This is a genomic window from Pseudomonas sp. MF4836 (assembly GCF_002018875.1).
Taxonomy (GTDB): domain Bacteria; phylum Pseudomonadota; class Gammaproteobacteria; order Pseudomonadales; family Pseudomonadaceae; genus Aquipseudomonas.
Genome location: NZ_MVOL01000011.1, coordinates 224814 through 280166 on the forward strand (window position 1 = coordinate 224814; position 55353 = coordinate 280166).

At 63.5% G+C, this 55353-nt stretch carries 55 protein-coding genes, 1 tRNA gene and 1 pseudogene (2 of these 57 running past the window's edge); 32 read left to right on the plus strand and 25 right to left on the minus strand.

What is annotated here, in order from left to right:
• On the minus strand, positions 1-715 hold the 5' portion of the coding sequence (locus MF4836_RS24550) for a LysR substrate-binding domain-containing protein (RefSeq protein ID WP_078472452.1). Its footprint begins 194 nt before the window's first position; only the first 715 of its 909 coding nucleotides appear in the window; the start codon lies at positions 713-715; its stop codon lies off the left edge, out of view.
• 248 nt (positions 716-963) lie between these two features.
• On the opposite strand from MF4836_RS24550, the gene MF4836_RS24555 reads away from it, so the two are divergent.
• The 6 genes from MF4836_RS24555 to MF4836_RS24580 all read left to right on the plus strand — a co-directional run bounded on the left by MF4836_RS24555 (position 964) and on the right by MF4836_RS24580 (position 6579).
• Positions 964-2082: an ABC transporter ATP-binding protein gene (locus MF4836_RS24555; protein ID WP_078472453.1), complete on the plus strand. Its 1119-nt coding sequence runs from the start codon at positions 964-966 to the stop codon at positions 2080-2082.
• A 15-nt stretch (positions 2083-2097) separates the two neighbouring features.
• Positions 2098-3018 (plus strand): ABC transporter permease, encoded by a 921-nt coding sequence (locus MF4836_RS24560; RefSeq protein ID WP_078472454.1) that lies wholly within the window; start codon positions 2098-2100, stop codon positions 3016-3018.
• Positions 3015-3824 carry an ABC transporter permease gene (locus tag MF4836_RS24565; protein WP_078472455.1) on the plus strand — a complete coding sequence of 270 codons (810 nt, stop codon included), beginning with the start codon at positions 3015-3017 and terminating at the stop codon, positions 3822-3824. Before MF4836_RS24560 ends, MF4836_RS24565 begins: the two co-directional genes overlap by 4 nt.
• A 27-nt stretch (positions 3825-3851) precedes the next feature.
• Entirely contained in the window at positions 3852-4898 is a 1047-nt protein-coding gene (locus MF4836_RS24570; RefSeq protein ID WP_078472456.1) for an ABC transporter substrate-binding protein, read from the plus strand.
• A gap of 61 nt (positions 4899-4959) precedes the next feature.
• Positions 4960-6417 carry an amidase gene (locus tag MF4836_RS24575; protein ID WP_078472457.1) on the plus strand — a complete coding sequence of 486 codons (1458 nt, stop codon included), beginning with the start codon at positions 4960-4962 and terminating at the stop codon, positions 6415-6417.
• An 85-nt stretch (positions 6418-6502) separates the two neighbouring features.
• Positions 6503-6579: transfer RNA gene (locus tag MF4836_RS24580), tRNA-Met, on the plus strand.
• A gap of 154 nt (positions 6580-6733) precedes the next feature.
• Here MF4836_RS24580 and MF4836_RS24585 read toward each other — a convergent pair.
• Positions 6734-7525, minus strand: coding sequence for a response regulator transcription factor (locus MF4836_RS24585; RefSeq protein ID WP_078472458.1), 792 nt, complete (start codon positions 7523-7525; stop codon positions 6734-6736).
• Between the two features lie 138 nt (positions 7526-7663).
• Here MF4836_RS24585 and MF4836_RS24590 point away from each other — a divergent pair, with 138 nt between their 5' ends.
• Entirely contained in the window at positions 7664-8767 is a 1104-nt protein-coding gene (locus MF4836_RS24590; protein ID WP_078472459.1) for a polyamine ABC transporter substrate-binding protein, read from the plus strand.
• Positions 8768-9018: 251 nt separating this feature from the next.
• Complete coding sequence (locus tag MF4836_RS35885) at positions 9019-9369, plus strand: hypothetical protein (protein WP_238596188.1); 351 nt, start codon at positions 9019-9021, stop codon at positions 9367-9369.
• 150 nt (positions 9370-9519) lie between these two features.
• Here the strand turns inward: MF4836_RS35885 and MF4836_RS24600 are convergent, their stop codons facing one another.
• The 3 genes from MF4836_RS24600 to MF4836_RS24610 all read right to left on the minus strand — a co-directional run bounded on the left by MF4836_RS24600 (position 9520) and on the right by MF4836_RS24610 (position 13532).
• Positions 9520-11925 (minus strand): TonB-dependent siderophore receptor, encoded by a 2406-nt coding sequence (locus MF4836_RS24600; protein ID WP_078472460.1) that lies wholly within the window; start codon positions 11923-11925, stop codon positions 9520-9522.
• 96 nt (positions 11926-12021) lie between these two features.
• Entirely contained in the window at positions 12022-13005 is a 984-nt protein-coding gene (locus MF4836_RS24605) for a FecR family protein (RefSeq protein WP_078472461.1), read from the minus strand.
• A complete protein-coding gene (locus MF4836_RS24610) occupies positions 13002-13532 on the minus strand; it encodes a sigma-70 family RNA polymerase sigma factor (RefSeq protein WP_020297670.1) in 531 nt (176 codons plus the stop codon). Before MF4836_RS24610 ends, MF4836_RS24605 begins: the two co-directional genes overlap by 4 nt.
• 199 nt (positions 13533-13731) lie before the next feature.
• Between MF4836_RS24610 and MF4836_RS24615 the strand changes: the two genes are divergently transcribed.
• Positions 13732-14379, plus strand: a complete 648-nt coding sequence (locus tag MF4836_RS24615; RefSeq protein ID WP_078472462.1) for a glutathione S-transferase family protein — start codon at positions 13732-13734, stop codon at positions 14377-14379.
• Here the strand turns inward: MF4836_RS24615 and MF4836_RS24620 are convergent.
• Positions 14376-15800: an MFS transporter gene (locus tag MF4836_RS24620; RefSeq protein WP_078472463.1), complete on the minus strand. Its 1425-nt coding sequence runs from the start codon at positions 15798-15800 to the stop codon at positions 14376-14378. The two genes, MF4836_RS24615 and MF4836_RS24620, sit on opposite strands and share 4 nt — an antisense overlap.
• 141 nt (positions 15801-15941) lie before the next feature.
• Here MF4836_RS24620 and MF4836_RS24625 point away from each other — a divergent pair, with 141 nt between their 5' ends.
• The gene (locus MF4836_RS24625) at positions 15942-16862 is read left to right on the plus strand and encodes a LysR family transcriptional regulator (protein ID WP_078472464.1); all 921 of its coding nucleotides are present in this window, start codon (positions 15942-15944) and stop codon (positions 16860-16862) included.
• A 74-nt stretch (positions 16863-16936) separates the two neighbouring features.
• On the plus strand, positions 16937-18772 hold the full coding sequence (gene ggt, locus MF4836_RS24630) for a gamma-glutamyltransferase (RefSeq protein ID WP_078472465.1): 1836 nt from the start codon (positions 16937-16939) through the stop codon (positions 18770-18772).
• A gap of 18 nt (positions 18773-18790) precedes the next feature.
• On the opposite strand, the gene MF4836_RS24635 is transcribed toward ggt, so the two are convergent.
• Both MF4836_RS24635 and MF4836_RS24640 read right to left on the minus strand, forming a co-directional pair.
• On the minus strand, positions 18791-19210 hold the full coding sequence (locus MF4836_RS24635) for a hypothetical protein (protein WP_078472466.1): 420 nt from the start codon (positions 19208-19210) through the stop codon (positions 18791-18793).
• Between the two features lie 303 nt (positions 19211-19513).
• Positions 19514-20443, minus strand: coding sequence for a hypothetical protein (locus MF4836_RS24640; RefSeq protein WP_078472467.1), 930 nt, complete (start codon positions 20441-20443; stop codon positions 19514-19516).
• A 631-nt stretch (positions 20444-21074) separates the two neighbouring features.
• Here MF4836_RS24640 and MF4836_RS24645 point away from each other — a divergent pair.
• The 3 genes from MF4836_RS24645 to MF4836_RS24655 all read left to right on the plus strand — a co-directional run bounded on the left by MF4836_RS24645 (position 21075) and on the right by MF4836_RS24655 (position 22132).
• Positions 21075-21368, plus strand: coding sequence for a DUF3077 domain-containing protein (locus tag MF4836_RS24645; protein ID WP_078472468.1), 294 nt, complete (start codon positions 21075-21077; stop codon positions 21366-21368).
• 87 nt (positions 21369-21455) lie between these two features.
• A complete protein-coding gene (locus tag MF4836_RS24650; RefSeq protein WP_078472469.1) occupies positions 21456-21764 on the plus strand; it encodes a type II toxin-antitoxin system HigB family toxin in 309 nt (102 codons plus the stop codon).
• Positions 21761-22132 (plus strand): helix-turn-helix domain-containing protein, encoded by a 372-nt coding sequence (locus MF4836_RS24655; RefSeq protein WP_078472470.1) that lies wholly within the window; start codon positions 21761-21763, stop codon positions 22130-22132. Before MF4836_RS24650 ends, MF4836_RS24655 begins: the two co-directional genes overlap by 4 nt.
• Before the next feature lie 11 nt (positions 22133-22143).
• Here MF4836_RS24655 and MF4836_RS24660 read toward each other — a convergent pair whose 3' ends face one another.
• Positions 22144-22542: a winged helix-turn-helix transcriptional regulator gene (locus tag MF4836_RS24660; protein WP_020297680.1), complete on the minus strand. Its 399-nt coding sequence runs from the start codon at positions 22540-22542 to the stop codon at positions 22144-22146.
• Positions 22543-22663: 121 nt separating this feature from the next.
• On the opposite strand from MF4836_RS24660, the gene MF4836_RS24665 reads away from it, so the two are divergent.
• From MF4836_RS24665 to MF4836_RS24675, 3 genes are all read left to right on the plus strand, one after another.
• A complete protein-coding gene (locus tag MF4836_RS24665) occupies positions 22664-23665 on the plus strand; it encodes a zinc-dependent alcohol dehydrogenase family protein (RefSeq protein WP_078472514.1) in 1002 nt (333 codons plus the stop codon).
• Between the two features lie 71 nt (positions 23666-23736).
• Positions 23737-24453: a polyphenol oxidase family protein gene (locus MF4836_RS24670; RefSeq protein ID WP_078472471.1), complete on the plus strand. Its 717-nt coding sequence runs from the start codon at positions 23737-23739 to the stop codon at positions 24451-24453.
• A 118-nt stretch (positions 24454-24571) separates the two neighbouring features.
• Positions 24572-25144 (plus strand): hypothetical protein, encoded by a 573-nt coding sequence (locus MF4836_RS24675; protein WP_078472472.1) that lies wholly within the window; start codon positions 24572-24574, stop codon positions 25142-25144.
• Positions 25145-25162: 18 nt separating this feature from the next.
• Here the strand turns inward: MF4836_RS24675 and MF4836_RS24680 are convergent, their stop codons facing one another.
• The 3 genes from MF4836_RS24680 to MF4836_RS24690 form a co-directional block, all read right to left on the minus strand.
• The gene (locus MF4836_RS24680) at positions 25163-25516 is read right to left on the minus strand and encodes a gamma-glutamylcyclotransferase family protein (protein WP_078472473.1); all 354 of its coding nucleotides are present in this window, start codon (positions 25514-25516) and stop codon (positions 25163-25165) included.
• Positions 25517-25606: 90 nt separating this feature from the next.
• Positions 25607-26086, minus strand: coding sequence for a GNAT family N-acetyltransferase (locus MF4836_RS24685; RefSeq protein ID WP_078472474.1), 480 nt, complete (start codon positions 26084-26086; stop codon positions 25607-25609).
• Between the two features lie 48 nt (positions 26087-26134).
• The gene (locus MF4836_RS24690; RefSeq protein WP_078472475.1) at positions 26135-26776 is read right to left on the minus strand and encodes a LysE family transporter; all 642 of its coding nucleotides are present in this window, start codon (positions 26774-26776) and stop codon (positions 26135-26137) included.
• Between the two features lie 138 nt (positions 26777-26914).
• Here MF4836_RS24690 and MF4836_RS24695 point away from each other — a divergent pair, with 138 nt between their 5' ends.
• Positions 26915-27724, plus strand: coding sequence for an AraC family transcriptional regulator (locus MF4836_RS24695; RefSeq protein ID WP_078472476.1), 810 nt, complete (start codon positions 26915-26917; stop codon positions 27722-27724).
• 80 nt (positions 27725-27804) lie between these two features.
• Positions 27805-28200 carry a cupin domain-containing protein gene (locus MF4836_RS24700; RefSeq protein ID WP_078472477.1) on the plus strand — a complete coding sequence of 132 codons (396 nt, stop codon included), beginning with the start codon at positions 27805-27807 and terminating at the stop codon, positions 28198-28200.
• 9 nt (positions 28201-28209) lie between these two features.
• On the opposite strand, the gene MF4836_RS24705 is transcribed toward MF4836_RS24700, so the two are convergent.
• Positions 28210-29610, minus strand: coding sequence for an MFS transporter (locus MF4836_RS24705; RefSeq protein ID WP_078472478.1), 1401 nt, complete (start codon positions 29608-29610; stop codon positions 28210-28212).
• A gap of 96 nt (positions 29611-29706) precedes the next feature.
• On the opposite strand from MF4836_RS24705, the gene MF4836_RS24710 reads away from it, so the two are divergent.
• Genes MF4836_RS24710 through MF4836_RS24720 form a run of 3 tightly spaced genes read left to right on the plus strand, consistent with a single transcriptional unit; the run spans position 29707 to position 31593 of the window.
• Positions 29707-30591: a LysR family transcriptional regulator gene (locus MF4836_RS24710; RefSeq protein ID WP_078472479.1), complete on the plus strand. Its 885-nt coding sequence runs from the start codon at positions 29707-29709 to the stop codon at positions 30589-30591.
• A gap of 37 nt (positions 30592-30628) precedes the next feature.
• Positions 30629-31021, plus strand: coding sequence for a hypothetical protein (locus MF4836_RS24715; RefSeq protein WP_078472480.1), 393 nt, complete (start codon positions 30629-30631; stop codon positions 31019-31021).
• A 23-nt stretch (positions 31022-31044) separates the two neighbouring features.
• Positions 31045-31593: a GNAT family N-acetyltransferase gene (locus MF4836_RS24720; protein WP_078472481.1), complete on the plus strand. Its 549-nt coding sequence runs from the start codon at positions 31045-31047 to the stop codon at positions 31591-31593.
• 18 nt (positions 31594-31611) lie between these two features.
• On the opposite strand, the gene MF4836_RS24725 is transcribed toward MF4836_RS24720, so the two are convergent.
• The 3 genes and pseudogenes from MF4836_RS24725 to MF4836_RS36210 form a co-directional block, all read right to left on the minus strand.
• Positions 31612-32208, minus strand: coding sequence for a flavin reductase family protein (locus tag MF4836_RS24725; RefSeq protein WP_078472482.1), 597 nt, complete (start codon positions 32206-32208; stop codon positions 31612-31614).
• 132 nt (positions 32209-32340) lie between these two features.
• Positions 32341-32772 carry a methyl-accepting chemotaxis protein gene (locus MF4836_RS36205; protein ID WP_371106533.1) on the minus strand — a complete coding sequence of 144 codons (432 nt, stop codon included), beginning with the start codon at positions 32770-32772 and terminating at the stop codon, positions 32341-32343.
• Positions 32773-32886: 114 nt separating this feature from the next.
• A pseudogene (locus MF4836_RS36210) lies at positions 32887-33705 on the minus strand (PAS domain-containing protein); the annotation flags it as partial.
• Positions 33706-33871: 166 nt separating this feature from the next.
• Here MF4836_RS36210 and MF4836_RS24735 point away from each other — a divergent pair.
• On the plus strand, positions 33872-34381 hold the full coding sequence (locus tag MF4836_RS24735) for a RidA family protein (protein WP_078472484.1): 510 nt from the start codon (positions 33872-33874) through the stop codon (positions 34379-34381).
• A gap of 15 nt (positions 34382-34396) precedes the next feature.
• Here MF4836_RS24735 and MF4836_RS24740 read toward each other — a convergent pair whose 3' ends face one another.
• Complete coding sequence (locus MF4836_RS24740) at positions 34397-34729, minus strand: DUF2790 domain-containing protein (protein ID WP_078472485.1); 333 nt, start codon at positions 34727-34729, stop codon at positions 34397-34399.
• Between the two features lie 321 nt (positions 34730-35050).
• On the opposite strand from MF4836_RS24740, the gene MF4836_RS24745 reads away from it, so the two are divergent.
• From MF4836_RS24745 to MF4836_RS24755, 3 genes are all read left to right on the plus strand, one after another.
• Positions 35051-36379, plus strand: coding sequence for an OprD family porin (locus MF4836_RS24745; RefSeq protein ID WP_078472486.1), 1329 nt, complete (start codon positions 35051-35053; stop codon positions 36377-36379).
• A gap of 178 nt (positions 36380-36557) precedes the next feature.
• A complete protein-coding gene (locus MF4836_RS24750; protein WP_078472487.1) occupies positions 36558-36779 on the plus strand; it encodes a hypothetical protein in 222 nt (73 codons plus the stop codon).
• Positions 36780-37093: 314 nt separating this feature from the next.
• Positions 37094-37474 (plus strand): REP-associated tyrosine transposase, encoded by a 381-nt coding sequence (locus MF4836_RS24755; protein WP_238596189.1) that lies wholly within the window; start codon positions 37094-37096, stop codon positions 37472-37474.
• A gap of 122 nt (positions 37475-37596) precedes the next feature.
• Here the strand turns inward: MF4836_RS24755 and MF4836_RS24760 are convergent, their stop codons facing one another.
• The 3 genes from MF4836_RS24760 to MF4836_RS24770 all read right to left on the minus strand — a co-directional run bounded on the left by MF4836_RS24760 (position 37597) and on the right by MF4836_RS24770 (position 43333).
• Positions 37597-40743, minus strand: coding sequence for a CusA/CzcA family heavy metal efflux RND transporter (locus tag MF4836_RS24760; RefSeq protein WP_078472489.1), 3147 nt, complete (start codon positions 40741-40743; stop codon positions 37597-37599).
• Positions 40744-40768: 25 nt separating this feature from the next.
• Positions 40769-41938 carry an efflux RND transporter periplasmic adaptor subunit gene (locus MF4836_RS24765; protein WP_078472490.1) on the minus strand — a complete coding sequence of 390 codons (1170 nt, stop codon included), beginning with the start codon at positions 41936-41938 and terminating at the stop codon, positions 40769-40771.
• 135 nt (positions 41939-42073) lie between these two features.
• The gene (locus MF4836_RS24770; RefSeq protein ID WP_078472491.1) at positions 42074-43333 is read right to left on the minus strand and encodes a TolC family protein; all 1260 of its coding nucleotides are present in this window, start codon (positions 43331-43333) and stop codon (positions 42074-42076) included.
• Positions 43334-43739: 406 nt separating this feature from the next.
• On the opposite strand from MF4836_RS24770, the gene MF4836_RS24775 reads away from it, so the two are divergent.
• A complete protein-coding gene (locus MF4836_RS24775; RefSeq protein ID WP_078472515.1) occupies positions 43740-44414 on the plus strand; it encodes a heavy metal response regulator transcription factor in 675 nt (224 codons plus the stop codon).
• Between the two features lie 15 nt (positions 44415-44429).
• Here MF4836_RS24775 and MF4836_RS24780 read toward each other — a convergent pair whose 3' ends face one another.
• On the minus strand, positions 44430-45329 hold the full coding sequence (locus tag MF4836_RS24780) for a cation diffusion facilitator family transporter (RefSeq protein WP_078472492.1): 900 nt from the start codon (positions 45327-45329) through the stop codon (positions 44430-44432).
• Between the two features lie 261 nt (positions 45330-45590).
• On the opposite strand from MF4836_RS24780, the gene MF4836_RS24785 reads away from it, so the two are divergent.
• On the plus strand, positions 45591-46961 hold the full coding sequence (locus MF4836_RS24785; RefSeq protein WP_078472493.1) for a GntT/GntP/DsdX family permease: 1371 nt from the start codon (positions 45591-45593) through the stop codon (positions 46959-46961).
• Between the two features lie 98 nt (positions 46962-47059).
• The gene (locus tag MF4836_RS24790) at positions 47060-47488 is read left to right on the plus strand and encodes a lysozyme inhibitor LprI family protein (RefSeq protein WP_078472494.1); all 429 of its coding nucleotides are present in this window, start codon (positions 47060-47062) and stop codon (positions 47486-47488) included.
• A gap of 18 nt (positions 47489-47506) precedes the next feature.
• On the opposite strand, the gene MF4836_RS24795 is transcribed toward MF4836_RS24790, so the two are convergent.
• Together MF4836_RS24795 and MF4836_RS24800 are read right to left on the minus strand one after the other, a co-directional pair.
• On the minus strand, positions 47507-48007 hold the full coding sequence (locus tag MF4836_RS24795; protein WP_178102981.1) for a hypothetical protein: 501 nt from the start codon (positions 48005-48007) through the stop codon (positions 47507-47509).
• 204 nt (positions 48008-48211) lie between these two features.
• Complete coding sequence (locus MF4836_RS24800) at positions 48212-49525, minus strand: MFS transporter (protein ID WP_078472495.1); 1314 nt, start codon at positions 49523-49525, stop codon at positions 48212-48214.
• 178 nt (positions 49526-49703) lie between these two features.
• Between MF4836_RS24800 and panB the strand changes: the two genes are divergently transcribed.
• On the plus strand, positions 49704-50531 hold the full coding sequence (panB, locus tag MF4836_RS24805; protein ID WP_078472496.1) for a 3-methyl-2-oxobutanoate hydroxymethyltransferase: 828 nt from the start codon (positions 49704-49706) through the stop codon (positions 50529-50531).
• Here panB and MF4836_RS24810 read toward each other — a convergent pair.
• Positions 50507-51904, minus strand: a complete 1398-nt coding sequence (locus MF4836_RS24810; RefSeq protein ID WP_078472497.1) for an aminotransferase-like domain-containing protein — start codon at positions 51902-51904, stop codon at positions 50507-50509. The genes panB and MF4836_RS24810 overlap by 25 nt on opposite strands.
• A 4-nt stretch (positions 51905-51908) precedes the next feature.
• Positions 51909-52142 (minus strand): Pathogenicity locus, encoded by a 234-nt coding sequence (locus MF4836_RS24815; RefSeq protein ID WP_078472498.1) that lies wholly within the window; start codon positions 52140-52142, stop codon positions 51909-51911.
• 114 nt (positions 52143-52256) lie between these two features.
• Here MF4836_RS24815 and MF4836_RS24820 point away from each other — a divergent pair, with 114 nt between their 5' ends.
• Positions 52257-53675, plus strand: a complete 1419-nt coding sequence (locus MF4836_RS24820) for a short-chain fatty acid transporter (protein WP_078472499.1) — start codon at positions 52257-52259, stop codon at positions 53673-53675.
• 259 nt (positions 53676-53934) lie between these two features.
• Positions 53935-55353, plus strand: partial view of an acid phosphatase gene (locus tag MF4836_RS24825; protein ID WP_078472500.1) — the 5' portion only. The gene runs 279 nt beyond the window's last position; the window shows 1419 of its 1698 coding nt (coding positions 1-1419); its start codon is at positions 53935-53937; the stop codon falls past the right edge of the window.

Here is a 55353-nt window from a genome sequence, read left to right on the forward strand (position 1 = left end):
CCAGGGCGATGCCCTGCCCGCTTTCCGCCACGGACAAGGCATGGTCGTTATTGACATAGAGCACGTCGGAGCCGATGTGGATGTCCAGGCCATTGGCGGCGAACCACATGTTCCACCACTCACCGTCATCGAAGTGAATCAGGTTGTGCTTGAGCAAATCGGTGGGGCTGCTGATCGGCTCGATGCTGGCCAGGTAACCCGGGGTGCAGATCGGGAACACCCGAGGGCGAATCAGGCTCGCCCGTGATTGGGGGTACTGCCCGTCCAGGCCGTAGGCGATCCCCAGGTCACAGTGCTTGGCATCGACCTCGGTAAAGGTCGAATTAGGCTCGATGGCGAACTTTAATCCCGGTCGCACATGGCGCAACGCTTCCAGCCTCGGAGTCAGCCAGCGCTTGGCGAACCCCGGCACCACCATGATCCGCAGCCAGCGCTCGCGATCCCCTGGCTGCAACTCCTGGCCGGCTTCGATGATCAGTTGCAGCGCCTGGGCAACCTTGCGGTGATAGGTCTCCCCGGCGGCAGTCAGGATCACCCCGCGCGAGGTACGTTCAAACAGCTGCACCCCCAGCCATTCCTCCAGCAGCTTCACATGGCGGCCGATGGCAGGCTGGGTCACGTGCAGGGCTTTGGACGCCTCGACATAGCTGCCAAGGCGCGCTGCCGCATCGAAGGCACGCACCGCATTCATCGGTGGCAAACGCTGTTCAACCATGGCCGGGCACGCCCTCTGCTATTAAATTATTTAACAGCTGCTATGTTAAAATTGAAGTTTCGCCCCCGCAACCCCTCACTGATAATCGGCGCAACAGCAGAATAAAAAAAACACCTAAAGAGCCCGAAAAGCGGCTCGCAAAAGACCTGAAACACATCTCGATCCTGCCCAGAAAAATAAAATCCATGGCCTGACGCCACCGCCCTTTTCCGGGCGTTCGCAGGCGATGGGGGAATCGGAGGTTACGCATGAATGCTGTGCATTCGCTGCAAACGCTGGCTGTGTCTATCCGCTCGGTGCGCAAAGTCTACGGTGATCCGCACAGCGGCCCGGTGGCCTTGAAAAACATCGACCTGGACATTCGCGACAACGAATTCTTCACCCTCCTCGGCCCTTCCGGCTGCGGTAAAACCACCCTCCTGCGGATGATTGCCGGGTTCGAGTTTCCGACCCAGGGCGAGATCCTGCTCTATGGCGAAAACATCGCCGACCGCCCGCCGTTCAAGCGCCCGGTCAACACTGTGTTCCAGCACTACGCCCTATTCCCGCACATGAGCATCGCCGAGAACCTGGCCTTCGGCCTTGAGTCGCAGCCCATGGGCAAGGTCTTGAGCAAGGCGCAGATCGCCGAGCGGGTTCGCGAAATGCTGGCCCTGGTGCAGATGGAACGCTTCGCCGGGCGCCGTCCCAACCAGCTCTCCGGCGGCCAGCAGCAACGAGTGGCCCTGGCCCGGGCGCTGGCGCCGCATCCCAAGGTCCTGCTGCTGGACGAACCCCTGTCGGCACTCGACCTCAAGCTACGCCAGGCCATGCGCGAAGAGCTCAAGGCGATCCAGGCCAAGACCGGCATCACCTTTATCTTCGTCACCCATGATCAGGAAGAAGCCCTGACCATGTCCGACCGCATTGCCGTGCTGTCGGAAGGCGAAGTGCAGCAAGTGGGCCGTCCGCAAGACATCTACGAACAACCGCGCAACCGGTTTGTCGCCGACTTTATCGGCGAAACCAACTTTATCCAGGGCACCGTGACCCGGGTCGAGGCCGGCCTGGCCTGGTTCGCCGGCCCGGCCGGGCATCCGCTGCCGGCCCAGCCCTGCAGCGAGGTCCAGGTCGGCGCCACGGTCGCCCTGTCGGTACGCCCGGAACGCCTGCACCTGGTGCCGGCAGCCAGCCAGGGCACACTGCCGTGCCGCATCGAGGCGCAGATCTACCTCGGCACCGACCTGCAATACCAGGTCAGCCTCAGCGACGGGTCGCGCCTCACCGTGCGCACCCCCAACAGCGTCGACCACAGCCAGCGTTTTGCCGTAGGCAGTGACGCCGGCCTGCACTTCGACCGCGGCAGCGCCAGCGTCCTGCTGGATTGAGCACGAGGGTTCGCCATGCACGCTTCACCGATCACTCACAACCTGGAACGTCGCCGGGCCTTGCACAGTTTTCTCGGGGTCAGCCCGGCGCTGCTCGCCATCGGTCTGTTTCTGCTGGTGCCGATCCTGATCGTCATCGGTTACTCGCTGATGGAGGCCAACCCCTACGGTGGGGTCAACAAGGTCCTGAGCAGCGATGCCTACACTTCGCTGCTGTTCGAGCGGCAACTGGACGACAGCCTGGCCTTCACCGATTCCTACCTGGTCATCGCCCTGCGCTCGATCGGCATTGCCGGGCTGACGACCCTGATCACCCTGCTGATCGGTTTCCCGGTGGCCGTATGGCTGGCCATGCAGCCGGTGCAGCGGCGCGGGCTGCTGATCTTCCTGATCACGGTGCCGTTCTGGGCCAACCTGCTGATCCGCACCTACGCCTGGATCCTGCTGCTGCGTAACACCGGGGTCATCAACAACAGCCTGCTCGGCCTGGGCCTGATCGACCAGCCGCTGCAACTGCTCTACACCGACGGCGCGGTGCTGCTGGGCCTGGTCTACACCTACGCGCCGTTCGTGGTGCTGCCGATCTACGCCACCCTGGAGAAAATGGACACGCGCCTGCTGGAGGCTGCCCAGGACCTGTATGCCGGGCGCTTGCGCACCTTGCGCAAGGTGGTGCTGCCGATTGCCAGGCCGGGAATTATCGCCGGTGCAATCCTGACCTTCGTGCCCTGCCTTGGAGCGATGATTGCTCCGGAGCTGTTGGGCGGCGGTACGCGGATGATGCTTGGCAACCTGATCTTCCGTCAGTTCAGCGACGCCCGTAACTGGCCGTTCGGTGCCGCGTTGTCGCTGGTGCTGATGGCGGCGGTGATGCTGGTCCTGACCCTGTATGCCCTGCGCGCTCAGCGCCAGCGCGTTGCCCGGGAGGGTGCATGATGCTGCGTCTATTCAAGCGAAACGGCCTGGGCGTGCAGGACTTCCCCGGCTTTGGCGGCTTCAGTTTCCTGTTCTACCTGTACCTCTACGCGCCGATCGTGGTGCTGGTGGTGTTCTCCTTCAACGCCAACCAGTCGGCCACGGTGTGGAGCGGTTTCAGCCTCGACTGGTACCGCGCCGCCTTCGCCAACCAGGCCTTGCGCCAGGCGGCGGGCAACAGCCTGTTGATCGCCGTCTGCGCCAGCAGCATCGCAACCGCGATTGCCACCCTCGCGGCGCTGGGCACCTCGCGCGGCGCCAGGTTCAAGGGCCTGCAACTGTCCATGGGCGCCATCATGCTGCCGTTGGTGCTGCCGGAAATCGTGGTCGGCGTCGCCACCCTGGCGCTGTTTTCCACCATCGGCCTGTCCCTGGGCTACGGCAACCTGATCATCGCCCATACGGTGTTCTGCATCCCGTTCGCCTACCTGCCGATCCGCGCCCGGCTCAATGACATGGACCTGTCTCTGGAGCAGGCCGCTGCCGACCTCTATGCCGGCCCCTGGCGCACCTTTCGCAAGGTCACCCTGCCGCTGCTGATGCCGGGGATTTTCTCCGGGCTGATGCTGGCCTTCATCGTCTCGCTGGATAACTTCGTGATCTCGATGATGGTCTCCCAGGCCGGCACCACCACCCTGCCGATCTTTATCTTCGGCCTGTTACGCATGGGGGTGACCCCCGACGTCAACGCCGTTTCGACCCTGATCCTCGGCGTCTCGGTGCTGTTCGTCAGCCTCTCTTATCTGCTGGGCAAAAAGAAAACCTGAACCTTCCAAGCACTGTGGGGAAATAGCATGAGCAAGTTGATTACAGGCCTCGGCGCCTCGTTGTTACTGACACTGCCACTGACCATGGTCGGCAGCGTTCAGGCTGCGGAGAAACTCAACGTGGTGAGTTGGAGCGGCTACTTTTCGCCGGAGATCCTCGCCAAGTTTCAGAAACAGAGCGGCATTGAAGTCACGGTGGATTCCTACGATTCCAACGAGACGCTGCTGGCCAAGCTCAAGCAAGGCGGCACCGGCTACGACGTGGCGATTCCCTCGCACCAGTTCGTGCCGATCCTGATCAAGGAGCAGTTGCTGGAGCGCTTCGACCCGATCAAGCAGCCCTACTACGCCAGCGTGGTCGACAACCTGCAACGGCCGACCTGGGACCCGGACGGCGCCTACTCGATGCCGTTTATCTGGGGCACCACCAGCGTGGTGCTCGACAGCACGCGCTACGCGGGCCCGGCCGACAGCTACAAGGTGCTGTATGAGCCGCCGGCCGAGTTGCAGGGGCGGATCAACATGTTCGATTCGGTCAGCGATGTGATCGACATGGCCAGCCTGTACCTGAACATTCCGCTGTGCAGCGAAGACCCCAAGCAGTTGCAACAGGTGCTGGCCCTGCTCAAGGCGCAGAAGCCCTTCGTCAAGACTTACAGCTCCAAGGCCGGCTCCATCCGCGAGAACCTGGCCGCCGGCGAAATCGACATGTCGATGTTCTGGGGCGGCTCGTCGATGCGCGCCCGGGAGATGAAACCAAGCCTGAAGTACCTGTACCCGAAAGAAGGCGTGCTGGCCTGGGTCGACAACATGGTCATCCCCAAGGGCAGCAAGAACCCGGCGAACGCCAGGGCCTTTATCGCCTTCCTCAGCCAGCCTGAGAACGCGGCCATGACCCAGAACTTCCTCAAGCACCAGAGCCCGATCAAGGGCGTCGAACCCTTCCTCGACGCGGGCCTGAAGGATGCCCCCGAGCTGCATATTCCCGAGGGCACCAAGGTGGTGTTCAGCCAGACCTGCGGCGAAGGCGCCATTCGCCTGGCCGACCGCCTGTGGACCAACCTGATGCGTTGACCCCCGACCGCCCCGCTGCGGCGGGGCGCCTTCTTCAAGTCGTCTACAAGGCAGCATCACCATGACTTCAAACCCCATCAGCGAACTGGTCCTGCTGCAGGCCCACGAACTCGCCGAACGCATCCGCCTGCGCCAGGTTTCCTGTCGCGAAGTGATGCAGACCTACCTGGCCCATATCGAGCGCTTCAACCCGGCGGTGAATGCGCTGATTAGCCTGCAACCGCCCCAGGCGCTGCTGGCCCAGGCTGACCTGCGCGACGCAGAGCTGGCGCGCGGCGAATACCACGGCTGGATGCACGGCCTGCCCCACGCGATCAAGGACCTGTCGCTGACCCACGGTATTCGCACCACCCTGGGCTCACCGCTGTATGAAGATTTTGTGCCGCAGCGCGACGGCATCATGGTCGAGCGGATCAAGGCAGCCGGGGCGATCATCATCGGCAAGAGCAACACCCCGGAATTCGGACTCGGCTCACAAAGCTACAACCCGCTGTTCGGCGCCACCGGTTGCGCCTACGACCCGAGCAAGACGGCCGGCGGCAGCAGCGGTGGTGCCGCCGCCGCACTGGCCATGCACCTGGTGCCGGTGGCCGACGGCAGCGACATGATGGGCTCGCTGCGCAACCCGGCGGCGTTCAACAATGTTTTCGGCTTTCGCCCGTCCCAGGGCCGGGTGCCTTTCGATGACAGCAGCGATCTGTTCTTCGACCAGCTCGGCTATGAAGGCCCCATGGCCCGCAGCGTGCGTGACGCCGCCCTGCTGCTGTCGGTACAGGCCGGCTTTGATGCCCGGGCACCGCTGTCCATCGCCGAATCCGGAGCCGCGTTTGCCGAGCCCCTGGAGCACGACCTGCGGGGCACGCGCCTGGGCTGGCTGGGTGACTTCAACGGCTACCTGCCGATGGAACCAGGCATCCTCGAACTGTGCCAAGCCACCTTCGCCGACTTCGAGGCCGTGGGCTGCAGCGTCGAGGCGGCCCAGGTCAACTTCGCCCCGGAGCAGCTGTGGGACAGCTGGCGCACCCTGCGCCACTGGCTGGTGGCCGGCTCCCTGGGCGCGGCCTACGCCGATCCGCTGAAACGCGCCCAGCTCAAACCCGAAGCCTGCTGGGAGGTGGAAAACGGCCTCAGCCTCAGCGCCAGTCAGGTGTACGCCGCTTCGGTCAGCCGCAGCCACTGGTACCGCGCCATCAGCCAACTGTTCGAGCGCTTCGACTTTCTGCTGCTGCCCAGCGCCCAGGTGTTCCCGTTCGACAAAACCATCCCCTGGCCACGCAGCATCCAGGGCGTGGCCATGGACACCTATCATCGCTGGATGGAAGTGGTCATCCCCGGCACCCTGAGCGGCTGCCCGGTAGCCAATGTGCAGGCCGGCTTCAATGCCGACGGGCTGCCCATGGGCCTGCAAATCATCGGCCGGCACCAGGCTGACTTCGCCGTGCTGCAACTGGCACACGCCTACGAACAGGCCAGCCGCTGGTTCCAGCGCTGCCCTTCGCCACTGCTGAGTCGGGGGTAATTGGATAAACGGTTGATAGCGTAGATAAATTTCTTACAAAAAGGCTTGACGCAATGTCGTTCTCCGCGAATAATGCGCGCCACTTGGCTACATAGCTCAGTTGGTTAGAGCATAGCATTCATAATGCTGGGGTCCGGGGTTCAAGTCCCTGTGTAGCCACCAAGTACTAAAAACGGCTTACCGCAAGGTAGGCCGTTTTTTTATGCCTGGAGAAAAGCCCTCGGCTGCTGAAGACGGTCCTGTAGTTTCCGGCCGCCTCTCTCTACGCCACCGCATGCCGCAGTGCGAACGACGCCTGCCCTTGAAGGCACCAGTCTCAACTGAGGGTGTGCCCCTCTTGCTTCGGCATGAAAAAACGCGCGAAGAGTTCGGACTGCGACTTGATGTTGAACTTGGCGTAAATATTACGCCGATGAACCTTTATGGTTTCCGTGGACAGGGAAAGCTTGCCGGCTATCTCCTTGCTGGAGAAGCCACTCAGCAACAACTTGAGTACATCCTTTTCCCGAGCCGTTATTTGCGCACCCAACTGAGCAATGGTGTCCGACCACAGAGGGGGCTCGGTGATGTTTTTTTCCAGGCTGTTTTCAAACGACATGCGCTGATACATCAATGCAATTACCCAGGGCTTGATGATTTCAAGTGTCGCGATTTGCTCTTGGGTGAATCGAACGGTACTGCCAAATGAAACACACAATGTTCTATCCGCATCGAGTTGAACATTGTACTGCGCTTCATCGACGGAAATGTATTGCGCAAAGTACTGATGATAATACTCGGTCTCCAGAAAATGCTCCGGCGCAATATCGAGCATATGAAAGAAGCCACTCTGCGGATCTTCACGATTGGCAATATAAAAGGGGTCCAGCAAATAAAGACCTTTTACATAGCGATGGGTAAAGGCATCCACCTCTTCGGCATCGGCCACTTCAGGCAGGCTAATGACCTGAACTTGCTGGTCGCTGAAAATCAATACCACCCAATTATCTATCTTCACATACTCATTCAATACGCAAATAAGCGAGCTCCAGAACTCCGGACGGTCCAGCTGCATGATCAACTTTCCAATCGACCGGTGCCAAACCAGGTCATGAAGGTCGAGTGACATTGTCTACCCCTTTAGGGTTAGGAATTCATGGGTCAGAGGTAAGTATTTGTAGGTATTTACTATTCGACGATGCCGAGTATATTCAGCCCCTAGCTTACGATGGCCATGAGGGCCTATCGAGTTGACAGGGATAGTCATATGAGTAAGTCGCATTTGCGAGCTATTTTTTTAGCCTCGCTTTTCAGTGCCGGAATAAGCACATCCGTCAGTGCGGTAGAGCCCGCCGTACATCTGTACAACTGGTTCGGGTTGCTGGCGCCGGAGACCCCCAAGGAGTTCGAGCGGGAGACCGGCACAAGAATCAATATGGATGCCTTTGACAGCGCCGAGATGATGCAGAGCAAGGTTATGGCGGGGCGCACCGGCTATGACGTGGTCGTGGCCACTTCCAATGTCTTGCCGGGCCTGATCGAGGCGGGCGTGCTTCAACCACTGGATCGCAGCCAACTGAGCAATTTGTCCCATATCGATCCAGATATCCTGGCCCTGCTCGCGGCCAATGATCCCGGTAATCGCTACGCGGTGCCCTACTTGTGGGGCACCACCGGTATTGGTTATGACGAACATAAGGTCAAGGCTGCACTGGGCGACAATGCCCCAGTAAATAGCTGGGACTTGATCTTCAAAGAAGAAAACATCAGCAAACTCAAGTCCTGTGGCGTGGCCATGCTCGACTCTCCCAGCGAGATCATTTCGATTGCCTTGAATTACCTTGGGCTCCCGAGCAACAGCAGAAACCCCGAGGATTATCAGAAAGCCCAGGCGTTGCTATTAAAAATCCGTCCTTACATTCTCTATTTCGACTCTTCGAGAATCGATGCCGACCTGGCGGATGGCAATATCTGCGCAGTCGTGGGCTGGGCCAATGGTGCCCTTGCGGCGCAGGCCATCAATGAGAAGTCCAACACGGGGCGCAAGATTGCCTACAGCCTTCCTCGCGAAGGCGCACTGGTCTGGTCGGAAAACCTGGTGCTGCTCAAAGACGCTCCGCACCCCAAGGAAGGCATGGCGTTTATCAATTACATGCTGCGCCCCAATGTTATTGCCAAGACTTCAAATCACACGCTGTACCCTAATGCCAATAAAGACGCCTCTGAGTTTGTTGAGCAGAAGTTGCGAGACAACCCCTGGATCTATCCAGACAAGAACACTATCGCCACACTTATTCCACTTGAGCCGCTGCCATTGAAGTTGGAGCGAATTCGCACTCGCGTATGGACCAAGGTCAAGAGCGGCACTTGATCTGGCCTGGTTATTACTGATTGCGCCTCTGCTCCCTCACACGGCGTGAGGGAGCAGAGGCTATATAAAGAATCAAAAGTCTGCGCGGTGCAGCTAGTCATTGGCAGGCCGAGTACCACACTCGGCACAACTAAGTGACTATCCGCCGCTGTCGCGCGGTGGCCGGCGTTTATAGGCAGCACACGTAATCAGGCAGGGAGCAGCCGAATGACAACGGCGTTGTCATCGAGGTCCCAGGGAAGGAGAAAATCATGTGCCGAGGCGATTGCCAGCGCAACGTGGAGTCGGACGATTACAAAGCGTACAAGGAAATCGAAGAGCAAATCGGTCACTGCTCGCCCGAACAAGCCTGGGCCATGTATTACGTCTCGGCCGGGCTGGTGCGTGAGCACATTGCGCTGGCGGTGATGGAACACATCACCCGGGGCAACAAGGCGCTGCTGCTTGAATTCCCTGAACTGGCCCAGGCTGAAAAAGAGCGAACACGCGTCGAGCTCACCCGAATCAAAAACGTCTTCAGCGCCAAAGAGTCACCCATGGCTGATGAGAAACGCTTTCTGCAAACGGTCCAATCGCTGCACCGACGCCGTTATCAAGGCTGAGCAAGAGCACGTCGATCACCACTTGGCAGCCTCCCGGCAACCAGCCGGACGGGCAATGCCCGTTGTCGACGAGTGCCCGGGATCAACGCTGCGCGAGTCGGAGCGGGCCCGCCCATTATCGTGAACCCGCTGCATCGACGCTGGGTTTGGCTACATCGACCACTTCACAGTGAACATCAGGTTGCGCGGGTCACCGAACAGGTTGGCCCCGGCCGAGTTGCTGATGCTCTGGTAATAGCGCTTATCGAACACGTTGTTCATGTTCGCTTGTACTTTGAGGTTGTCGGTCAGGCGGTAGCTGGTCATCAGGTCGGTGATGCTGTAACCGCCCTGCTTGACGTTGAAGCTGGTGTAGGTCCGGCTTTGCGACCTGAAGGCGCCCCCGACGGTCCACCTGTCCAATGCACCAGACAGTTGGTAACTGGTGGCCAGCTTGAACAGGTTGTAGGGGCTGTCGCTGTCGTAGCGATCGCCTTTTTGCGCCTGATCGACACCCTTCACATACTCGGCCGCCGCGTAGGTGTAGCCGGCGGAGGCCTGCCAGCCCGGCGCCACCGCACCAGACAGCTCGAACTCGATACCCCGGGTGCGGACTTCGCCACTGGCTTCATAACAGGCATCCTGGCCCTGCAGGCACTGGCTGAAGGCGAGGGATTTGGCCAGGTTTTCCTGATTGAGCTGGAAGATCGCCGCGCTGGCATTGAGTGCGCCGTCGAAGTACTCGGCCTTCAGGCCCGTTTCAAGATTGGTCCCGGTGACCGGCTCAAGAATCCCGCCCGATGAGTCTTCGTACTCTTGCGGCTGAAAGATCCGGGTCCAGCTGGCGTACACCGAATAGGTGTCGTTGAGGTCATAAATCACCCCGGCATAGGGCGTCAGCTCACGGGTCGCCTTGTAGGGCTCGCCAAAGGCATAGGTGCCGGACACGGTTTTTATATCGTGCTCGTACCAGTCCAGCCGCGAACCGAGAATCAGCTTCAGGTCATCGCGCAGATTGAAGCGCAGCGCCGCATAGGTGCTGGTCTGATCCACCAGCCCCTTGCGCGACCAGTTGTAGACGATCTGCGGCTTGGGCACCGCCTTGTAGTCAAAATTCAGCGGGTCGACGAGGTAGTTGAAGTTCTCGTCCGGGCCGCCGCCAGGCCCGTCATGGGTGTCTTCGCGGCGATAGCTGGCACCCACCACCAGTTCATGGGTTGCGCCGAACAGGCTGAAGGGCCCGCGGGCATATCCATCGATGCTTTTCTGAGTGTGCTCATAGCTGTAGCGACCGGCGTTGAGATGCAGGGTGTCGGTGGCGTCACGGTAGAAACTGCCTCCGAGCATTTCCAGGTTGCTCTTGAGCCACGTGGTGTTGACCCGCAGCTTCCAGTCGTTATCGAAGCGATGCTCGACTTCGGCGAACAGGCTCTGGTTCTTTTTATCCCAGTAGGTCCAGGTCGGCGTCAGTCGGGAGGAACGGCTCAGGGGCAGGAAACCGCCGTCGACCTGGGTCGGCAAACCATTCCAGTCTGCACCGGGATTGTCCTCGCGGTTGTAGTAGCCGCCCAGGGTCAGGGTGGTGGCTTCGGACAGGTCGAACTCGCTGATGCCGTATAGCAACTGGCGCTTGCTGCTGTAGGAGTCCGTGAAGCTGTTTTTGTCCTGGAAGGCCGCGACCACCCGACCGCGGACAGTCCCGGCCTGGTTGAGCTTGCTGCTGGCGTCGATCTCGGTCCGATAGTTGTCCCAGGAACCGGCCCCGGCAGTGATCGATACCTGCGGCTCGACAGTCGGGCGCTTGCGCACCAGGTTCAAGGTCCCGGAAGGGTTGCCCGAGCCCACCATCAACCCCGAGGCGCCGCGTACCACTTCCACGCGGTCGAACATGGCCAGGGTCGAGGTGCCCAGGGTGTCGCTGTCGTAAGCGATGGGCAGGCCGTCGATCATGATGTTTTCGACGGCGCTGCCGCGGGAGTAGAACTCCGGGCGCTCGCCACCGGTTCGGCGCAGGGTCAGGCCGGGGGTGTTGGTGGAGATGTCCTCCAGGCTCTGCATATTCTGGTCGTCCATGCGCTGGCGAGTGACGACGGTCACTGACTGCGGCGTTTCCCGTGCCGAGGCCTGAAACTTGGTGGCGCTGCTCATGCTGCCCGTGGTGTAGGAACCGGTGTTCTCGGTCACCTCGCCCAAGGCCTGGCCAACCACGCTGGTGGCCCCCAGTTGCAGCGTATCGCCGCTGACTGCGGACTCCAGAGTCAGGGTGCCATTGGCGGTGACTCGCAGTTGCAGGCTGCTGCCCCGCAGCGCCTGCTGTACCGCGGCTTCGGGGCTGAAATCACCACGCACCGCGGCACCGCTCTTGCCGCGCACCAGGGCCGGGTCGGCGACGATACTGCGAGCACTTTGCCGGGCGATCTGGCGCAGGGTCTGTTCCATCGGGCCGGGCGCGATGTCGTAGTGGGCAATGGCCTCGGCAGCAGTGGCCGCCTGGCTGGCCAGGGCCGTGGCAGCGCCGGTGCACGCCAGGGCGATGGCCGTGGCCAGGGTGGCGGGACGCAAGAATGTCGGACACATGTTCAAGGGGTTCCTCGCTGAAATGAGTGGGCACTTGCTGATATGTCCAGCCAGTTGGAAAAAGCCCTCATCCCATCGAGATTTTTTTTGCAGGGGTCACGCAAGGTCGATCAGGGTCAGCGGACCGTATTGGCTGACCGTGATTGGCAGCACCTGCGCCAGCGATTGCAGGGCACGGTCACTGTCGTCCAGGCTGAACACGCCGAAGACCCGCAGACGCGACGCCGCCTCGGATATCCGCAGCAGGCCATAGCGATAGGGCCGCAGCGCCTCGATCACCGAGCCTAGCGATTCATTTTCAACCTCGAGCCGGCCGGTGACCCAGGCATCGGTCTGGTGCTGATTACCCGGCAGGGCCAGCAGCCGGTCGTGGGAAAAACGCAACGCCCCACCCTCGTTCACCAGCGCCTGCTGGCCGACGAGATTGGTCACCCGAACGCTGTGTTGCTGCACGCCGACCAGGCTTTCCTGTTGCAGTTGGCGCACGCTGAAACACGTACCCAGCGCCTGCACCGAGCCCTGGGCCGTCACGACCTGCAATGGCCGCAGCGGGTCGGTCGCCACCTGGATCCGCAACTCGCCCTGATGCAGGCGCAGACGGCGCGCCGTGGCGCTGAAGTCCAGATCCACCGTAGTCCGTGCGTTCAACAGCAACACGCTGCCATCGGGCAGGGTCAGTTGCTTGCGTTCGGCGGTGCCGCTGTAGATATCGCTCACCAGTCCCTGTAACGGCATGCGCCGCTGGAGCGTGATCGAAGTGCCCAGGCCAAGGAGCAGCGCCAATGCAGAGCCATTGCGCAACAGGCGCCGGCGTTCGAGGGAGACACCCGAAGAACGCAACGCCTGGGTCGCGGCGCGCGCACTGCCGGGCAGCGAGCGGTCAGCCTGCACCACCGGCGTGAACGCCGGAGCCAGCGCGCCGTTGAGGGATTCCCAGGCCAGGCGATGGCCGGCATCGGCCGCCAGCCAGCCTTCGAACGCTGCTCGGTCACGGGCTTTGGCGCTGCCGGAATCCAGAAGCACCATCCAGTCGATGGCGGCTTTCAGGACTGGCGTCAGTTCAGCATGGGAGCGGCTCATGCCGGGCTCGATCCCATCTGGACCAGGTAGCACTGGGTCACCGCGCGTTTTATCCAGCGCTCGATGCTGGCCACCGATGCCCCCAGCTCAGAGGCAATCTGCTGATGGGTCATGCCTTCCAGACGGTTGAGCAAAAATGCGTGGCGTACCCGGGCCGGCAAACCGTCGAGCATGGCGTCGATGGACTCGAGAGCTTCACGCAACAGCGCCAACTCCTCCTCGGACGGTGAGCAATCTCCCGGCAGGCTGGCCAAGGCCTGCAAGTAGCTGCGCTCCAGCTCGCCGCGCCGCCAGAACGTGCACAGCACCCGCTTGGCGATCACGCACAAAAATGCCCGGGGCTCTTCAATCTGTTCAAGCCGGGAGGACTTCCAACTGCGCACAAACGTGTCGTGCGTCAGGTCTTGCGCATCGGCATGGCAATCCAGGCGCCGGCGCAGCCAGCGTTCAAGCCACTGATGATTCTGCGCGTACAGAAGCTGGAAAGGATCTTGGGGAGGAGCGCGAAAGTCGGCCATGCGAATCATGCACTAATGGTAATTGTTCTCATTCTTGTTGTTTGGATGTCAATTTGCAAGGCACGAGTATCAGCACCCCGCCGATCCACCTCAGCCTGTGCTCAAGCCTTGCGCTGTCAACGCCCCCTGTTCAAGATCGCTGGCGTTCCTGGGCAGGCACTGCTGCCAGGACGGTTCGACATCAATGGGCGCTCAAGGAGAGTTGGCAATGCTTCAAGTATGGGGACGCCGCAGCGCGTTCAATGTGCAGAAAGTCATGTGGCTGATCGGTGAACTGGGCCTGGCCCATGAACACATTCCCGCCGGCGGCAGCTTCGGGATCAAGGAAACACCGGAATTCCTGGCCATGAACCCCCACGGCCGGGTGCCGCTGATCAAGGACGGCGAGACCGTGGTCTGGGAGTCGCACGCGATCCTCAGGTACCTGGCGGCCACTTACGGCGCAACGGCACTCTGGAGCGACAACCCGGGGCAGCGCTCAGTGGCCGATCGCTGGATGGACTGGGCCCAGTGCAGCCTGCAAACCACCTTTATCAACGGGGTGTTCTGGGGCGGGTTTCGGACCCCGCAGGAGCAGCAGGACAGCGTGGCGCTCAAGGCCAGTGTCCAGCGCTGCGCCGAGCATTTTCAGTTGCTCGATCAGGTGTTGAGTCAGCAACCGTTCCTGGGCGGCAACGAGTTCTCCCTGGCGGACATCCCGGCAGGCACAAACCTGTATCGCTACTTCGAGCTGGAGATCGAACGCCCTGTCATCCCCAACGTCGAGGCCTGGTACGCCCGCCTCCAGGAGCGCCCTGCCTACCGCGAACACGTGATGATTCCCTTCGCCGAGATGCGCGGAAAGCTCGACTTCTAACCCCCATAATCGGCACGACTGGCCCCTGGGGCGCGCTGCGACCAGCGCGCAATAACCAGGGCCATGAGCAGTAACCCCGTGGCCACGGCAAAGCTGACCCGCAGGCCGTGGCTCATGGCATCGGGCGCACTCGTACTCAGCTCGGAGGCAGATGACGCCAACGCAAACACCGCACCGATGACGGACGCACCGCTGATCAGCCCGAGGTTGCGCGACAGGCTGAGCAAGCCGGACATCGCGCCGCGCTGATCGGCCTGGACATCCTGCATCACCGCGGTGTTGTTGGCCGCCTGGAACAGTTGATAACCCGGGGTCAGGATCACCAGCCCGGCCACATACCCGACGACGCCGAACAGCGGTGCCAGCACGCTCAGCGCAACCGCCCCGGCGAGCATGCCGAACAACCCGAGCACCACACCCCGGGGCGCCCCCAGTTGGTCGACGACGCGCCCCGCCGGCACCCCGCTCAGTGCTGAAACCACCGGCCCCATTGCCATCACCGCACCGACCACGGCCAGGTCGAGCCCCAGCCCACGGCTGAGATAAAACGGCCCGACCACCAGCGTCGCCATCATCACCGTCGACACCAGGCCATTCATGAGCAGGCTGGCGCCGAGCAATGGCTCGCGAAACAACGCCAGACGAATCAACGGTGACGCCACCCGGCCCTGCCCCCAGAGAAACAGCCCGCCGGCGAGTGCCGCCGTAAGCAGCAGCGCGGCATTGCGCCAATCGAAACGGCCGTGCCCGAGGGTCGTCGCCAGGGCATAAGCCGCGAGTGCCAGGGCCAGCAGCAAGGTACCGCTGTAGTCAAAACCGACCGGCCCAGCCTCGGCGCGTGGGCGATCGGCCGGCAGGTAACGGTAGGCCAGGGCCAAGGCCAACAGGCCCAGGGGCAGATTGAGCACAAAGATCGCGCGCCATCCCAGCCAGGCAATCAGCACGCCGCCCAGGGCCGGGCCCAGAGCTGTGCCGATCGCCGACATGCTCCCCAGCAGGCCCATGGCGCTGCCGGTTTGCGCCTTGGGCACGCTGTCGCCCACAAAGGCCATGGCCAGCGCCATCATGATCGCCGCCCCCAGGCCCTGGATCGCCCGCGCGCCGAGCAACCACCCCAGGTTCGGCGCCAGGGCGCACCCGAGGGAGGCCAGCGTGAACAGGGCAATGCCCGCCAGCAGCAGGCGCCGGCGTCCCATCAGGTCACCAAGGCGGCCGACGCTGACGATCAAGGTGGTGATGGCCAGCAGGTACGCCAGGACAACCCACTGCACCTGCTGGAAAGACGCCTCGAACGCCTGGGCCAGGGCCGGCAGGCCGACATTGGCAATGCTGGTGCCGAGGGAGGACAACAGCATCGACAGTGACAGGCTGGCGAGCACCCCGCGCAGCGCAGGCTCCGGGTGGGCAATGATCGGCTTCACGCTGTGCTCCCTTTTTGAGCGCCGCACAATGCAGCTGGCAACAGGGTATGGCCCGCACTGCCAAGGCGGAAGACGCAGCATTTGCACTTCAGGTGTGCACCAGACGCCATACCTCGATCCCGCCTGTGCTAACGTCGCTGCATGTCAAAACCCGACCTCAACCTGCTGTTTACCCTGGATGCCCTGCTCGCCGAAGGCAATGTCACGCGCGCTGCCCAACGCCTGCACCTGAGCCCGTCGGCCATGAGCCGGGCCCTGGCGCGCCTGCGTGAAACCACCGGCGATCCGTTGCTGGTCCGGGCTGGGCGCGGGCTGGTGGCCACACCGAGGGCCCTGGAATTGCGCGAGCAGGTCAGCCGCCTGCTGCAAGAAGCACAAGCCGTGTTGCGCCCCGTCGAACAGCTGGACCTCAAGCGCCTGGTGCGCAGCTTCACCCTGCGCACCAGTGACGGCTTTGTCGAAACCTTCGGCCCAACCTTGATCGCCCGCATCAGCCAGGAGGCACCCGGGGTGCAACTGCGCTTTGTGCACAAGCCCGACAAGGACAGCACGCCCCTGCGCGACGGCACGGTCGACCTGGAGACCGGCGTGGTGGATCAAACCACTGCGCCCGAACTGCTGACCCAGGCCTTGTTCCGCGACCGGTTTATTGGCGTCGTGCGCCAGGACCACCCCTTGACCCGGGGGGCGATCACCCCGGCGCTGTATGCGGCTGGGCGGCATATCGGCGTCTCGCGGCGTGGTCAGGACAAAGGGCCGCAACAGATCGAGCACGCCCTGCACACCCTTGGCTTGCAGCGCCAGCAGGTGGCCATCGTCGGCGGCTTTGCCAGTGCCCTGGCGCTGACCCGTGGCGACGACCTGATCGCCACCGTGCCTGAACGGCATACCGCCACCCTGCGCACGGGCCTGCACAGTTTTGCCCTGCCGCTGGTTTTGGCGCCGATCACCGTGTCCATGCTCTGGCACCCACGGCTGGATGCCGACCCGGCCCATCGCTGGCTGCGCGCCTGCCTCCGGGAGATCTGCGCAGAGCCCGCCGCGAACGACATCCTCGCCTGAACAGCCGGCCGCCCACTGCTGTACATTGCCGCCACGGACGACACATCATTTTCCCAGTGAACGGAGTTCAACGCGTGTTTTCGATCTTCCATCCGCGTCATCGCCGGCTTACCACCCTCTCGCTGATAGCCGCCGCCCTCACCCTCAGTGCCTGCAACAACCCGCCTCCCAGCACCGCCCTGCCCGCGGCCCCGGAAATCGCCTCGGGCTACCGCAGCGACCTGCACACCCGGTATGCCGACCAGCACATGGCCGCCGCCGCCAACCCGCTGGCAGCACAAGCCGGGCGCGAGATCTTGCGCCAGGGCGGCTCGGCCATCGACGCGGCAATTGCCATGCAAGCCGTGCTGACCCTGGTGGAACCGCAGTCTTCGGGCATCGGCGGCGGCGCGATGATCGTGCTCTGGGACGGCAAGGCGGTGCGCACCTACGACGGCCGGGAAACCGCACCGGCCGGCGCCAGCGAAAAACTGTTCCTGCAAGCCGACGGTCGCCCCATGCCCTTTCCCAAGGCGCAGATTGGCGGACGTTCGGTGGGCACCCCGGGCGTCTTGCGAGCCCTGGAACTGGCCCATCAACAACACGGCCGCCTGCCCTGGGCACAATTGTTTGAGCCGGCTATCCGCCTTTCTGAACAGGGCTTCCCGATCTCCCCGCGTCTGCACGGCATGATCGTGGCCGACCCTTATCTGGCGCAGTCGCCGGACATGGCCGGGTACTTCCTCAACAGCGACGGCAGCCCTAAGGCCGTGGGCACTCTGTTGCACAATCCAAGGCTGGCGGCGGTGCTGAAACGCATCGCCAAGGAAGGTCCGAATGCCCTGTACCAGGGCCCGATCGCCGAGGAAATCGTGGCCAAGGTCCAGGGCCACGCCAACCCCGGCAGCCTGTCGCTCGACGATCTGCAAGGCTACCGGGCCAAGGAGCGCGCGCCGCTGTGCAGCGACTACAAGCGCTGGCAGGTGTGTGGCATGCCGCCGCCGTCGTCCGGTGGCATCGCCGTGGCGCAGATCCTCGGCACCTTGCAGGCGCTGGAGGCACGTGACTCGCGCTACGCCCTGGCGCCGCTCAAACCGGTGAAAACCAGCCTGCCGGCCGGCCTCGAACCGGCGCCGCAAGCGGTGCATCTGATTGCCGAAGCCGAACGCCTGGCCTACGCCGACCGTGGCCTGTACGTGGCTGACAGCGACTTCGTGCCGGTGCCGGTGGCCGGCCTGGTCGCCCCCGGTTATCTGGCCCAACGCGCGGCGCTGATCGGCGAGCGCAGCATGGGCCTGGCCCAGCCGGGCAAGCCGCAGGGGATTGAAGTGGCGTACGCCCCGGACCGTTCGCCGATGCGTATTTCCACCTCGCAAGTGGTGGCGGTGGATGACCAGGGCGGCGCGGTGTCGATGACCACCACCGTGGAAGCCGCCTTCGGTTCGCACCTGATGGTCCAGGGCTTCATGCTCAACAACCAGATGACCGACTTTTCCTTTATCCCCGAAGAAAACGGCCAGCCGGTGGCCAACCGCGTGCAGCCGGGCAAACGTCCGCGCTCGTCCATGGCCCCGACCCTGGTCTTCGATCGCGCCAGCGGTGAACTGCTGGCCACCGTCGGCTCCCCCGGTGGCTCGCAGATCATCGAGTACGTGGCCAAGTCGGTGATTGGCATGCTCGACTGGAACCTCGACCCGCAAGCCGCCATCAACCTGCCCAACTTCGGCAGCCGCAACGGCCCCACCGAACTGGAGCAAGGCCAATTCACACCGGCCCTGAAACAGGCGTTGCAGGCCAGGGGGCACGCAGTGAACGAGATCGACATGACCAGCGGCACCCAGGCCATCGTCCGCGTGCGCGACGCCCAGGGCAAAGCCTCATGGGCCGGCGGAGCCGACCCACGGCGTGAGGGTGAAGCGTTGGGGGATTGAGCCGAAACTGAAAGGGGCCTACTGCGCAGTAGGCCCTTTCATCGCCGAAGCATCACGCACGGCCAGATCGAACACCGCAAGCACCACGGCAATCGATACCCAGGCCGTCGCCCAGCACTTGATGAAGATCCAGGCAAAAGTCAGCGCCGACAGGCCATAGGGCGAGCCCATGACACCGGCGAACATCAGGGTCAGGTACAGTTTTGCGCAGTACAGCAAGGCGAACAGCGTGGCGCCCCAGGAAGCGCAAAACACCAGCGACCCCATTCGCCCCCGCGATTCATTCGACGTCTTGTGCCGACGGACAATAAAAGCCGCCGCCAGGGCTCCAAGCCCGGTGTACACCGCCAGTTCGAACAGGCTGCTGATCCCCACCATCAGAATGGCCAACGCCTCAAGTGCACCAAAGGTGCCCACCAGTTTCATATCCAGACGCATCGTGCGGGCTACTCCATTGCCGTGCGGGAGCGCCGCGCCACCGCGCAAACGCCCCCAAAATACCGGGACCTGTGGGTGTACAGATCACAGCACTCCCATGAATGAGCGGCCAAGGTGAACCTGTGCTCGCGGGTTATCAACCGTTCCAAGGCATTTAAATCAGAGCGGTTTGAAGGGATTGGGGCGTACTGCAAAAAGCGAGTCGGCCACGAATTGTTGGGGGCGAGCATTGATCTCAACGCCGGGCGCACGGGAGGAACGCAAAGCGTTTCATCATCAATAGCGCCGAAACACACCTGGCCCTCAGCGCGTCCCCAAAACCCTGACGCGCAACACCCGCGCATCCAGCAAGCCCAACAGGGTCGCCACGGTGATAAAGACCACACCCATAGCCTCGGCCAATTCCGGCAGCAGCGAGCGCTGTATCACCTCGACAAAGGTCCAGGGGAAGTCGGAGAAAGCCAGCACCAGGGTCCGGCACGCAATCACCAGTGCGGCAAACAGGCAGGCCGCCGCCAGGGCGCAGAACAACACCGAAGGCCACAGGGGCTGATCGGCGCAGCGCGGTGCAGAAACCCGCCGAGTGAGGCGCACCGCACCCAGGGTGGCGATACAGGTGGTGAGTACAAGGCCCGTGCGCTCCAGGCCCCACAGCACATTGCCCAGCACCATCAGCGCGGCCAGCACAAAGAACAGTGCGACAAAGTGTTTATCGCGCCTGGACACCCGTCCCAAGCCGGGAAGCCAGGCGCTGCGGCGACCGCCGATGGACGCCAGTGAACTGCCGTCGCCGGCGAAATGCAGCGGCACCCGGGGTTTGCTTTCAGGCTCGGCCACCGGGGCGCGCATGACCTGCGGATCGAACCAGGCCAGCGCGCCGCCCACCGTCAGCAGGCTGATGCTCCAGCCCTTGAAGAAGGTCCAGCCCAGGTCCAACTGCGGTGCCGGGAAGCGCGCGCCACTGCGGGCGTTGACCACCAGGTCCAGGTAGAGCTTGGCGCTGTACAGAGCCGCAAACAGCGTGGCTGCGACCAGGGCACACCCCACCACACTCGGCCAGACCTCAGGTGCCCGCAGGCGGCGGCTTTTGTGGCGAGCAGTGATCAGCGCCGCCAGCAAGGCCCCAAAGCCACTGAACAAGGCAATATCGAACGGGCTATAGACCGGCAACAGCAGCAACGTCAGGGTTTCAATCAGGAAAAAAACCAGCAGCAGCTGGATATCGTGACGCATCGTACAAGCAACTCCTTTTGCCTGGAGGGGCGGTGCAGCGCCCTTGGGATTAGCCGATATCGCGCAGCGCAAAGGCAAGATGCGCAACAGGGCGCGCATCCTAGCCTTGAGTGGGCGGCGCAGGCAAAAAGAAATGTGTCATGAACCACCAGTGTGGCGAGGGAGCTGGGTCGCGCAGCGGCCCCAAAAATGGGACTGCTTCGCACCGGCCCACCGGCGCCCCCATCGGGAGCACGCTCCCTCGCCACAGGGTACTTTTCGCTTGTTCGATCACTGAAGTGTCAGAGTCTTCTCAAACCATTTCCTGCCAAAAACAACATTTCCAACTGCACCGTCACAGAATGTCGCAGCTACGCCGCTGCAGCGCGGCACCTGGGCCTTATTCTCCGTCCGTCGCTGCCCAATCGGCGACCGGGCTTGGCGGCCCGCCCACGAAAGGCGCAACGGCGCCAATAACACGATTGCAGGCGCTTTTTTTGTGCCCGCTTTTCTGTGTCATGGCGGATTGCGCAGGGACCCCTTCGGGGGTGCCGGTTCCTTTCGTGCCGGTCCGCCAACCTTGTGCAATCCGCCACCCTAACCTGCTTGGCGGCAGGCGGTGGAGGTTCCCAACACGAAAGGAGTCGTCACCATGAACCACACCCCAGCTCCGTCCCCTACCCTCACCACCCTCGGCGATATCGCCTTTGCCGACTGCGGCGAACACCCCCACCCGCTGTTTCGGGTCAATGCCGATGTGCCCGCAGCCGATGCCCTGCCGCATGCCTCGGCGCTGCTACATCTGGCAAAACAGTTCTCTCTGGAAGCCGCCTTGGAACCCCAGGTCGACCGCTATGCTTGGGCAGCACATTACTTGGGAGAGATGGCCAGGGCAGCGATGGATGATGTGCACGCTGCGCTAGCGGCGGCGTCTGAACGGCGCTGACCCAAGACGGGCAGAACCCTCTGCCCGTCCATCGCCTACTCTCCCCATTGACTTGTTTAGGTCCCGGGATGGGACTAGGATCCCGCCATGAGAATTATCGCCATCAGTCATTTGAAGGCCTTCTGGGAGAAGCACCCCGATTCGGAACAAGCCTTCCTGGCCTGGATTGACGAGGCAAAAACCGCCCACTGGTCCACCCCTGTGCAAATCAAGGAACAGTACCGCAGCGCCAGCATTCTCAAAAGCCGCAGGGTCGTGTTCAACATCAAAGGTAATGACTACCGGCTGGTGGTCGCCGTGGCCTACCGCTTCGGCGCCCTCTACATAAAGTTCGTCGGCACCCATGCGCAGTACGACGCCATCGACGCCGACCGCATTGATATGGAGCAAGCATGAATATTCGCCCTATTCACACCGACCAGGACTACCGCGCGGCGCTGAAAAATGTGTCGCCATTTTTTGATGACGAGCCCACCCCCGGTACCCCTGAAGGCGATTACTTCGACGTGATGGTGACCCTGATCGAGGCCTATGAGGCCAAGCACTTTCCAGTCGACCTGCCGAACCCGATCGAGGCCATCAAGTTCCGCATGGAACAGTCGGGATTGTCGGTGGCCGACCTGGTACCCGCCATCGGCCGTACCAACCGGGTGTACGAAGTGCTCAATGGCAAGCGCGCGCTGACCCTTCCGATGATCTGGAAACTGCACCAGCTGTTCGGTATCCCCGCGCAAAGCCTGATCAAGCCGGTCAAACCGGTGTAATCCCCCCGCGTTCACATAGCCTGTGCAGCCCCCATCCGCTCACGGTTATGCATCAACTCATCCAGCGCATCGGCATTCTCGTCAGCCCACGAGTACAGGGCCCTCAAGGGCTCGACAAAGCGCCAGCCCAGGGGTGTGAGGGCGTACTCCACCCGCGGTGGCATGTCCTGCAATACGGTACGGGCCACTGCGCCATCGCGCTCCAGCTCGCGCAAGGTCTGGGTCAGCATTTTCTGGGAGATGCCCGGCATGCTGCGTTGCAACTGGCTGCTGCGCGAGGCTCCGAAGCTCAGGCAGTACAGGACCATCGAGGTCCACTTGGTCGACAGCAGCGTATGAATGCGCCGTGGTGGGCAGGTTTCTTCGACGATCAGGGGACCGGCTACAGGAACGTAAGTGAGATCGCTCATGGTGACTTCCGCAGGTCTTGGGCACTAAAAAGTGCCTGATTTACAGTCAGGCACCGGCGACCAATAATTCTACCCATCCACGGCGGCGATCACCGCCCCGTCATTGATTCGAGGTTTGACCATGTCCCTGCCCACCACCATGCGCGCCTTGGTGCTGCACGATTACGCCAGCGGCCGCTTCAGCGAAAGCCAGGTGCCGCTGCCCCAGGCCGGTCCCGGCGAAGTCCTGGTGCGGGTAGTCGCCAGCGGGGTCAACCCGATCGACTACAAGATCCGCACCGGCAACGCGCCGTACGCCATGCCGGAACTGCCGGCGATCATCGGCACCGACCTGGCGGGCGTGGTCGAAGCCGTGGGGGCCGGCGTCAGCCAATTCGTTGTCGGCGATGAAGTCTATGGCCTCACCGGCGGTGTTCGTGGCCTGCAAGGCTCGTTGGCCGAATACGCCGCGGTGGACGCCCGCTTGCTGGCCCATAAGCCAAGCACCCTCAGCCTGCGAGAAGCGGCGGCCATGCCCCTGGTGTTCCTCACGGCCTGGGAAGGGCTGGTGGACCGGGCCAAGGTCGGCGCCGGACACAAGGTGCTGGTGCATGGCGGTGCCGGTGGCGTAGGCCATGCAGCGGTGCAGATTGCCCGCTCCCTGGGGGCCGAGGTGTTCGCCACCGTGTCGGCCGGTAAAAAGCACATTGTCGAAGGCTACGGCGCGACCGCCATCGACTACCGCACCCAGGGCGTCGCCGATTACGTGACGGCCCACACCGCAGGGGCCGGGTTCGATGTGATCTACGACACCGTCGGCGGTGCCAGCCTGGATGACTCGTTTGCCGCCATCGCCCACTACGGCCATATCGCCAGTTGCGCCGCCTTTGGCCAGCATGGGCTGGCCGTGGGTTCGCTGCGCTGCATGACCCTGTCCGGGGTATTTGTCCTCCTGCCCATGCTCAGCGGCAACGGCCGCGCCCATCACGGTGACATCCTCAAGGCGGCGGCGCAGATGGTCGAGCAAGGCCATTTCAGACCGCTGCTGGATGCCCGGCGCTATACCCTAACCGAGGCCCACGCCGCCCACGATGCCGTCGAGCAAGGCACGGCCGTGGGCAAGGTGGTGATCGATATCGCCTGACAGCTCCCGCCACGACAGGCTGGATCCCGCTATGCTCTGCCTCCTCTTTGTATGGAACAGAGCAACCGGCCATGAGTTTTCCCGCAGCCATCCTGAGCCAACTGCCGGGCATCGAACATGACTTCGCCGCAGTCGATGCCCCGCGACCCGCGTCGTTGTTCTTCTGCGCCCAGGCTCACACCGCCACGGTGATTGAAATCGACGAGAGACAGCCCGCCGGAGTGATCGAGGCCGACGCGGTCTTCACTCGCAGCCGGCGCCCCATTGCGGTGATTACCGCCGACTGCCTGCCGCTCCTGGTCGCCTCCGCCGACGGCGCACTGGTGGCGGCCATTCATGGCGGCTGGCAGGGTTTGCAGCGCGGCATCATCGGCCATACGTTACAGCGCCTTGAGGCAGAGGGCGTTTCACGCCAGCAGTTGAGGATTGCCATCGGCCCCGCGATCAAGCCGTGCTGCTATGAAGTGAGCCCCGGGTTTATCGCCACTCTGGAAGCGACCCAGGGGCATCTTTGGCAAGGCACACAACCGCCCTGGTTCGACGCTCAACCCCAGCCGCAACGGGCTCCAGCCATAGCACCGCCACCACCGACGCAGGCGGGCAGCCTGTGGTTTGACCTGAACCGCTACGCCCTCCTGCAACTGCACGCCGAAGGCGTCGCGTCGGAGCAAGTCGCCGTCAGCCCATCGTGCACCTATTGCTCCACCCAAGCCCTGGCCAGCTACCGCCGTCGAAACCATCGCGGGGAAGCCAAGGCCTTTCAGTATTCATGGATCCAGCGAGCCTGATACCCAAGGTTCAACTTCGCACCACCGAACAGAGGGTGACCCGTCGCAATAGCGCCTGTGCTTCGCGCGACGGCTGCGCTAACGTTGCACATTTTCCAGATCACCACAGGGAGTGAACGTGTCCGATAACCTTTATTCACCGCCACAGGCGCCGCTGCTGCACACCCCAGTGCAGGAGCAACAAGCTTTTTACGTGGTGTCACGGGGCAAGTTCCTGACCCTGTTCGTACTGACGTTTGGCCTGTACCAGTTGTTTTGGGCCTATCAGAACTGGCGCCAGTTCAAACAGGCCACCCAGCAGCCGATGTGGCCCATGGCGCGGGCGTTTTTTGCGATTTTCTGGACCCACGCCCTGTACCGCGAGGCCGATGCCTGGATCAAGCAAAACGGGCGCAGCCACCCTTGGCGGCATGCAGAACTGGCGACCTGGTTTGTATTGCTGGCGATTGCGAGCAAGGTGCTCGATGCCATGGTCAGAAAGAACATCGGCGCGCCGTTGCTCGACATCATCAACCTGGTGCTGATTCCGCTGCAGGCCGTGGTGACCTTCGAAGGCCAGCGCGGGCTGAATGTCGCCGGCGGCGACCCGCAGGGCCAGAGCAACGCACGCTTCACGCCCATCAACTACGTTTTTATCGTGATCGGCGTGGTGCTCTGGCTATTGGTGGCGGTGGGCCTGCTGGTCACCTAGCAGACCCACTGCCAGGCCTTACGCGCTGACGTAGACCCAGGCCTGAATCCCGGACTGCAACGCCACGCTGACGCGTTTGTAGTCCGCCACTTCGTAGCTGTCCGCGGCGGCCAGCTCCTGCGGGGTGATTTGAAACACGGTGCCCGGGATCGGCGCACTGGCCGCGCTGCCCGGACGCAGGATCGGGTGATGGGTCTTGCCGCTGGCAGCCAGCACTTGCGGGTCGGTGATTTCCACCCAGGCCTGGTCATAGCCCAGCATGGCGTCGGCGCTGCCGTTCAACTCGCGGCCGAAGTTGGCGATCTGTACGGCTTTGTCTTGCAGGGTGCCATAGGAAAACAAGTGAACCGTTGTTTCTGTTGCCACGCTCATCGGTACCTCCTGAATAGATAAACACTGTGCCTCAAGGGCGGTTTTCCAACCCGGGCGCGGGGCGCTGCTGACCCGCGCCCGTTACCGGATTCAAGCCGGGGCGTAACGCAGGTGGATCAAGGCGACGCGCTCGTCCAGCTTGTTTTTGCGGGCTTCAATGGCGAACGGCACAAAGCCCAGTTTCGGGTACAGCAGCAGTCCGGCGACGTTGCTGTTGAAGCACGACAGAGTGACCTCGGCGGCCTGGTGTCGACTGCGGGCGATCTCGATCATGTGCAGGATCAGCGCTGCACCGACACCGGTTCCGCGGGCCTCGGGGTCGACGATGACGTTGCCGATGGTGCAGGTGCCCTGCGCTTCCCAGAGGTAGAAGTTAGCGAAACCCACGACCTGGCCATCGCGCTCGATCACTGTTGAATCACTGCGCTTGGCGATGGACTCGCGCAACTGCTCGTGGGTCAGCGGCCAATGGGCGGCCGGGAAGAAAAAGAACAGGTCCTGCTCGGTTTGGGCGAAGCTGCAAACCCGTGGAATATCCCGTTCTTCTGCCGCGCGGAAGGTGAAGCTCATGCTCTGTCTCCTGACATCAAGGTCCTGCCATTACGCCAACTCGCTGCCTCAGCGGCTGGTCACCAAATGGGCGCCGAACAGCATGTAGCAACTGCCGGCAAAACGTTCCAGCCACTTGCGTGAGCGGCCATACGCCCCGGCCACGCGGCTGCTGGCAAAAAACAGCGCCACGCTGCAATACCAGCAGAACGACAGCGACGCCATGGTCAGCACCGCCAGGGCCAGCAGCAGCGGTGGCAGTGTCGCCGGCATCGAGGTGGCAAAAATAGTGGCGACAAACAGCGCCGACTTGGGGTTGGTCATGTTGCCCAAAAAGCCCAGGCGGTAGGCCGAGAACAGGCTGCGCGCCGGCTCGTGCGGCAGGCCATTGGCGTCGACCGCGACGGCCGGTTTACGGCGAAACTGCTTGAGCCCCAGGTAGATCAGGTAGCAGCCGCCAGCGATCTTGAACGCCAGGTACAGAGCCGGCGCCGCGGTGAACAGCGACTTGATCCCCAAACCGCCCGCCAGGCCCCAGAGCACGGTGCCGCTGGCCACGCCCAGGGCGGCGAACAGGCCGTGGCGCCTGGAGCAACTGGCCGCAAGCTGCGCCGTGGTGAAGAAGTTTGGCCCCGGGGTGATGACCGCAACGGTCCAGAGCAACGCCAGCGACAGCAAGGGAGCCGCGTAGATCAGGTGTGGGAGCTGCATGAGCCAACCGCCATGACAGGAGAAGGGAGAGCACGTTCTACTCCACTCCGGGGCTGTGGATCAACCGGTATGCCGGCTGACAGCGCTTGCGCCTTGGGTTAACGTGCGTTCCTTGCCCCTGCTACCAAGACCGCTCCAATGGCCAAGCCAACGCCCCCGACCGACTGGGTTCACCGCGCTCCCCCTGCCCAGGGGCTGGAGCGCATCGAGGCGTTTTTTTCGGGCCATGGCTACGACCCTCATCGGCATGACACCTACGCCATCGGCCGGACCCTGGCCGGTGTCCAGAGTTTTCAGTATCGCGGCGGTTGGCGGCACAGCCTGCCCGGCGCCACCATGGTCCTGCACCCCGACGAGCTGCATGACGGCGAAGCCGGGACCCAGGAAGGTTTTCAGTACCGGATGCTGTATGTCGAGCCGGCGCTGATCCAGCAGATCCTCGGCGGCCAGCCGCTGCCCTTCATCAAGGACGGCCTGTCCAGCGACCCGCGGCTGGCCGCCGCCACCGACACCTTGCTGCGCAGCATGCACAGCCCCCTCGACCCGCTGGAACAGCAAGACGCGCTGTACGACCTGGCCCAGGCGCTAAATGCGGTGTCCGGCGTGCCGCTGCAACGTCAGCGCTTCGATTACCTGGCGGCGGAACGTGCCCGCGAACTGATCCACGGTGCCCTCGAGCGCAGTGTCACCCTCGACGAGTTGGCCGAGCACAGCGGCCGCGATCGCTGGAGCCTGTCGCGGGACTTTCGCCTGTTGTTCGGCACCAGCCCCTACCGCTACCTGACCATGCGCCGCCTGGACCTGGTGCGCGCCCTGTTGATGCAGGGCCAGTCGCTGGTCAGCGCGGCGCTGATGGCCGGCTTTACCGACCAGAGCCACATGACCCGCCAGTTCAGCAAGACCTACGGCCTGCCCCCGGCCCGCTGGCTGAAAATGCACGGCCGCTGAGCCACGCACAATCGTACAAGAAGCGCAAAAGACCGCTGGCTACTCTGGGCACTCAAGAATCAATTGCCCGGAACCCCGCCATGACCACGACCACCAATCAAATCTCGTCCCTGCCCTACCAAAGCCTGAACTTCGCGCAGAAGCACAGCCTGTTCAGCGAACACTGGCAAGCCAAGGTCATCGCCGAAATGAACGACTACCAGTTCAAGCTGGTAAAGCTGCTGGGGGATTTCATCTGGCACGACCACCTGGACACCGACGAGACCTTCATCGTCCTCGAAGGCCAGTTGCGGATCGACTTTCCCGATGGCCAGGTGTTCGTCAACCCGGGGGAGATGTTTGTCGTGCCCAAGGGCCTCAAGCACAAGCCGTTTGCCGAGCACGAAGTGAAACTGCTGCTGATCGAACCCAAGGGCGTGCGCAATACCGGCCATGAAGGCGGCGAACGCACCGCCGCCAATGACGTGTGGATCTAAGTCCCGCGCTCAGTTGCCTTGCGCTGCACCCACGGGCGCAGGCGCTGGCTGCGGACTCAATGCCAGCAGCGCGCCCAACAATGCCAGCAGCGCACTGACCCCCACCGCCAGTTGCAGGCCGTAGGCCAGGCCACCGTCGACGCTGACGGTGTTGGCCAGGGACACCAGCAACGCCAGGCCCAGGGCGCCGCCGATCTGCTGGCTGGTGGAGGCCATGCCCGCCGCCACACCCTGTTCGCCGGCGGCAATCCCCTGCCCGGCCGAGACCCACATTGCGGTCCAGGTCATGCCCTGGCCGATGCTCAGCACGATCACCCCGGGCAACAGGCTCCAGTAACCAGCCCCCGTGGGCAGCGCCAGGTACACCAGGCCGATGCCCAGGGCGCCAGCCAGCAACCCGCTGACCAACGTACTGCGCAGGCCGAACCGCAGCAGCGAGCGCTCGGCCAGCCAGATGCCAAAGGTGCAGACCAGGGTCGAGGGCAAGAACGCCAGGCCGCTGTTCAATACGCTGTAGCCATAGACCTGTTGGAAATACAGGGTCAGGAAGTAGTACTGCACGCCAAAACTGCTCATGAACAACGCGGTCTGGACCATGGCCATGCACAGCGAGCGGTGCCTGAGCAGGCGCAACGGCATCAGCGGATCGCGGCCCCGGTGCTCGATCCAGGCGAACAGCCCGAGCAAGGCCAGGGCCAGCCCGAGACAGCCCAGGGTGGCCGGCGCCGTCCAGCCCCACTCCGGCCCCTGGACGATGGCGAACACCAGCAGGGTGCCACCCAGGGTCACGCTCAGCGCGCCGGGCAAATCGAACTGCCGCCCACGGGCGCGTCGCCCATCGGCCGGGATCCAGCGCCGGGCCAGCAAGGCGCAGGCGCCCGCCAGGGGCACGTTGACCAGGAACACCGCTTCCCAGCCCCACCACTGCGTGAGTACACCGCCGAGCAGCGCCCCCAGGGCCAGCCCCGCAGCCGACGCCGCGCTCCACACGGCAAAGGCCCGGTTGCGCGCCGGGCCTTCGGCGTAGTGGCTGTTGATCAGCGCCAGGGTCGCCGGGAACAGCATCGCCCCGCCCACGCCCTGCACCGCCCGCGCCAGCACCAGCAACAGCGCGCTGCCGCCCAGGCCGCCCGCCAGGGACGCCAGGGCATACAGCGCCTGGCCGATGATGTAGAAACGGCGCTTGCCCAGCAGGTCCGATGCACGCCCACCCAGCAGCAGGAAGCCGCCAAACGCCACGCTGTAGGCACTGACCACCCACTGCAACTGCTGCGCGGAAAACCCCAGCTCCTGGCCAATCTCCGGCAAGGCGATAAATACGATGGTGGCGTCCAGGGCGATGATCAGTTGCGCCGTGGCCAGCAGCAACAGCATCCAGCCCGAAGGCTTGGCCGCAGGAGAAGCGGGCATGGGGGAAATCCTTGTGTGGAAAAAGCGGCGGCCAGTGTCATTGATGCGCGTTAAATGATAAATACGCTGCACACGCTTTCAGTAATGACTTAAATCATGGATCTCAATGCCGTTCGCCTGCTGGTGCGGGTCGCCGAAACCCGCAGTTTCACCCGTGCCGCCGGCGACCTGGGGCTGACCCAGTCCGGGCTGTCCCGGGCTATTTCGCGCCTTGAGCAGCAACTGGGGGTGCGCCTGTTGCAGCGCAATACCCGCAGCGTAAGCCTGACCCCCGATGGCCAGGTGCTGGTGGAGCGCGCCGCGCCGCTGCTGGCGGAACTGGCCCACACCGAACACCTGCTGCTGGACCGCCGCGACTCGCCCACCGGGCTGCTGAAAATCAGCACCCCATCGCTGTTCGGGCGCAAAGTGGTGATGCCGCTGATCGGCCAACTCACCGCGCGTCACCCCGAGCTGTGCATCGAGGCGGTGATGACCGACCGCCTGGTGGACATCATCGACGAGGGGTTCGATGCGGTATTGCGCACCGGCGAGATCCAGGACCAACGCCTGATCGCCCGCCCGTTGCCGGCCCTGCACTGGGTCACCGTGGCCGCGCCGGACTACCTCGCGCGCCACGGCACCCCGCAGACCCTGGAACAATTGCAGCAGCACAACTGCCTGAGCGTGCGTAACCTGCGCAGCGGGCGGCTGGTGGATTGGCAGTTCATGCAAGGCGGCAAGCTGCGTGAGGTCAGCGTGCCCAGTCGCTTGATCTTCGACATCGGCGATGCCCTGGTGGAAGGCGTGCTGGGCGGCTTCGGCATTGCCCAGGTCATGAGCTTTGCGGTCGACGACGCCTTGGCCGACGGCCGCCTGGTGCCGATCCTCGAAGGGTTTTCCGGGTGCAGCCGCAGCCTGTCGCTGGTCTATCCACCCTCGCGCCAGTGCGCGCCCAAGCTGCAGGCCTTTGCCCGGGCCCTGGGCCTCGCGGCCTGCTGAAGCCTCGCTGCACCGTTATTCAACCAAGGAGAGTTCAATGGTCCGCGCCACCCTGATTGCCACCGATGGCCCCTACCTGGAAGCGTGCCTGGAGGTGCAAGGTCAGCGCTTTATCGTCATGGATGAGTTCAGCGTCAGCGCCGAGACTATGCCCCAGGTCGGCGACCGCTTTGACTTCGAGTTCTCGGCCGAGCTGGACGAAAACCAGTCATGGGCGCAGATATTTTCCCCCGAGCACCCGCAGCGCCAGGGCCTGGAGCACATCGATGGCTGGCGTTACCAGGCCTACGGCCGGATCGTCAGCGTCGCCCCGGTGGTGGTCGACTGCGCGGTGCTGCAGGTCGAAGATGTGGTGCGCTCCAGCGACCCGGCACTGATCGGCGAATACGTGGCGTTCACCATCACCCGGCTGGGCGGCTATCTCGCGTGAATCCCCCTCGACAAGGACCTTGCGTGAACAACTTTCCCACCCGCGAAACCCCGCGCCTGCTGCTGCGCGAACTGACGCCGCAAGACGCGCCAAGGCTGCTGCAAATGTATGGCGACGCCCAGGCGATGCAATGGCTGGGCAGCGACCCGCTTACCGAGTTGGCCCAGGCCCAGGCGCTGATCGAGACCTTCGCCACCTGGCGTCAGCAAGCCACGCCCGGCACCCGCTGGGGCATCGAATGCCGGCTGGACGGTCAGTTGCTCGGCGACTGCGGTTTGTTCAAATGGAGCCGCGAGTACCGCAGCTGCTTTGTAGCCTTCGCCCTGGCCCCCGACGCCAGGGGCCGGGGGGTCATGGGCGAAACCTTGCGGACGGTCCTGGCCTGGGGCTTTGCACAGATGCAGTTGAACCGCGTGCAAGCCCTGGTGCACCCGCAGAACCAGGCAAGCCTGCAACTGCTGGAGCGCCTGGGGTTCGAGCAGGAAGGCCGGTTGCGCGAGGCGGGGTACTGGGCGGGCCGGCATCATGACCTGCTGCAACTGTCGCTGCTGCGCCGCGAGTTCAGGCCCTGATCACGGCCTGGAGCGGGCTCACGGCTTCAGCAACTGGCCGTCGAGCGGCGCGCCAATGGTCAGGAAATGGCCACCGGCCACGTGGTGCAAGGTGCGCAGCGCATCATGCCCTTCGAAGTGCCAGCGGCCGTCGCTGAACACCCGCGAGTCAGCCTGGGCGGCAATCACCTCGGCCAGGAACAGGTCGTATTGCTGATGGTTGTGCGGCTCGGGCAACAGCCGGCATTCGAGCCAGGCCACGCACCCTTCCAGCAGCGGCGCCTCGACCTGTTCACCGGCAAAGGTCTGTAGCCCGTAGGCCTGGAATTTATCGCCACCGCCCTGTTGCAGCTCCAGGCCCGAGGTGGAGCCGACGGTCTGCACGATATCGGCCTGGGCCGCGCAGGGCACGTTGAGCACGAAGGTGCCTGCGGCTTCCAGCAGTTGGCGGGTCCAGGTGGACTTGTCGAGCACCACCGCGACTTTCGGCGGCTCGAAATCCAGGGGCATGGCCCAGGCGGCGGCCATGATGTTGCGCTGCCCGTCGTGGGCGGCACTGACCAGTACGGTGGGGCCATGGTTGAGCAGGCGATAGGCCTTGGACAACGGCACCGGACGACGCTGGGATGGGCTCATGCTGGCTCCTTGGGCAAAAGCGCGATTGTAGCGGGATCTGTAATCGGCCTGGGCCAGCCCCCGGGCCCAGGCGATAAAAAACCCGCGTCGGTGCAGGGCCGTACGCGGGTTGGATGGGGCCTGGGCCCGGGCTTAGGTGGAGAGTTGGTTGGCGAACTGCCCGACCGCGCTCACGACTTTTTGCGCGCCGTCCTGAATCTCGACAATCACCGTACCGGCTTCGGCGGCCAGGGCCAGCCCTTGTTCGGCCTGGCTTTGACCTTCGGCCATCAAGGCTACTGCATCGCGGGCCATGTCCTGGTTCTGACGCACCACGGCAACGATTTCTTCGGTGGCCTTGCTGGTGCGCGACGCCAGTTGCCGGACCTCGTCCGCCACCACCGCAAAGCCACGCCCCTGCTCACCGGCCCGCGCCGCTTCGATGGCGGCGTTGAGCGCCAGCAGGTTGGTCTGCTCGGCAATCCCGCTGATGGTCTTGACGATGGTGCCGATCACCAGCGACTGCTCATTCAGTGCCTCGATCCCGTCGCCGGCCTGCTGCATGTGCTTGGCCAGGTCGCGCATCACGTTGACTGCCTCGGTCACCACCGTGGTGCCACGCTGGGCACTATTGTCGGTTTGCAGCGAGGTGCTGTAGGCGATGTTGGCGGCTTCGGCGACGGCTATTTCCTGATTGACCTGATCGGTGATCACGGTGGCGAACTTCACCACCTTGTACAGCTTGTTGTTGGCGTCGAGCACCGGGTTGTAGGAGGCCTCGAGCCACACCACGCGACCATGGCTGTCGATCCGCTTGAAGCGCTCGGCAACGAACTCGCCATTGTTCAAGCGCTTCCAGAACGCCTGGTACGCGGCGCTGTTGTACTCCTCCGGCTCACAGAACATGCGGTGATGCTTGCCCTGGATCTGCGCCAGGGTGTAGCCCATGCCCTTGAGGAAGCGCTCGTTGGCCGTCAGCACGTGGCCATTGAGGTCGAACTCGATCACCGCGGTGGAGCGCACCAGGGCGCCGATCAGGTTTTCGTGCTCGCGCGAGGCTTCGATGGTGCGGGTCAGGTCGCTGCAGTAAATCGCGAAATACTTGATCCGCCCGGCCGAGTCACGAATCGGCTGCGAGATGGAGCGCAGCCAGGCTTCCTGGCCATTGCCGCGCAACAGGCGCACCGCGCCGGCGAAGTGTTCGCCACGGGTCAGCGACACCTTGAAGCGTTTGTGAAACTCATCGCTTCGAACATGCTCCGGCACCAGGTCTTCCAGGGCCCGGCCGAGCAGATCGCCACTCTTGTAGAGCATCTCCTGAGCGAAGTTGTGGTTGACCGAGTGAATCCGTCCATCGGCATCCAGGGTGAGAACCATCATCTCGCTTTCGAGGCTTTCCTTGACTTGCTGCAGGCTCGAGAGTTCTTCGCGAAGAGCCGACAGCTCTTGCTTCAAGCGTTTGTTGAACATGGGATGCACCGATGGACTGAAATAAGTGGCAGTTCTGAGCCTAACCATCGGCGCTGAAAGTTTTTTCTGAAGAGCTATAGAGATTTGTCTGACAAAAATACTTTCAAGCGGCGAACCGGCCACACTCTGGAGCCCGGACAGGCCTCTTGCCTGGTATCAGGCAGAGGTTATAGTCGTGCCCGGCACAATCCACGCTGATCGACGGAGTTGAGTAATGGATGATTCACGCAAGGCGCTTTTCGACCAGGCTGCAGCCCGGGTCGGCCACAGTTTCGCAGGGGAGATGCGGATTGGCGGCAACTATGTCTCCACCGTGCAACATGGCGACGAGGTGTACGTCAGCGGCCAGATTCCGCGCATCGACAACACGGTGATGGTGGTCGGCCGAGTTGGGGCCGAGGTATCCCTGGAGCAGGGACGGCACGCGGCACGGATCTGCACCCTGCGCGCGCTGGCCATTCTCCAGCAAACCCTGGGTGACCTGCAGCGCATCAAGAAGGTATTGCGCATCAACGTCTATGTGCAGAGCGCCGCCGACTTCACCCAACAGAGCGAAGTCGCCGACGCGGCGTCCGACCTGCTGTATTCAGTGTTCGCCGAGGCTGGGGTGCACACCCGCACCTCCCTGGGGGTGTACCAGCTACCGAAAAATGCATCGGTGGAAGTGGACATGATCGTCGCCCTCGAACCGGCCCCGGCGCCCCACGAAACCACCGAAGATTGAGGCCCGCGCGCGGGGTTAGCTGCCGTTGTTGCGGCACTGGCCCTGCACTTGATATTCGATGGTCCGCAGTTGCCCGGCGGAATCCTCGTAGGTCATGCGCGAGGGCACCAGGCCACAGGACTTGAGCGGCGGGGTCATGCTGACCACCCGGGAAATATCCAGGTTCATGCCATATCGATAGGGCTCAACCTTCGGCACCAACTTGCCCTGCTGTGTGGCGTAGCGCTCCATGGCTTGCTGGTTTGCGTCCATCGCGCGCTGGAACGTGCGCTCACCGCCGCCCTCGGCCCACGCCACGGATGACAGGCCCAATACCCACGCGGCGATCACTGACTGGATTGCTTTCACGACTGTTTCCTCGTCTGGATGACGCTGGCGAGGATATCCAGCCGACCCTGTCAGGGTGATCTCGGCCTCCTTACATTTCTGTCATCCAGCTCCGCCCTCCAGCACCGACCCCGAAAACAGCGCGGTTCTGCCAAGCGCACGGGCCGTGCTGCCTGCCGGTCTTGCAAAATTGTAATCCGCCCGTCACTCCGGGGTTATCTGCCGTTTGCAACTATCCGCGCTGGCTCCCCGTGCGGCTTTTGGCGCGGCCGCGAGCAGACCAATAAGAACGTCTCTGACGATAAGAAAGTTGATAGCTGCCACCCTTCAGGAGCGAAATTCATGCGTACTCAAACCCGCTTGTCGTTGTCCGTTTTCTGCGCGGCGCTGGGGCTTGGCCCGGTGTCGGTCAATGCGGCCGACGACAAGCCCGAAGGCTTTATCGAAGGCAGCAGCCTCAACGTGCTGGCCCGTAACTTCTACTTCAATCGCGATGACCGCAAAGGCCAGTCCAGCCCCACCGGCAATGGTTACTCCGAGGCCTGGGCCCAGGGGCTGATCGGCCGTTTCGAATCCGGCTTTACCCAGGGCACGGTAGGTCTTGGCCTGGATGCATTTGCCATGTACGGCTTCAAGCTCGATTCGGGAGCCGGACGCAGCGGCGGGGGCGGCTCGTTCGGCGTGCTGCCGGTCGACAGCGACAATCGCCCGGCTGACGATTACGCCAAGGTCGGTGGCGCGGCAAAAATGCGCCTGCTGGACACAGTGGTCAGGGTGGGCGACGTGTTCCCGAAAACCCCGGTGGTGCACTACGGAGATTCGCGGCTGCTGCCCGAGAGCTTTCGCGGCGCCACCTTTGAAAACACCAGCCTCGAGGGCCTGACCCTGCAAGGCGGACGGCTGCACGCCATGAGCCAGCCCGACAGCAGCGGCATGCGCGATGGCTTCGCGACCTTCTACGCGGGCAAGGTCGATTCGCCGTGGGTCGGTTATTTCGGCGGCGATTACCAGCTCAACCCCAACCTCAGTTTCAGCCTCTACAGCAGCCGCCTGAAAGACGCCTGGGACCAGCACTACTTCGGTACCGCGGCGAACTATCCCCTCACCGAGAACCTGGCGCTGTTCGCCGGTTTCAACTACTACAAGGCGGTCGACGAGGGCAAAAAACGGCTCGGCAAATTCGACAACAACATCTGGAGTGCCAAGGTCGGCGCAACCTATGGCGCCCATACCCTGGCCCTGTCCCACCAGCGCAACAATGGCGATGACGACTTCGACTACCTGCGCCAGTCGGACTCGATTTTCCTCGACAACTCGATCCAGTACAGCGACTTCAACTCGCCCAAGGAACGTTCGTGGATGGTGCGCTACGACCTCGACATGCAGACCTTCGGCATTCCCGGCCTGTCGTTCATGACCCGCTACGGCAAAGGCACCGGCGCCGACTACAGCAACGCCAATTCGGTGTACATGCGTCGCGATGCGGCGGGCGACCCGCTGACCGACCAGCGCCGCTGGGAGCGCGATATCGAAGCCAAGTACGTGGTGCAGGAAGGCAGCCTCAAGGACCTGTCGCTGCGCATCCGCCAGGCGACGATTCGCTCCAGCCGCTTTGAGTCCGACCTCGAGGAATTTCGCCTGATCGTCGAGTACCCGCTGGCGATTCTCTAAGCCTTGCGCCGGGCAGGTTCGGTGCCTGCCCGACGTTAAAACTTCTTCACAGACTCACACCTTTCAGAACTGTAATATCGGCCTCACCTTCTCGTTAGGTTGTGCTCCATATACTCCAGAACAGGTTCAAGCCCGCAGCCTTCCCGCTGTCGGCAGGGCCCTTTACAGGAGTCATAGCATGCAGCCTGCCCAACTGTTTTTGATCGGCCTTCTGGCCACGATCACCACCGCCGCACTGGCCGCTGATGGCAGCGAACGCTCCCAGCTGGCACGGGACAGTTTCCTGCTCGGACAGGAACAGATCCACGGCGACAACAACCAGCAAGTCGCCGCCAGTGGCAGCGAAGACAGACCCGAACCCAGCGCCCCGAAGCCCTCCGCGGCTGACGAAAAAATCTGACGCAGGTTCCCCAGAGCACATTCATCTCTGAAGCGTTTTTGGATGCTCCTTTGGAAAGAGATGAATTTTTAACGCCCCATCAGGGGCGTTTTTTTTTGCCCTCATCTTCCCCGGTTCCTGTAGTCGCTACCGCCAGGCTCGGCGACAGGAAATATCTGCTTATCGGTTACTTCTGTTAACCGGAGGTCTCGGAACTAGGGTGAAGGTTCATGCACCCGTTCTGGAGGGCAAGGGAGTGTTTTTCCAAACCAAGGGGGTATCACCTGCTCAAGGGGCGCCACGCACAAATCGGCCAGCTCTATTCCGTAACGGCCATGACAGAGCAGCGAAACCCCATATTCCGCGACGTTCACCTGGGGCGCTTGGTGGTCGACCAACTGCGCAACCAGGACCAAGCCGGGCCTACACACTCCCTGGCCTGGGCGGTCATGCCCAACCCCATTCATGGGTTGTTCGAGTTGCAGGCGCGCTCGCTTGGTGTGGTGATGTGCCAGCTCACATCCAGAAGCAGCTTGAGCCTTAATCAAACACCCCACAGCCACGGCCGCGTCTGGCAAAAGGGTTACCACGAACGCGCCGTACGCCAGGACGAAGACCTTAAAACCATCGTCCGCTACATCACCTTCAACCCCGTGCGTGCGGGGCTGGCACGACGGGTCGGCGAATACCCCCTATGGGATGCCGTCTGGCTCTAACACCATCGCTGTTAACCCTGCCCCGGATAAGCGCCGTGGAGTGCCAGGTGTAACCACGGCGTTTTTGAGGGCCAGCGTCCGAACGCGGCCCGAGCCTTCGGCAGCGGCTACAGCGGCTGCGGTCATGTGGTTGGCTGTTCTTCCTTGCGGTGCGCCCAGTGGTAGAGGGCGGGCAGAACCAGGAGGGTGAGGATGGTCGAGGAGAGGATGCCGCCAATGACCACGGTGGCCAGGGGGCGCTGGACTTCGGCGCCGGTGCCGGTGGCCAGGGCCATGGGGATGAAACCCAGGGACGCCACCAGCGCGGTCATCAGGACCGGACGCAGGCGGGTCAGTGCGCCTTCGTTGATCGCCAGCGCCAGGGGCCTTCCCTGCTCACGCAGGTTGCGGATAAACGCAATCATCACCAGGCCGTTGAGCACCGCCACGCCGGACAAGGCAATAAAGCCCACCCCGGCCGAGATTGACAGCGGAATGTCCCGCAACCACAGCGCCATGATCCCGCCCGTAAGGGCAAAGGGAATGCCGGTGAACACCAGCAGGCCGTCCTTGAGGTTGTTGAACATCATGAACAGCAAGCCGAACACCAGCAGCAGCGCCACCGGCACCACCACTTGCAGGCGCTGGGTGGCTTCCTGCAGTTGTTCGAACTGCCCACCCCAACTGGTCCAGTAGCCGGCGGGGACTTTCACTTCTGCGGCAATCCGCAGCGTGGCCTCGTCGACAAAGGAGCCGATATCACGCCCACGCACGTTAGCGCTGACGATCACCAGACGCTTGCCATTTTCGCGGCTGACCTGGTTCGGTCCCAGCACCAGGTCCAGGCTGGCCACCTCCGACAGCGCGACGAAGCCGATCTGCCCGGAATCACTGCCCGCCCGGGCCGGGGTCGGGATCAGCAGCCGCGACAGCCCGTCGATGTCGGTGCGCAAGGCATCCGAGAGGCGCACCACCATGTCGACGCGCCGATCGCCCTCGTACAGCGTGCCGGCCTGGCGCCCGCCCACGGCCACGGCAATGGTGTCCTGCACGTCGCCGACATTGAGGCCGAAACGCGCAGCCTTGTCGCGATCGATATTGATGGTCAGCACCGGCAGGCCGGTGGTCTGTTCGACCTTGACCTCCGAGGCGCCATCGAGCTTCTGCAAGGTCTCGGCGATCTCGGCGGCAGTGCTGTTGAGCACCGCCATGTCATCGCCAAAGACCTTGACCGCGACGTCGCTGCGCACCCCGGAAATCAGCTCGTTGAAACGCAGCTGAATCGGTTGCGACAGCTCATAGGCACTGCCCGGCACAATTGCGCTGGCACGCTGGATATCCGCGATCAGGGTTTCCCGCGACTTGCCCGGGTCCGGCCATTGCGCCTTGGGCTTGAGCATCAGGTAACTGTCGGAGATGTTCGGTGGCATCGGGTCGGAGGCGATTTCCGCCGTGCCGGTACGGGCGAACACCCGCTCGATTTCCGGCACCTGGGCCATCAGGGTCTGCTCCAGGCGCTGCTGCATCTCCACCGATTGCGTGAGGCTGGTGCCCGGTACGCGCAAGGCTTGCTGAGCGAAGTCGCCTTCGCTGAGGCTGGGGATAAACTCACTGCCCATGCGGCTCGCCACCAGCCCGGACCCGACCAGGGTCAGCAAGGCCAGGGCAAACGCCAGGGAGCGGTGGCCCATGACCCAATCGAGCACCGGTGCGTAAGCCCGGCGCGCGCTGCGCATGACCAGGTTTTCTTCTTCCTTGACCTTGCCGGTGACAAACAGGGCAATGGCCGCCGGAACGAAGGTCACCGAGAGAATCATCGCCCCCAGCAGCGCAATCACCACGGTGAAAGCCATGGGGTGGAACATTTTTCCGGCGACCCCGGTCAGGGCGAAAATCGGCAGGTACACCACCATGATGATCAACTGGCCGAAAATCAGCGCCCGCCGCGCCTCCTTGGCCGCGGCGAACACTTCGTGCAGGCGTTCGGAGCGGGTGAGCATACGGCCGTGGTGGCGCTGGGCATGGGCCAGACGGCGAATGGCGTTCTCGACGATGACCACCGCTCCGTCGACGATAATCCCGAAATCCAGGGCCCCCAGGCTCATCAGGTTGGCACTGACCCGGTTGCTGAACATCCCGGTAAAGGTGAACAGCATCGCCAGCGGGATCACCATCGCGGTAATCAATGCCGCGCGAATATTGCCCAGGAACAGGAACAGAATCACGATCACCAGCAACGCGCCTTCGAAGAGGTTTTTCTTCACCGTGGCGATGGCTTTTTCCACCAGGTTGGTGCGGTCGTACACGGTGACCGCCACCACCCCTGCGGGCAACGAACGGTTGATCTCTTCAAGTTTTTTCGCCACGGCCTGGGATACGCTGCGGCTGTTTTCGCCGATCAGCATAAACACCGTGCCCAGCACCACCTCGCGCCCATTCTCGGTGGCGGCACCGGTGCGCAACTCGCGCCCGATCTGGACCTGGGCCACATTGCTCACGCGGATCGGCGTGCCGTCGCTGCTGCTGATCACGATGTTGGCAATGTCGTCGATCGAGGCCAGTTGGCCCGGGGCGCGAATCAGCAACTGTTCGCCGCTGCGCTCGATGTAACCGGCGCCAACGTTGGCGTTATTGCGTTCCAGGGCCGTCACCAGATCGTTCAGGGTCAGGCGGTAGGCGGCCAGGCGCTTGGGGTCGGGGGCGATCTGGTATTCCTTGGCAAAGCCGCCGATGGTGTTGATCTCGGCCACCCCCGGCACGTTGCGCAATTGCGGCTTGATGATCCAGTCCTGGATCACCCGCAGGTCGGTCGGCGTGTACGCTGTCCCGTCGTCCTTGAGCGCGCCCTCCTTGGCCTCCACGGTCCACAGGAAGATTTCCCCAAGCCCGGTGGAGATCGGCCCCATCAGCGCCTCGACGCCCGCCGGCAATTGCTCGCGCGCCACCTGCAGGCGCTCGTTGACCAGTTGCCGGGCGAAGAACAGGTCGGTGCCGTCCTTGAAGATCACCGTCACCTGGGACAACCCCGAGCGCGACAGCGAGCGGGTCTGTTGCAACCCGGGCAGGCCGGCCATGGCGGTCTCGATGGGAAAGGTGATGCGCTGCTCGGTTTCCAGCGGCGAGAACCCGGCCGCCGCCGAGTTGATCTGCACCTGCACGTTTGTGATGTCCGGCACCGCGTCGATCGGCAGTTTCTGATAACTGGCGATGCCCACCCCGGCCATCAGCAGCACCGCCAGCAACACGATGATGCGCTGCTCGATGGCGAATTGAATGATGCGTTCAAACATGTGAAATCACTCTATGAGGGGCCATTCAATGGCTGTGTTCGGCCGAGCCTTTGCCCAGTTCGGACTTGAGGGTGAAGCTGCCGTTGCTGGCCACCTGGGCGCCGGCCGCCAGGCCCTGCTTGATTTCAACCACGCCGTCCTGGCTGGCTCCGGTCACGACCGCCTGAGCCATGAAGCCGTGGTCGACCCGCACGAACACCGAGGGTTGCCCTTCCACGGTCTGAATCGCCGCCTGGGGCACCGTGACCGCCGCCTCATAGCTGTCGGTGGCCACCTGCACCGCGACAAACAGGCCCGGGCGCCAAGTGTCCTGAGGGTTGGCGACGCTGACCCGGACCGTGGCGGTACGGCTCTGCTCGCCGAGCAGGCTGCCGACATAGGCCACCTGGCCCTGCACCTGGGTCCCCAATTCACTGGAACTGACGGTCACCGCCTGGCCGACCCGAACCTTGTCCAGGTCCTTGGGAAACACGCCAAACGTGACCCAGACCCGGGACAGGTCGGACAGGGTGAAAGCGGCGCTGGACTCATTGACCACCTCCCCCAGGCTCAGGTGTTTTTCCACCACCACGGCGTCGAACGGCGCGCGCATTTCATAGCGGTTGCCGCCCACCAACTGGGCGCTGCCGCTCAGGGCGTTCATCTTCTGCCGCGCATTGGCCTGGGCAATCTCGGCCTCTTGCAGCGCCTGGCGGGCCAACAGGTAATCCTGCTCGGCGGCAATCTGCTCGACCCACAATTGGCGCTCGCGCTGGAAGGTGGTGCGGGCCAGTTGCACCCGGCGCTCGGCGGCGGCCAGCTCACTGCGCTGATCGGAGATCTGCTGGCTGGCGATCACCGCCAACAGGTCGCCGCGCTTGACCGCCTGGCCCAGGTTGACCTGCACCGACTCCACCACGCCGGCAGCACGCGGCACCATGTGCGAGGTGCGGTCCTCGTCGAAGCGCACCTCGCCCGGCAGCGCCAGCAAGGTACTGAGGCGGCGCGGCTGGGCCTCGGCCAGCTCGATGCCGGCGGCTTGAATCTGCTGCGCGCTGAGTTCGAGCAGCCCCTCTTCCTCGGCATGCTCTTCAGGCGCGGGTTCGACATTGGCCGCCGGGGCCTGGCCCTCGGCCCGTTGCTGCAACAGCAGCCCGGCCAGGCCCAGCGCTGCGACCAGGCCGAAGGCGATGGCAATGCTTCGTTTGTTGTTCATGGGTGCTCCTGAAAAAACGCTGTGCCGCCGGCGAACAACGCTGCGGCGCCTAAGGTTTGCAGTGATGGAAAACGGCTGGCGGCGCTGCTCCAGGAATTGCGCCAGGGATTGCGCACGCTCAGCGGCAATGGGTTGTCAGCGGCTGCGGTCAAGCAGCGTCAGGTCGCCGTAGATGCGTTCGATGCGCACCCAGGCCTCGGTGGTTTGCGCCAGCGCCATCAGGTATTGGCTGCGGGCCTCGATCAGGGTGCGCTGGGCGTCGAGGACTTCGAGGAAGTTGAACTTGCCCATCTGGAAGCCGCGGGTGGCGCTGTCCACGGCGTTTTGCGCGGCGGGCAGAATCACCCGGTTGAACGACTGCACCTCGTTCTCGGCCGTGGCCCACTGGTCCAGGGCTTCGCGGGTTTCACCGCGCAGGCGCAGCTCGGCGGCGTTGCGCAGATCCCGGGCCTGGTCGGCACGGCGCGCGGCTGACAGCACATTGCCCTGGTTGCGGTTGAACAACGGAATCTGCATCGACAGCCCCACCAGGTTGACCCGCTCGCGAGCGCTGGCGTCGTACTGGCTGCCCAGGCTGATATCCAGGTCGGGAATGCGCTGGGACTTTTCCAGGCCCAGGGCCGCTTCCCCCTGCACGATCGCCATCTCGGCCAGGCGCAATTCGACCGTCTGCTCCAGCCGAGCCAGCAACGCGGTGGCGGCCGGCACGCTCGGCAGCAACTGGGATGGGGCCTGAACCGCGCTGAACCCTACAGTGGATACACCACTGACCGTGGCCAGGCGCCGATAGGCGTTGCCCTGATCCATGTGCGCGCGGTTGGACTCCAGGCGCATCTGCGACAGCTGCACCTGCGCCCGTGCCGCTTCCACCGGCGAAGCCTTGCCCGCGGTCACCCGGCCCTGGGCCACGTTCAGGCCGCGCTCGGCCAGGGCCAGGGAACGTTCGGCCAACTGGCTGCGCTCCTGGGCACGCAAGGCTGCATAAAAAGCCTCGATCACCTCAGCGCGCAGCAGATTGCGCCGCCGTTCCAGCTCCAGGTCCACCGCGTCCTGGCCACGGCTGGCGACTTCGACCCGTGCCCCGCGCTTGCCTCCCAGTTCCAGGGTCTGGCTGAGCTTGATGGCCGTGGTGCGCGAATCGCGGCGAGTGTCTTCGGCATCCAGCGCCAGCACCGGGTTGGGGATAAGTCCGGCCTGTTGTCGAGCGCCCTGGGCAATCTCGACGTCCCAGCGCGCCGCGGCCAGCTCCGGGTTGTTGGCGACGGCGGTCTGCAGGGCCTGGTCCAGGCTCAATGCCTCGGCGGCCCGGGCCTGTTCAAGCGCCACGCTGGCCAATAACAGGGCGCCAGACAGGGCCACCAGGCGCCGCAGGGAAATTCTCATGGTGATGGGCATAACCGATTCAGGCCTGTGCACAAGCAGTGTTGCCGCAACGGTTGAAACAGCAGAGACCGGCCAATCATCCAAGGCATTCGCACCGGCCTGCTGAGTCAACACTGCGCCCCGCTCAATCATTAAAAGGGAGGGTATTGAATGCCGGCCAAATGTAGCGTCGGGTACTTATCAACAGGGTGGCGCAAAGATTACAAATCCGTTAGCCAAGGCTCTGGCTCAAGGTTCTGTATTAGTATCCGGTCCCTCAAACAGCGCCGGATCGACGCCTTCCCTGCGGTGTATTTCGCATCCGGAAATACCTCGGCGGCCGATGCTTGATCCCCCACCAAAACCACAACGACCTGGGGTAGGCCGGCATCACGTGTTCGAGTCGCAACTGCCTTTCAACTCCGAGATCTCACTCCGCATGCGCATCCTGGTTATCGAAGACGAACCCAAAACTGCCGATTACCTGCATCAAGGGCTGTCCGAAAGCGGCTATGTCGTGGACTGCGCCAGCAATGGCGCGGACGGTCTGCACCTCACCCTGCAGCACGCCTATGACCTGGTGATTCTCGACGTCAACCTGCCGCTGCTGGATGGCTGGGGCGTGCTGCAACGCATACGCGAAAGCAGCCCCACGCGGATCATGATGCTCACCGCCCTGGGGCGCCTGGCCGACAAGATCAAAGGCCTGGACCTGGGCGCCGATGATTACCTGGTCAAGCCGTTCGAGTTCCCCGAACTGCTGGCCCGGGTCCGCACCTTGATGCGCCGCAGTGAACAGCCACCGGTCCCGGATGTGTTGCGAGTGGCCGACCTGGAGCTGGACCAGGGCCGGCACCGGGCCTTTCGCGGCAAGCAGCGCATCGACCTGACCACCAAGGAGTTCGCCCTGCTGCACCTGCTGATGCGCCAGAGCGGCGTGGTGCTGTCGCGCACGCAGATCATCTCGTTTGTCTGGGACATGAATTTCGATTGCGACACCAACGTGGTCGAGGTGTCGATCCGCCGCCTGCGGGCGAAGATCGACGACCCGTTCGACAGCAAGCTGATCCACACCCTGCGCGGTGTCGGGTACGTGCTTGAGGAACGTGAGTGAGCGACTGTCGGGCGCCTACTCGGGCCCATGGTCGTGCTGATGAAAGCCGCTCTGCTCGACCTGGATGGTCACGTGGGAAATGGCAAAGCGCTCCTGCACCCACTCCGTGACTTCGGCCAGCACCTGTTGTTCGGTGCGCTGCGAGAGATCCACCACCAGGTGCGCACTGAGCACGTTCTTGCCGCTGGTGAGGGCCCAGATGTGCAGATCATGCACGTCACTGACCCCGTCCACGGCGCGAATGCCCTGCTCCACCTGATCGATATCGATGCCGTCGGGCACGCCCTGCAGCAGCACGTTCATGCTCTCCCTGAGCAGGGTCCAGGTGCGCGGCAAGACCCAGAAACCGATGCCAGCCGCTACCAGTGAGTCGACCCAGCCCCAGCCGGTGTAGAGGATCACCAACGCCGCGACAATCACCCCGAGGGAGCCGAGCATGTCGCTCCAGACCTCCAGGTACGCTCCTTTGACGTTCAGGCTCTGCTCGCTGGAAGACGCCAGCAGGCGCATCGAAATCAGGTTCACCACCAGCCCCAGTACCGCGATCAGCAGCATGCCGATGGACTGGATCTCGGCCGGCGACCGCAACCGCTGCCAGGCCTCGAACAGGATGTAGAACGCCACCACGAACAGCAGGATGGCGTTGAAAGCCGCCGCCAGAATCTCGAAGCGTGCATAACCGAAGGTGCGCTTGCGGTCGGCGGCGCGCTTGGCAACCTGGATCGCCACCAGGGAAATCGCCAGCGCCAGGGTGTCGGTCAACATGTGCGCGGCATCCGACAGCAGCGCCAGACTGCCAGTGACAAAAGCCCCAATGACCTCGGCCAGCATGAAGCTGGCGGTCAGCCCCAGGGCCATCCACAACGAACGCTCGTGCCCTGCGCGTACTGGTCCGTGACTGTGCCCGGCCCCCATGGCGTTACCTCGTATTCCGCGAAATCGACGGCCTGATGATAGTTCGATTCGCGGCGCCTACCTGCCTGTCTGACGCAATCCTCATCCTGGCGTCATCCTGCGGTTATCCGGCTTGCTGCCGAGAGATGGCCGGAATCGTTAGCTGGCTAACAAATGCACCAAAACTGAGCAAAACCCATCGGGCCGGGGCGCGTCCGGTATGCTTCAAATCTACGAAACAAAACGTAACAATTAAACCTGATCCGATAAGGAGCCCCCGCCTTGGATGTATCGACTGCTGCCTGGATGGTCCATGACACCCGCCTGATTCTCTGCTGCCTACTGGCCATCGCCACCATCATCGTGTTGATCAGCGCGACCAAGCTGCCGCCTTTTCTGTCGATCCTGATCGGCACCTTCATCGCCGGGGTTGGCGCCGGCCTGCCGCCGGAAGAGGTGGCCAAGGCCTTCAGCAAGGGGGCCGGGGCCATTCTGGGCGAAGCCGGGATCATCATTGCCCTGGGCTCGATGCTCGGCGCCCTGATGGCCGAGTCCGGCGCCGCCGACCGGATCGCCTCCACCTTGCTCGGGCTGGGCAAGGGCCGCTCGCTGCCGTGGGTAATGGCCCTGGTGGCGATGGTCATCGGCCTGCCGCTGTTCTTTGAAGTGGGCCTGGTGATGATGGTGCCGATCATCTTCGTCATGGCTCGCCGCTCGGGGCAGCCGCTGTTGAAAATCGCCATCCCGGCCCTCGCCGGCATGACCACCCTGCACGCGCTGATGCCGCCCCACCCCGGCCCGCTGATTGCCGTCAGTGCCTTGCACGCCGACCTGGGCCTGACCATGTTGCTGGGGTTTTGCATCGCCATTCCTGCGGTGATCCTGGCCGGGCCGATCTATGGCAACTGGCTGTCCCGGCGCATGCACGTGGAGGAGCCGGCTGAGCTTGGCGCCCTGTTCAGCGCCCCGCCCAAGGCCCCGCGCCAGCCGAGCTTCGGCGTGTCGCTGCTGATTATCCTGCTGCCGGTGCTGCTGATGCTCGGCAGTACCCTGGCCAAGGTGGCAATGCCCCCTGAAAGCTCGGTTGCCCTGAGCCTGAAGTTTCTCGGTGAGCCCCTGGTGGCCCTGGGCATTGCGGTCATGGCAGCGGTGATCTGCCTGGGCTGGGCCAACGGCATGCCCCGTGAGGAAGTCGGCGGCACCCTGCGCAAAAGCCTGGCGCCGATTGCCGTGCTGCTGCTGACCATCGGCGCCGGCGGCGGCCTCAAGCAGACCCTGCTGGACGCCGGCGTCAGCCAGACCATCAGCAAGGTCGCCGAAGGCGCCCATATGCCGTACCTGCTCCTGGCCTGGCTGATTGCCGTGGCACTGCGCCAGGCCACCGGCTCGGCTACCGTGGCCACCACCACGACCGCCGGGATTCTTGCGCCGATGATGGCTGGCCTGGCCGCCACCCAAAGCTCGCTGGTGGCCCTGGCGATTGGCGCCGGCTCGGTGTTCTTCTGCCACGTTAACGATGCCGGATTCTGGATGGTGCGCGAGTATTTCGGCCTGCAACTCAAGCAGACGCTGTGGGTCTGGTCGGTGTTGCAGAGCATTGTTTCGCTGGTCGGCCTGATCGGCACCCTGCTGTTCTGGTACGGCTTGCAGTAGCAGAGGCAAACCGCGGCATGCTGTGGCGCGCCAGGCGCCTGCCTGGCGGTGGCAGGCGCTGTAGAATGCCGGCTCTTTTATCCGCGCAAGGGCATGCCATGCTGCACCCGCTCCGGCTTTCACGGCTCTCCATCGCTCTGTTTTCCCTACTGCTCGGCGTGGCATCGGCGGCCCTGGCAGATGACCTCGATTGTTCGCGGATCACCCTCGGCGCTCAGGTCGAGCGCTGTGCGCAGCTCGACAAGGATCGCGCCGATGCAGCCCTCAACACCAGCTATCAGGCGCTGCTCGGGCGCCTGCAACACCAGTATCAGAGCCACCCGCTGCTGGAGCAGGATTACCTCGGCAAACTGAAAAATGCCCAACGGGCCTGGATCAAATACCGGGACACCAGTTGCGTGGTCGAGGCGTTTGAAGTGCAACCGGGAACGCCGGCCCACACCACCCTGATCAATACCTGCGTCAGCCGTCTGAGCCGTGAACGGGCGCGGGACCTGGACCGCTGGTTGCCGGAGTGCTGCAGCTGAGGTTGCAACCCGTCCCGGTCATTCGCCCTCGACCCGCAAGGGCCTGCGGCCGCGCCGTCCCCAGGCATACGCACCCAGGCTGGCCAAGGTGACGGCCCATGCGCCGTACAGCATGCTCAACGACGATTCATATTCGCGGCGACTGTCCCGGCAACTGCTGGCCGAGGTACAGCGAGCGCGACACAGGGCCTCGCCCTCGCGACTGCAACTGAGCAGGTAGTGGCGCAGATGGCTGACGGTCAGCGTCTGGCCCTTGAACCGCGCCGGGTCCGCGTTCAATTGGCTGATACCGCGCGCAATCGTCAGTGCCAGCACCTCACCGCCTTCGGCTTCCTCAAGCAGGATCCGTCCGGGGCCCACTTCCAGCACCCTAGCGCTGAAGGTCTCGACGCTGGCGCCCTCCAGGTCGTAGTCCGGTGCGCTCTGGGTCCACAGTTCGATACCGGCAAACACCAGGCCCAGCACGAACGACACCAGAGCCATCTGCAACAGCGGCTCCAGCGTGGAAAAGTCTCTCAAGGAACACAGCGTCGATCGAATCAAGACAGCCCCCGAAAAGCCCGTGCAGGCCACGGGTTCCGGGGAGATTAGCGGGTAAATCGCCCAGGACTGAAGGCAATTTTGCAGCGCTGTGGCAGGTAAAAACAGCAAGCCCTCGGCGAGGGCTCTAGCACGGGCCAGTCTCGAAATACGTCGATTCCGGGATGGCCCGCTTCGCCAGGATCAGCAGCCGGACGGCAGGGCCGAGCGTGTCTCACTGGGCAGGCGCGAACCGAAATACCCGGCGCTGACCACGCCCACCGCGCCCATCACCACGCAATAGATCACACACACCCATGGGCTCCAGGGCATCAGCGCGATCAACAGCAACGGCGTGGTGCTGGCCCAAAGGGCGTAGGCGATGTTGTAGGTAAAGGAGATGCCCGACACGCGGATCCGCGCCGGAAACAGGCTGACCATCACCGATGGCACCGCGCCGACCACGCCGCACCCGAGCCCGGCCACCGCGTAGGCCAGGCCGACCCACTGGCTGCCGCCGATCAGGCTCGCATACAGCAGGCCAATGCCCAGGGGCAGCAGCAGGCTGTAGAGCATCACCGTGCGCCAGGCACCGATGCGGTCGACGATCAGCCCGGCCAGCACGCAGCCGATATTCAGGAACACGATGCCCAGGCTGCTCAGGGCGAAGGTATGGCTGGCGGTCATGCCGAAGGTTTTCTGCATCATGGTCGGCGTGATGACCACAAACACCACCACCGCCGAAGTCAGCACACAGGTCAGGATCAAGGCCGGCAACATCGCCAGGCGATGCTCGCGCAACACGGTGCGCAGCGGCAGCTCGGCGTCGGTTTCGCGGCGTGCCTGCATGGCCATGAACACCGGGGTTTCACTCAGCCAGCGGCGCAACCAGACGCCGATCACCCCGAAGAGCCCGCCCAGGAGGAACGGATAGCGCCAGGCCTGATCGAGAATCTCGGCCGGGGTGAACAGTTGGGCAAGCAGGGTCGCGGTCAGCGCGCCGATCAGGTAACCGAAGGTCAGCCCGGCCTGCAAGAAGCCCAGGGCATAACCGCGATGGCCAGGCGGCGCGTGCTCGGCGACAAACACCCAGGCACTGGGCACTTCGCCGCCCACCGCGGCGCCTTGCAGCACCCGCAGCACCAGCAACAGCAGCGGCGCGAAATAACCGATCTGTGCGTAGGTCGGCATGATGCCGATCAGCAGGCACGGCAGGGCCATCATCAGGATACTCAGACTGAAGACCTTCTTGCGCCCCAGCCGATCGGCGAAGTGCGCCATCAGGATCCCGCCCAGCGGCCGCGCCAGGTAGCCGGTGACAAAGATCCCGAAGCTTTGCAGCAGACGCAGCCACTCAGGCATTTCCGGCGGGAAGAACAGCTGGCTCAGGGTCAGGGCGAAGAACACGAAAATAATGAAATCGTAGATTTCCAGCGCGCCACCCAGGGCCGCGAGGCCCAGGGTTTTATAGTCGGACCGGGAAAACGGCGCCGGTCGCGTCTCTGGAGGCAAAGGCATAGCAGTCACTCTGTAGGGGGGACAGAAACCAAGGCGCCAATGGTCTACGCAAAAACAGCCCGGAACAACCCGAACCCGTAACTGGGTCTATTTTTAGCCAGTTTCTGTGCATTGAATCCCCTTGAGCAGCAGCAATAATCGGCAACTTTCCAAACCGCAGCAGAACAGGAAAGCCGCCATGAGCATCCATACCCGCACCCGCCGCCTGACCGTACCGCAACTGGTGGCGATGAAAGGCCGGCAGAAAATCGTCTCCCTGACCGCCTACACCAGCCACATGGCCCGGTTGATGGACCCGTTCGTCGACTTCGTTCTGATCGGCGACTCCACGGCCATGGTCGGCTACGGTCGCACGTCGACCCTGGACATGAGCCTTGAGGAAATCATCGCCCACAGCCGCGCCGTGGTCGCCAGCACCCGCCTGGCCTGTGTGATCGCCGACATGCCATTTGGCAGTTATCAAGAGTCGCCGCAACAGGCCTACCGCAACTGCGCCCAGGTGCTGGCGCGCACCGGCTGCGACGCGATCAAGCTCGAAGGCGGCAAGGCCCTCGCGCCGACCGTGGAGTTTCTGGTGCAACGGGGCATTCCGGTGATGGCCCACATCGGCCTGATGCCGCAGTACGTCAACACCATGGGCGGGTTCAAGGCCCAGGGCATGAGTGAAGCCACGGCCCGGGCGATTGAAGAAGACGCCCGGGCCCACCTCGCCGCGGGCGCTTTCAGCCTGCTGCTGGAAGGGGTGGCGGAACCGGTAGCCCGGCGCATCAGCGAGTTCTCGGCCATGCCAACCATCGGCATCGGCGCCTCCCCCGCCTGCGACGGCCAGGTGCTGGTCACCGAGGACCTGCTGGGCCTGGGCGGCGAGCAGGTGCCGCGCTTCGTCAAGCAATACGCCGACGCCGCCGCGCTGATCAGCCAGGCCTGCGAGCGCTTTGCCGCCGAAGTGCGCGATGGGCAGTTTCCCGAAGCGCGGCACTGCTATGGGGTCGAACAGGGTTCCTGATCGATGGCCTGGGCCAGGGCCTGAATGGCGCCGGGGATGTCCTGACGCCAGTCGAGGGTGTAGCTCAGGCGCAGGTGATGCCGCCACAGGCCTTGTTGGCTGAACATTGGCCCGGGGGAAATGACCAGGCCCTGGGCCAACAGGCGCTGGTACACCTGCAACATCTCCACCGGGCGCAGGGCCTCGACCCATAACGTCGCGCCACCGGCCGCCGGCTGTACCCGCAATTGCTGGGCGGCGTGCTCCTGAAGCAAACCCTGCATCTGGCCCATGCGCTCGCGCAACAGCACCCGCAGTTTCAGCAAATGCTGGTCGACCCGCCCGGAGCTGAACAGCCGGGCCAGGGCCTGCTGACGCAGTGGCGACAGGCGAAAGGCACGCTCGAGAAACTGCCGATGCAGGCGCTGGCCATGGCCCCGGGTCAGGACGTAGCTGAACGGAGCCTCGGCGCCGATCTGCTTGTCGCACGTGGCAAACACCAACAGCCGCTCGGGGTTGGCGTAGTCACGAAAGCGCGCAGGGGCCGGGCTGAAACAAAACTCGCCATAGCTGTCGTTCTCGAACAGCCAGATGCCCCGCTCGTCCAGCCAGCGGCACAGCCGCTGTTTGTCGGCCGCCGGCATCAGGCTGCCGTGGGGCACGCTGAAGGTCGATGACAGCACCACCAGGCGCACCGGCTCACGTTGCAGGAGGTCATGCAGCTGCTGTTGATCGAAACGCCCGGCACGGTCCAGAGGCAGTTCGATGACCCGGATATTGGCGGCGCGCAGTTGGCGCAACATCGCCCAGGAACAGGGCGACTCCACCAGCGCCACGCTGCCCGTCAGCTCCAGGGCATGCAGCGCCAGCTCCAGCAGGCTGCGCAGGTCCGGTCCCAGGTACACCTGTTCGGCCTGCCAATAGTCAGTGGTAGAGCGGGTATAGCGCTCGGCCAGGACGCTGCGCAGTTCGGGTTCGCCAAAGGGCTGGAACGGTGGCGCCTGGGAGCGCGGGTATTGCCGGGTCAGCTCGCGCTCGGTCATCAGTAGCGGATTTTCCAGGGACAGCAATATGGCCGGCGCATCGCTGCACAGCGCCAACATGCCGGGCTGGCGCGCCTGGGCATAGACACTGTCGATCAGGCTCGGCCCATCCACCGGCAGTTGCGACGGCGCCAGCGGCACCCGGAAATAGCCCTGTTTGGGCCGGGACTGGATGCGCCCCTGGTCTTCAAGCAAGGCGTAGGCATGCTTGATGGTCGAGATCGAGACCTTCAACCGCAGCGCCAGGGCCCGCAGCGAGGGCAGGCGCTGCTCGGCCTCGCTGGCATTGTCGATCCACTCAACCAGGTAGCGGTACACCGCCTGATAGGCGAAGGGGGTTTCGCGGCTCACCGGCTCAGGCGTCCCTGGCCATGGCGATGGCGGCCTGGATCGCCGCGCGGGCCTGGGGGCTGTTTTTCCAGCAACTGGAGCCCACCAGCGACGCGGCCTGGGTGACGATCTCCAGGGCATCGGCCGCCGCCAACTGCGCCAGGGAGGTGAAGCCCAATTGTTCCAGGCGCGAAACCACGGTGGCTCCGACACCCTTGACCTTGAGCAGGGCCTGACGTTCTTCAGCGGGAAATGACATGTCCTTCAATCCTTTGCAGTGGTTCCCAATTGCCGCATTCTTGCACAGTTATCGGACGCCTCCTGCCCTGGCGCCCGACCTCCTGATAAACATAAAAACACTTGAGGTATTTCCGTGTCCGCAGACATCGAAGACAGCCGCTCCGCCCGCTTTGCCCTGCGCTGTTCAAGCTGGGCCGAACGCTGGTTCCCCGACTCCTGGGTGTTCGCCGCGCTGGCGGTGATCATCGTCGCCCTCGCCACCCTGGCCATGGACGCCAAGCCTACCGACGCCGCCATGGCGTTTGGCGACGGGTTCTGGAGCCTGATTCCGTTCACCATGCAGATGGCCTTTGTGGTGATCGGCGGCTATGTGGTCGCCAGTTCGCCACCGGCGGTGAAACTGATCGACAAACTGGCGCGCATCCCGAAAAACGGCCGTTCGGCCGTGGCCTGGGTAGCGCTGATCTCAATGGTCGCCTCCTTGCTCAACTGGGGCCTGTCCCTGGTATTCGGCGGCTTGCTGGTGCGAGCCCTGGCCCGGCGCACCGACCTGCGCATGGACTACCGCGCCGCCGGTGCCGCCGCCTACCTGGGGCTGGGGGCCGTCTGGGCCCTGGGGCTGTCGTCGTCGGCCGCGCAGTTGCAGGCCAACCCGGGCAGCCTGCCGCCGTCGATCCTGTCGATCACCGGGGTGATTCCCTTCACCCAGACCATCTTTCTCTGGCAGTCCGGCGTGTTGCTGCTGGCATTGATCGTGGTTTCGCTGGTCATCGCCTACGCCACCGCTCCCGGCCCGAATTCGGCCCGTGATGCCCAGGCCTGCGGCGTCGACCCCAGCTTCAGCATGCCGGCACCGCAACCGCGCACCCGCCCCGGGGAATGGCTGGAATACAGCCCGCTGCTGACCATTGCCCTGGTGGTCCTGGCGGGTGGCTGGCTGTTCCATGAGTTCTCGACCAAAACAGCGATCACCGCGATTTCCGGGCTCAATACCTACAACTTTCTGTTCCTGATGCTCGGCGCCCTGCTGCATTGGCGCCCGCGCAGCTTCCTCGATGCCGTGGCGCGCGCGGTGCCGACCACCACCGGGGTGCTGATCCAGTTCCCGCTGTACGGTTCGATTGCGGCCTTGATGACGGTGGTCAAGGGTGTCGACGGCCAGACGCTGGCCCACCATATCTCGACCTTTTTCGTGCAGATCGCCTCCCACGATACGTACGCGCTGCTGATGGGCGTGTACTCGGCGGTGCTGGGGTTCTTTATTCCCTCGGGCGGTGGCAAGTGGATCATCGAGGCGCCTTATGTGATGCAGGTGGCCAATGACCTGCAATACCACTTGGGCTGGGCGGTGCAGATCTACAACGCCGCCGAAGCGCTGCCGAACCTGATCAACCCCTTCTATATGCTGCCGCTATTGGGCGTGCTCGGGCTCAAGGCCCGGGACCTGATCGGCTTTTCCTTTGTGCAATTGCTGGTGCACGCGCCGTTGGTCCTGGTGCTGCTCTGGGCCTTGGGCACCACCCTGGCCTATACGCCACCGGTATTGCCCTGACCGTTTGGCGAGCGGGCGACGACGGCAGAGGCGCCGTCGCAGCCGGCTCGCCGAACATCCACCCCAGGACGGGCCCCGCTTACCGTCCTGTGCTTGGCTGGCCGACCGCAGCATTTGGCTTACAGTTATTTCGGACTTTTCCCCGCCAACTCCAGCTTCATCCTAGATCCGCTTTGTAGTCTTTCCGTCATATTGGGTTGCTACCGTTCGACCGAAATATTTTGTAACCAATTGACTAAAAGACCTGCAGGGAACTGGCATGAGTGACGAAAAAGACCATGACGACGCGCAACCCGCGGCGCCCGAACAGTTGACTGACACCAGCCGCCGCCGCTTTCTTGGCGGCGTTGCCGTTCTGGGGGTAGGCGCCACCTTGAGCGCCTGCGGCGGGCCCGGTGAACCGGGTAAACCCCAGGAGCACCCACTCTCGCCGGCCGAGCTGGACCAGGCCCTGCGCGAGCAGGTGAAGAACGTGGTGGTGATCTACGCCGAAAACCGCAGCTTCAATAACCTGTTCGCCGACTTCCCCGGGCTGGAGCAGCCGTTGTCCTCCCTGAAGCCGGGCGATTACCAGCAGCGCGACCGCGACGGCAGCCTGCTGCAGACCCTGCCGCCGATCTGGGGCGGCATCCTGCAGGTCGGCCCGCAACACCTCGATGGGGTGACCTACCCGGTCGAAACCCAGTTCCAGCAGGACCTGCCCAACGCTCCGTTCGCCCTCAAGGGCCCGAGTGGCGAGGACCTGCCCCTGGGCCTGGTGACCCGCGACCTGTGGCACGTGTTCTATCAGAACCAGATGCAGATCAACGATGGCAAAAATGACGGCTTTGTCGCCTGGGCCGACTCCGGCGCCCTGACCATGGGCCATTACCCGCAAAGCCGCTATTCCCTGCGGCTGTGGGATGTGGCGCGGGAATTCGTGCTGTGTGACAACTTCTTCCAGGGGGCTTTCGGTGGCTCGTTCCTCAACCACCAGTACCTGATCAGCGCCGCCGTGCCCGTCTACCCGGACGCGGCCAATTCGGTGGCCAAGTCGCAGATCGCCACCCTGCAAAGCGACAACCCGCAAGACACCCGGCTCAAGCCCCTGGAAAAATCCCCGGCCAGTGCCATGACCGGCCCGCCGCAGTTCGGCCCCAGCGCCCTGACCCCGGATGGCTACGCGGTCAACACCATGGCCCCGCCCTACTGGCCGACCTGGATCCGCGACCCCGACCGCCCGGACTACGCCAAGGCCGACCTGCCCAGCGTGCTGGTGCCCCAGACCCACGAACACATCGGCGACAAGCTGTCGAAAAAGAACGTCGACTGGGCCTGGTACGGCGGTGCCTGGCAAGCAACCCTGGACCAGTTCAAGGACTCGACCGGCCTGCCGAAGATTCCCAACTTCCAGTACCACCATCAACCCTTCAACTACTTCAAGCGCCAGGGGCCGGAAAACCCCGAAGAGCGCAGCAAGCGCCTGCGCGACGGCGGCCTGGGCGACGAATCGGGGAGCAACAGGTTCCTGGCCGACGCCGAAGCCGGAAAGCTGCCGGCCGTGAGCTTCTACAAGCCCCAGGGCAACCTCAATATGCACGCCGGTTACGCCGACGTGGCCTCCGGCGACCGGCATATCGACCGGGTGCTCAAGGTGCTGCGCGAAAGCCCGCAGTGGTCAAACATGGTGGTGGTGGTC

Excerpts from the sequence above, each read along its gene's own strand:
- MF4836_RS24555 (WP_078472453.1), top strand. The coding sequence starts at position 964 with ATGAATGCTGTGCATTCGCTGCAAACGCTGGCTGTGTCTATCCGCTCG.
- MF4836_RS24560 (WP_078472454.1), top strand. The coding sequence starts at position 2,098 with ATGCACGCTTCACCGATCACTCACAACCTGGAACGTCGCCGGGCCTTG.
- MF4836_RS24565 (WP_078472455.1), top strand. The coding sequence starts at position 3,015 with ATGATGCTGCGTCTATTCAAGCGAAACGGCCTGGGCGTGCAGGACTTC.
- MF4836_RS24570 (WP_078472456.1), top strand. The coding sequence starts at position 3,852 with ATGAGCAAGTTGATTACAGGCCTCGGCGCCTCGTTGTTACTGACACTG.
- MF4836_RS24575 (WP_078472457.1), top strand. The coding sequence starts at position 4,960 with ATGACTTCAAACCCCATCAGCGAACTGGTCCTGCTGCAGGCCCACGAA.
- MF4836_RS24585 (WP_078472458.1), bottom strand. The coding sequence starts at position 7,525 with ATGTCACTCGACCTTCATGACCTGGTTTGGCACCGGTCGATTGGAAAG.
- MF4836_RS24590 (WP_078472459.1), top strand. The coding sequence starts at position 7,664 with ATGAGTAAGTCGCATTTGCGAGCTATTTTTTTAGCCTCGCTTTTCAGT.
- MF4836_RS35885 (WP_238596188.1), top strand. The coding sequence starts at position 9,019 with ATGTGCCGAGGCGATTGCCAGCGCAACGTGGAGTCGGACGATTACAAA.
- MF4836_RS24600 (WP_078472460.1), bottom strand. The coding sequence starts at position 11,925 with ATGTGTCCGACATTCTTGCGTCCCGCCACCCTGGCCACGGCCATCGCC.
- MF4836_RS24605 (WP_078472461.1), bottom strand. The coding sequence starts at position 13,005 with ATGAGCCGCTCCCATGCTGAACTGACGCCAGTCCTGAAAGCCGCCATC.
- MF4836_RS24610 (WP_020297670.1), bottom strand. The coding sequence starts at position 13,532 with ATGATTCGCATGGCCGACTTTCGCGCTCCTCCCCAAGATCCTTTCCAG.
- MF4836_RS24615 (WP_078472462.1), top strand. The coding sequence starts at position 13,732 with ATGCTTCAAGTATGGGGACGCCGCAGCGCGTTCAATGTGCAGAAAGTC.
- MF4836_RS24625 (WP_078472464.1), top strand. The coding sequence starts at position 15,942 with ATGTCAAAACCCGACCTCAACCTGCTGTTTACCCTGGATGCCCTGCTC.
- MF4836_RS24635 (WP_078472466.1), bottom strand. The coding sequence starts at position 19,210 with ATGCGTCTGGATATGAAACTGGTGGGCACCTTTGGTGCACTTGAGGCG.
- MF4836_RS24640 (WP_078472467.1), bottom strand. The coding sequence starts at position 20,443 with ATGCGTCACGATATCCAGCTGCTGCTGGTTTTTTTCCTGATTGAAACC.
- MF4836_RS24645 (WP_078472468.1), top strand. The coding sequence starts at position 21,075 with ATGAACCACACCCCAGCTCCGTCCCCTACCCTCACCACCCTCGGCGAT.
- MF4836_RS24650 (WP_078472469.1), top strand. The coding sequence starts at position 21,456 with ATGAGAATTATCGCCATCAGTCATTTGAAGGCCTTCTGGGAGAAGCAC.
- MF4836_RS24655 (WP_078472470.1), top strand. The coding sequence starts at position 21,761 with ATGAATATTCGCCCTATTCACACCGACCAGGACTACCGCGCGGCGCTG.
- MF4836_RS24660 (WP_020297680.1), bottom strand. The coding sequence starts at position 22,542 with ATGAGCGATCTCACTTACGTTCCTGTAGCCGGTCCCCTGATCGTCGAA.
- MF4836_RS24665 (WP_078472514.1), top strand. The coding sequence starts at position 22,664 with ATGTCCCTGCCCACCACCATGCGCGCCTTGGTGCTGCACGATTACGCC.
- MF4836_RS24670 (WP_078472471.1), top strand. The coding sequence starts at position 23,737 with ATGAGTTTTCCCGCAGCCATCCTGAGCCAACTGCCGGGCATCGAACAT.
- MF4836_RS24680 (WP_078472473.1), bottom strand. The coding sequence starts at position 25,516 with ATGAGCGTGGCAACAGAAACAACGGTTCACTTGTTTTCCTATGGCACC.
- MF4836_RS24685 (WP_078472474.1), bottom strand. The coding sequence starts at position 26,086 with ATGAGCTTCACCTTCCGCGCGGCAGAAGAACGGGATATTCCACGGGTT.
- MF4836_RS24690 (WP_078472475.1), bottom strand. The coding sequence starts at position 26,776 with ATGCAGCTCCCACACCTGATCTACGCGGCTCCCTTGCTGTCGCTGGCG.
- MF4836_RS24695 (WP_078472476.1), top strand. The coding sequence starts at position 26,915 with ATGGCCAAGCCAACGCCCCCGACCGACTGGGTTCACCGCGCTCCCCCT.
- MF4836_RS24700 (WP_078472477.1), top strand. The coding sequence starts at position 27,805 with ATGACCACGACCACCAATCAAATCTCGTCCCTGCCCTACCAAAGCCTG.
- MF4836_RS24705 (WP_078472478.1), bottom strand. The coding sequence starts at position 29,610 with ATGCCCGCTTCTCCTGCGGCCAAGCCTTCGGGCTGGATGCTGTTGCTG.
- MF4836_RS24710 (WP_078472479.1), top strand. The coding sequence starts at position 29,707 with ATGGATCTCAATGCCGTTCGCCTGCTGGTGCGGGTCGCCGAAACCCGC.
- MF4836_RS24715 (WP_078472480.1), top strand. The coding sequence starts at position 30,629 with ATGGTCCGCGCCACCCTGATTGCCACCGATGGCCCCTACCTGGAAGCG.
- MF4836_RS24725 (WP_078472482.1), bottom strand. The coding sequence starts at position 32,208 with ATGAGCCCATCCCAGCGTCGTCCGGTGCCGTTGTCCAAGGCCTATCGC.
- MF4836_RS36205 (WP_371106533.1), bottom strand. The coding sequence starts at position 32,772 with ATGCGCGACCTGGCCAAGCACATGCAGCAGGCCGGCGACGGGATCGAG.
- MF4836_RS24735 (WP_078472484.1), top strand. The coding sequence starts at position 33,872 with ATGGATGATTCACGCAAGGCGCTTTTCGACCAGGCTGCAGCCCGGGTC.
- MF4836_RS24745 (WP_078472486.1), top strand. The coding sequence starts at position 35,051 with ATGCGTACTCAAACCCGCTTGTCGTTGTCCGTTTTCTGCGCGGCGCTG.
- MF4836_RS24750 (WP_078472487.1), top strand. The coding sequence starts at position 36,558 with ATGCAGCCTGCCCAACTGTTTTTGATCGGCCTTCTGGCCACGATCACC.
- MF4836_RS24755 (WP_238596189.1), top strand. The coding sequence starts at position 37,094 with ATGACAGAGCAGCGAAACCCCATATTCCGCGACGTTCACCTGGGGCGC.
- MF4836_RS24760 (WP_078472489.1), bottom strand. The coding sequence starts at position 40,743 with ATGTTTGAACGCATCATTCAATTCGCCATCGAGCAGCGCATCATCGTG.
- MF4836_RS24765 (WP_078472490.1), bottom strand. The coding sequence starts at position 41,938 with ATGAACAACAAACGAAGCATTGCCATCGCCTTCGGCCTGGTCGCAGCG.
- MF4836_RS24770 (WP_078472491.1), bottom strand. The coding sequence starts at position 43,333 with ATGCCCATCACCATGAGAATTTCCCTGCGGCGCCTGGTGGCCCTGTCT.
- MF4836_RS24775 (WP_078472515.1), top strand. The coding sequence starts at position 43,740 with ATGCGCATCCTGGTTATCGAAGACGAACCCAAAACTGCCGATTACCTG.
- MF4836_RS24780 (WP_078472492.1), bottom strand. The coding sequence starts at position 45,329 with ATGGGGGCCGGGCACAGTCACGGACCAGTACGCGCAGGGCACGAGCGT.
- MF4836_RS24790 (WP_078472494.1), top strand. The coding sequence starts at position 47,060 with ATGCTGCACCCGCTCCGGCTTTCACGGCTCTCCATCGCTCTGTTTTCC.
- MF4836_RS24800 (WP_078472495.1), bottom strand. The coding sequence starts at position 49,525 with ATGCCTTTGCCTCCAGAGACGCGACCGGCGCCGTTTTCCCGGTCCGAC.
- panB (WP_078472496.1), top strand. The coding sequence starts at position 49,704 with ATGAGCATCCATACCCGCACCCGCCGCCTGACCGTACCGCAACTGGTG.
- MF4836_RS24815 (WP_078472498.1), bottom strand. The coding sequence starts at position 52,142 with ATGTCATTTCCCGCTGAAGAACGTCAGGCCCTGCTCAAGGTCAAGGGT.